This window comes from Streptomyces profundus, from assembly GCF_020740535.1.
Classification (GTDB): domain Bacteria; phylum Actinomycetota; class Actinomycetes; order Streptomycetales; family Streptomycetaceae; genus Streptomyces; species Streptomyces profundus.
Genome location: NZ_CP082362.1, coordinates 1,601,737 through 1,659,407, shown reverse-complemented (window position 1 = coordinate 1,659,407; position 57,671 = coordinate 1,601,737). Strand labels below are relative to the sequence as shown.

41 protein-coding genes and 2 pseudogenes (2 of these 43 only partly in view) are annotated in these 57,671 nt (G+C 71.4%); 19 read left to right on the top strand and 24 right to left on the bottom strand.

Features of this window, described 5'->3' with window-relative positions:
- Positions 1-756, top strand: partial view of a radical copper oxidase GlxA gene (gene glxA, locus K4G22_RS07105; RefSeq protein ID WP_228078959.1) — the 3' portion only. The gene continues 1,254 nt to the left of window position 1, outside the view; the window shows 756 of its 2,010 coding nt (coding positions 1,255-2,010); its start codon lies beyond the left edge, outside the window; the stop codon is at positions 754-756.
- Positions 757-774: 18 nt separating this feature from the next.
- On the opposite strand, the gene K4G22_RS07100 is transcribed toward glxA, so the two are convergent.
- Entirely contained in the window at positions 775-1,824 is a 1,050-nt protein-coding gene (locus K4G22_RS07100) for a glycoside hydrolase family 6 protein (RefSeq protein ID WP_228078957.1), read from the bottom strand.
- A 152-nt stretch (positions 1,825-1,976) separates the two neighbouring features.
- Here K4G22_RS07100 and K4G22_RS07095 point away from each other — a divergent pair, with 152 nt between their 5' ends.
- From K4G22_RS07095 to K4G22_RS07065, 7 genes are all read left to right on the top strand, one after another.
- The gene (locus K4G22_RS07095) at positions 1,977-2,504 is read left to right on the top strand and encodes a MarR family winged helix-turn-helix transcriptional regulator (protein WP_228078956.1); all 528 of its coding nucleotides are present in this window, start codon (positions 1,977-1,979) and stop codon (positions 2,502-2,504) included.
- 17 nt (positions 2,505-2,521) lie between these two features.
- Positions 2,522-2,857, top strand: coding sequence for a DUF3817 domain-containing protein (locus tag K4G22_RS07090; RefSeq protein ID WP_228078955.1), 336 nt, complete (start codon positions 2,522-2,524; stop codon positions 2,855-2,857).
- A 70-nt stretch (positions 2,858-2,927) separates the two neighbouring features.
- Positions 2,928-4,637, top strand: coding sequence for a coenzyme B12-dependent isobutyryl-CoA mutase large subunit (icmA, locus tag K4G22_RS07085; protein ID WP_228078953.1), 1,710 nt, complete (start codon positions 2,928-2,930; stop codon positions 4,635-4,637).
- Between the two features lie 52 nt (positions 4,638-4,689).
- A complete protein-coding gene (locus K4G22_RS07080; RefSeq protein WP_228078951.1) occupies positions 4,690-5,655 on the top strand; it encodes a tetratricopeptide repeat protein in 966 nt (321 codons plus the stop codon).
- 490 nt (positions 5,656-6,145) lie between these two features.
- Positions 6,146-6,760: a DUF6230 family protein gene (locus K4G22_RS07075; protein WP_228078949.1), complete on the top strand. Its 615-nt coding sequence runs from the start codon at positions 6,146-6,148 to the stop codon at positions 6,758-6,760.
- A 113-nt stretch (positions 6,761-6,873) separates the two neighbouring features.
- Positions 6,874-7,440: a DUF6114 domain-containing protein gene (locus K4G22_RS07070; RefSeq protein WP_228078947.1), complete on the top strand. Its 567-nt coding sequence runs from the start codon at positions 6,874-6,876 to the stop codon at positions 7,438-7,440.
- Complete coding sequence (locus K4G22_RS07065) at positions 7,430-8,857, top strand: hypothetical protein (RefSeq protein WP_228078944.1); 1,428 nt, start codon at positions 7,430-7,432, stop codon at positions 8,855-8,857. The genes K4G22_RS07070 and K4G22_RS07065 overlap by 11 nt, the downstream gene beginning before the upstream one ends.
- A 69-nt stretch (positions 8,858-8,926) precedes the next feature.
- On the opposite strand, the gene pyk is transcribed toward K4G22_RS07065, so the two are convergent.
- From pyk to pta, 3 genes are all read right to left on the bottom strand, one after another.
- Positions 8,927-10,357 (bottom strand): pyruvate kinase, encoded by a 1,431-nt coding sequence (pyk, locus tag K4G22_RS07060; protein ID WP_228078943.1) that lies wholly within the window; start codon positions 10,355-10,357, stop codon positions 8,927-8,929.
- Between the two features lie 61 nt (positions 10,358-10,418).
- Positions 10,419-11,621 (bottom strand): acetate kinase, encoded by a 1,203-nt coding sequence (locus K4G22_RS07055; protein WP_228078942.1) that lies wholly within the window; start codon positions 11,619-11,621, stop codon positions 10,419-10,421.
- Positions 11,618-13,759: a phosphate acetyltransferase gene (gene pta, locus K4G22_RS07050; RefSeq protein WP_228078941.1), complete on the bottom strand. Its 2,142-nt coding sequence runs from the start codon at positions 13,757-13,759 to the stop codon at positions 11,618-11,620. Before pta ends, K4G22_RS07055 begins: the two co-directional genes overlap by 4 nt.
- Positions 13,760-13,998: 239 nt before the next feature.
- On the opposite strand from pta, the gene K4G22_RS07045 reads away from it, so the two are divergent.
- Positions 13,999-15,024, top strand: a complete 1,026-nt coding sequence (locus K4G22_RS07045; RefSeq protein WP_228078940.1) for an ATP-dependent 6-phosphofructokinase — start codon at positions 13,999-14,001, stop codon at positions 15,022-15,024.
- Positions 15,025-15,621: 597 nt separating this feature from the next.
- On the opposite strand, the gene tnpA is transcribed toward K4G22_RS07045, so the two are convergent.
- Complete coding sequence (tnpA, locus tag K4G22_RS07040; RefSeq protein ID WP_228078936.1) at positions 15,622-16,038, bottom strand: IS200/IS605 family transposase; 417 nt, start codon at positions 16,036-16,038, stop codon at positions 15,622-15,624.
- A 25-nt stretch (positions 16,039-16,063) separates the two neighbouring features.
- Here tnpA and K4G22_RS07035 point away from each other — a divergent pair, with 25 nt between their 5' ends.
- Positions 16,064-17,272: an RNA-guided endonuclease InsQ/TnpB family protein gene (locus K4G22_RS07035; protein WP_228078935.1), complete on the top strand. Its 1,209-nt coding sequence runs from the start codon at positions 16,064-16,066 to the stop codon at positions 17,270-17,272.
- Between the two features lie 34 nt (positions 17,273-17,306).
- Here K4G22_RS07035 and K4G22_RS07030 read toward each other — a convergent pair whose 3' ends face one another.
- Both K4G22_RS07030 and K4G22_RS07025 read right to left on the bottom strand, forming a co-directional pair.
- Entirely contained in the window at positions 17,307-18,236 is a 930-nt protein-coding gene (locus tag K4G22_RS07030) for a serine/threonine dehydratase (RefSeq protein ID WP_228078934.1), read from the bottom strand.
- A 9-nt stretch (positions 18,237-18,245) separates the two neighbouring features.
- A complete protein-coding gene (locus tag K4G22_RS07025) occupies positions 18,246-18,758 on the bottom strand; it encodes a Uma2 family endonuclease (RefSeq protein ID WP_228083985.1) in 513 nt (170 codons plus the stop codon).
- A 178-nt stretch (positions 18,759-18,936) separates the two neighbouring features.
- Here K4G22_RS07025 and K4G22_RS07020 point away from each other — a divergent pair, with 178 nt between their 5' ends.
- Positions 18,937-20,154, top strand: coding sequence for an amidohydrolase (locus tag K4G22_RS07020; protein WP_228078933.1), 1,218 nt, complete (start codon positions 18,937-18,939; stop codon positions 20,152-20,154).
- 42 nt (positions 20,155-20,196) lie between these two features.
- Here the strand turns inward: K4G22_RS07020 and glgB are convergent, their stop codons facing one another.
- The 6 genes and pseudogenes from glgB to K4G22_RS06990 form a co-directional block, all read right to left on the bottom strand.
- On the bottom strand, positions 20,197-22,365 hold the full coding sequence (gene glgB, locus K4G22_RS07015; RefSeq protein WP_228078932.1) for a 1,4-alpha-glucan branching enzyme: 2,169 nt from the start codon (positions 22,363-22,365) through the stop codon (positions 20,197-20,199).
- 72 nt (positions 22,366-22,437) lie between these two features.
- The gene (locus tag K4G22_RS07010) at positions 22,438-23,898 is read right to left on the bottom strand and encodes a maltokinase N-terminal cap-like domain-containing protein (RefSeq protein WP_228078931.1); all 1,461 of its coding nucleotides are present in this window, start codon (positions 23,896-23,898) and stop codon (positions 22,438-22,440) included.
- A 202-nt stretch (positions 23,899-24,100) separates the two neighbouring features.
- A complete protein-coding gene (gene treS, locus K4G22_RS07005) occupies positions 24,101-25,804 on the bottom strand; it encodes a maltose alpha-D-glucosyltransferase (protein ID WP_228078929.1) in 1,704 nt (567 codons plus the stop codon).
- A complete protein-coding gene (locus K4G22_RS07000) occupies positions 25,791-27,836 on the bottom strand; it encodes an alpha-1,4-glucan--maltose-1-phosphate maltosyltransferase (protein WP_228078927.1) in 2,046 nt (681 codons plus the stop codon). The genes treS and K4G22_RS07000 overlap by 14 nt, the downstream gene beginning before the upstream one ends.
- 435 nt (positions 27,837-28,271) lie before the next feature.
- Positions 28,272-28,943: pseudogene (locus K4G22_RS06995) on the bottom strand (pectate lyase); the annotation flags it as partial.
- Positions 28,944-28,988: 45 nt separating this feature from the next.
- Positions 28,989-30,821 (bottom strand): annotated as a pseudogene (locus K4G22_RS06990) (rhamnogalacturonan lyase); the annotation flags it as partial.
- Positions 30,822-31,077: 256 nt separating this feature from the next.
- Between K4G22_RS06990 and K4G22_RS06985 the strand changes: the two are divergent.
- From K4G22_RS06985 to glgP, 6 genes are all read left to right on the top strand, one after another.
- Positions 31,078-32,751 (top strand): ABC transporter substrate-binding protein, encoded by a 1,674-nt coding sequence (locus K4G22_RS06985; protein WP_228078925.1) that lies wholly within the window; start codon positions 31,078-31,080, stop codon positions 32,749-32,751.
- A 95-nt stretch (positions 32,752-32,846) separates the two neighbouring features.
- Positions 32,847-33,851 (top strand): ABC transporter permease, encoded by a 1,005-nt coding sequence (locus tag K4G22_RS06980; RefSeq protein WP_228078923.1) that lies wholly within the window; start codon positions 32,847-32,849, stop codon positions 33,849-33,851.
- Positions 33,851-34,804: an ABC transporter permease gene (locus K4G22_RS06975; protein ID WP_228078921.1), complete on the top strand. Its 954-nt coding sequence runs from the start codon at positions 33,851-33,853 to the stop codon at positions 34,802-34,804. The genes K4G22_RS06980 and K4G22_RS06975 overlap by 1 nt, the downstream gene beginning before the upstream one ends.
- Positions 34,805-34,808: 4 nt before the next feature.
- Complete coding sequence (locus tag K4G22_RS06970) at positions 34,809-35,885, top strand: ABC transporter ATP-binding protein (RefSeq protein ID WP_228078919.1); 1,077 nt, start codon at positions 34,809-34,811, stop codon at positions 35,883-35,885.
- Positions 35,882-37,024, top strand: coding sequence for an ABC transporter ATP-binding protein (locus K4G22_RS06965; RefSeq protein ID WP_228078912.1), 1,143 nt, complete (start codon positions 35,882-35,884; stop codon positions 37,022-37,024). The genes K4G22_RS06970 and K4G22_RS06965 overlap by 4 nt, the downstream gene beginning before the upstream one ends.
- Before the next feature lie 192 nt (positions 37,025-37,216).
- On the top strand, positions 37,217-39,805 hold the full coding sequence (glgP, locus tag K4G22_RS06960; RefSeq protein ID WP_228078910.1) for an alpha-glucan family phosphorylase: 2,589 nt from the start codon (positions 37,217-37,219) through the stop codon (positions 39,803-39,805).
- Positions 39,806-39,946: 141 nt separating this feature from the next.
- On the opposite strand, the gene K4G22_RS06955 is transcribed toward glgP, so the two are convergent.
- Together K4G22_RS06955 and K4G22_RS06950 are read right to left on the bottom strand one after the other, a co-directional pair.
- A complete protein-coding gene (locus K4G22_RS06955) occupies positions 39,947-41,839 on the bottom strand; it encodes an ABC transporter ATP-binding protein (protein WP_228078908.1) in 1,893 nt (630 codons plus the stop codon).
- Positions 41,836-43,695 (bottom strand): ABC transporter ATP-binding protein, encoded by a 1,860-nt coding sequence (locus tag K4G22_RS06950; protein WP_228078906.1) that lies wholly within the window; start codon positions 43,693-43,695, stop codon positions 41,836-41,838. Before K4G22_RS06950 ends, K4G22_RS06955 begins: the two co-directional genes overlap by 4 nt.
- Before the next feature lie 259 nt (positions 43,696-43,954).
- Here K4G22_RS06950 and K4G22_RS06945 point away from each other — a divergent pair, with 259 nt between their 5' ends.
- On the top strand, positions 43,955-44,263 hold the full coding sequence (locus K4G22_RS06945) for a hypothetical protein (RefSeq protein ID WP_228078905.1): 309 nt from the start codon (positions 43,955-43,957) through the stop codon (positions 44,261-44,263).
- Between the two features lie 16 nt (positions 44,264-44,279).
- Here K4G22_RS06945 and K4G22_RS06940 read toward each other — a convergent pair whose 3' ends face one another.
- From K4G22_RS06940 to K4G22_RS06930, 3 genes are all read right to left on the bottom strand, one after another.
- On the bottom strand, positions 44,280-44,825 hold the full coding sequence (locus K4G22_RS06940; protein WP_228078903.1) for an ATP-binding protein: 546 nt from the start codon (positions 44,823-44,825) through the stop codon (positions 44,280-44,282).
- A gap of 96 nt (positions 44,826-44,921) precedes the next feature.
- On the bottom strand, positions 44,922-45,698 hold the full coding sequence (locus K4G22_RS06935; protein WP_228078901.1) for an enoyl-CoA hydratase/isomerase family protein: 777 nt from the start codon (positions 45,696-45,698) through the stop codon (positions 44,922-44,924).
- A gap of 130 nt (positions 45,699-45,828) precedes the next feature.
- Positions 45,829-47,028 carry a L,D-transpeptidase gene (locus tag K4G22_RS06930; protein ID WP_228078900.1) on the bottom strand — a complete coding sequence of 400 codons (1,200 nt, stop codon included), beginning with the start codon at positions 47,026-47,028 and terminating at the stop codon, positions 45,829-45,831.
- Between the two features lie 152 nt (positions 47,029-47,180).
- Here K4G22_RS06930 and glgX point away from each other — a divergent pair, with 152 nt between their 5' ends.
- Complete coding sequence (gene glgX / locus K4G22_RS06925; RefSeq protein WP_425336623.1) at positions 47,181-49,496, top strand: glycogen debranching protein GlgX; 2,316 nt, start codon at positions 47,181-47,183, stop codon at positions 49,494-49,496.
- Here the strand turns inward: glgX and K4G22_RS06920 are convergent.
- From K4G22_RS06920 to K4G22_RS06895, 6 genes are all read right to left on the bottom strand, one after another.
- Positions 49,493-51,715 carry a 3-hydroxyacyl-CoA dehydrogenase NAD-binding domain-containing protein gene (locus K4G22_RS06920; protein WP_228078898.1) on the bottom strand — a complete coding sequence of 741 codons (2,223 nt, stop codon included), beginning with the start codon at positions 51,713-51,715 and terminating at the stop codon, positions 49,493-49,495. The genes glgX and K4G22_RS06920 overlap by 4 nt on opposite strands.
- Before the next feature lie 55 nt (positions 51,716-51,770).
- On the bottom strand, positions 51,771-52,985 hold the full coding sequence (locus K4G22_RS06915) for an acetyl-CoA C-acetyltransferase (protein WP_228078897.1): 1,215 nt from the start codon (positions 52,983-52,985) through the stop codon (positions 51,771-51,773).
- Positions 52,986-53,067: 82 nt separating this feature from the next.
- Positions 53,068-54,210: an acyl-CoA dehydrogenase family protein gene (locus K4G22_RS06910; protein ID WP_228078896.1), complete on the bottom strand. Its 1,143-nt coding sequence runs from the start codon at positions 54,208-54,210 to the stop codon at positions 53,068-53,070.
- Positions 54,211-54,220: 10 nt separating this feature from the next.
- Positions 54,221-55,393 carry a CaiB/BaiF CoA transferase family protein gene (locus tag K4G22_RS06905; protein ID WP_228078894.1) on the bottom strand — a complete coding sequence of 391 codons (1,173 nt, stop codon included), beginning with the start codon at positions 55,391-55,393 and terminating at the stop codon, positions 54,221-54,223.
- 199 nt (positions 55,394-55,592) lie between these two features.
- Positions 55,593-57,062 (bottom strand): glycosyl hydrolase, encoded by a 1,470-nt coding sequence (locus K4G22_RS06900; RefSeq protein ID WP_228078893.1) that lies wholly within the window; start codon positions 57,060-57,062, stop codon positions 55,593-55,595.
- A gap of 441 nt (positions 57,063-57,503) precedes the next feature.
- Positions 57,504-57,671 carry the end of a LacI family DNA-binding transcriptional regulator gene (locus K4G22_RS06895; protein WP_228078890.1) on the bottom strand. The gene runs 891 nt beyond the window's last position, so the window shows 168 of its 1,059 coding nt (coding positions 892-1,059); its start codon lies off the right edge, out of view; it ends in the stop codon at positions 57,504-57,506.

The following is a 57,671-nucleotide window of genomic DNA, read 5'->3' as shown; positions in this document are numbered from 1 at the left end:
CTGCCGCCGGCGCAGGACCAGCGGTTCATGGTGCTGGGCGGGGGCGGCGTCGGCGAGTCGGCCAAGTCGACCGGGCGGACCGCGATCGTCGACCTCACCGAGCGGGACCCCACCTACCGCGAGGGACCGAGTCTGCCGCAGGGCACCCGCTATCTGAGCAGCGTGCTGATGCCGGACGACACGGTCTTCACCTCGGGCGGTTCGACCGACTACCGGGGGCGTGGGCACAGCGACGTGCTCAGGGCGCAGTTCTACGACCCGGCAAAGGACGCGTTCGTGCCGGCGGCCGATCCCACCGTGGGCCGCAACTACCACTCGGAGGCGCTGCTGCTGCCCGACGGGCGGGTGGCGACCTTCGGCTCCGACCCGCTCTACGGGGACCGGGACAACACCAGGATGGGCGAGTTCGAGAAGCGGATCGAGGTCTACACCCCGCCCTATCTCTTCGACGGGCGCGAGGAGACCAGGCCGGTGCTGGGCGACGGGCCCCAGGAGGCCGGGTTCGGCGCGGAGGTCACCTTCGAGACCGAGGACGCCGACCGGATCGAGAACGCCCGGCTGATGCGGCCCAGCGCCGTGACCCACACCACCGACGTGGAGCAGCGGTCCATCCAGCTCGAAGTGGAACGGGGTGACGGCGAGGTGACGTTGACGGTGCCGGAGGACCCGTCGCTGGTGCCGCCGGGCTGGTACATGGTCTTCGTCACCGACGACAGCGGCACCCCGTCCGAGGCGAGCTGGATGCGGGTCGGGTGACGAGCGTTCCCGCGCGCCTCACTCCCCGGCGCGTTCCGCCAGCCCCAGGGCGTACTCCGGCCACCACTCGCCGGCCACCGGGCCACCCCGGCACTCGCCGTCCGACTCGCCGGGACGCTTGACCCACAGATAGGCGTCCGCCAGCGGATCGTCGGTGTCGGTGGTGGGCGGGGTGCCGAGCGCCCGGTCCGGCGGGTTGCACCACCTCTCGTCCCCGCCCTCCTCCCAGGGGCCTTCGCCGTTGCGGCTGGTGTCGACGACGAAGTGCGCGCCGTCCAGCAGCCCGGACAGCTCGCGGCCGTACTCGGTGCTGCGTTCCAGCGTCTGGAAGTTGGACACGTTCAACGCGAAGCCGTCGGCCCGGTCGATACCGGAGTCGCGCAGCGCCTGCGCCAGCCGGTCGGGGTCGGTGATCCAGTCGGGGTTGCCCGCGTCGATGTAGACGCGGGTGCCCGGCTGCCGCTTGAGTCGCTCGACCGACTCGGCGAGCAGCCCGTAGCGGTCCTGCACGTACATCGGGGCGGTGCAGCCGTCCAGGGTGTGCGCCACCGCGTCGGGTTCCAGCACCACCAGGGCCTCGGCGTCGCCGATGCCGGCGGCGAAGGCGTCGATCCACTCCCGGTAGGCGGCGTCGCTCTCCGCGCCGCCCTGGGAGTACTGGCCGCAGTCCCGGTGCGGGATGTTGTAGGCGACCAGCACGGCGGTCAGGCCCTCGTCCGTGGCGGCCTCGGTGATGCCGCGCACCTGTTGGCCGGGATCGCCCTCGCCCGTGGGCCAGACGGCCAGCGGCCGGTCCGCGATCCGGCGCAGCGTCTGCGCGTCCTCGGAGCGGCCCGAGGACTCCCACTCCCGCACCTGGCGGGCCGCCGGGCTCCGTGGGGCGACCCAGAACTCCGACGACTCCTCGGCCAGTGGGGTGCTGCGCCCCTCGGCCCCCGAGTCGGGAGGGTCCTCGCCGCCCGAGGAGCAGCCGAGTGCCAGCGGGATGAGGGTCAGGCAGGACAGGACCAGGGCGAGGGTGGGCCGGCGGGCAGGCCGGCGGAACGTCACGAGGAGGGAGCCGGGCATGAGCGTCATGGTGCCACGGGCGACACGTTCCGTCGCTGCGGCATGACGGAGGGTGTCCGTTCGGCGGCGGTGGTCCCGCGGTCGTCCCCACCGGTGCGGGGTTCACCGGAACGGCCGCGTCGGCGCGCGGGCCAGCGGGTAGGGTCGCAGGCGTGTCGAAGTCGCTCAGCCTCCCGTTCGATCCCATCGCCCGCGCCGACGACCTGTGGAAGCGACGCTGGGGCTCCGTGCCCTCCATGGCCGCGATCACCTCGATCATGCGGGCGCACCAGATCCTGCTGGCCGAGGTCGACGCGGTGGTGAAGCCGTACGGGCTGACGTTCGCCCGGTACGAGGCGCTGGTGCTGCTCACCTTCAGCCGGGCCGGCGAGCTGCCGATGTCCAAGATCGGCGAGCGGCTGATGGTGCATCCGACCTCGGTCACCAACGCCGTGGACCGGCTGGTCCGTTCGGGTCTTGTCGTCAAGCGGCCCAACCCCAACGACGGGCGCGGCACGCTGGCCTCCATCACCGAGCGGGGGCGGGAGGTCTGCGACGCGGCGACCCGGGATCTGATGGCCGCCGACTTCGGGCTCGGCGTGTACGACGAGGGGCAGTGTCAGGACATCTTCGACTTGCTCCGCCCGCTGCGGTTGGCCGCCAGGGACTTCGACGACCCGGGGAAGGAACGACCGGAATGACCCGATAGGCTCGCCGCATGAAGCGGAGTGTGCTCACCCGGTACCGGGTCATGGCCTATGTCACCGCGGTGATGCTGCTGGTCCTCGGTACCTGCATGGTCTTCAAGTACGGCTTCGACACCGGCGACGACGTGACGTTCGTGGTGTCCCAGCTGCATGGCCTGCTGTACATCATCTATCTGGTCTTCGCCTTCGACCTGGGGCAGAAGGCCCGCTGGTCGTTCGGCAAGCTGCTGTGGGTGCTGGTCGCCGGCAGTATCCCGTTCGCCGCGTTCTTCGTCGAGCCGAAGGTCACAGCCGAGGTCGAGGCGCTGGTGGAGGACGAGGACTCCGAGGCGCCGGTCAGCGCCTGAGGGCCTGTTCCGGCGAGGAGTTCTCGCTCTTCGTTCGACATGTAGTTGGACGTCCAAGTAAATTGGTCCCATGGACGCTGACGCCATCACCGCGGGCCGCCGACGCTGGCAGGCCCGATACGACGCGGCCCACACCAGGGACGCCGATTTCAGCACGCTCTCCGGAGACCCCGTGGAGCCCGTCTACGGCCCCGAGCCCGGGGACAGCTACGCCGGCTTCGAACGCATCGGCTGGCCGGGCGAGTTCCCCTTCACCCGGGGCCTCTACCCCACCGGGTACCGGGGCCGCGCCTGGACCATCCGCCAGTTCGCCGGCTTCGGCAACGCCGAACAGACCAACGAGCGCTACCGCACCATCCTGCGCAACGGCGGCGGCGGCCTCTCCGTCGCCTTCGACATGCCGACCCTGATGGGGCGCGACTCCGACGACCCGCGGTCGCTTGGCGAGGTGGGCCACTGCGGCGTGGCCATCGACTCGGCGGCCGACATGGAGGTCCTCTTCCGGGACATCCCGCTGGGCGACGTCACCACGTCGATGACGATCAGCGGCCCCGCCGTGCCGGTCTTCTGCATGTACCTGGTCGCCGCCGAGCGGCAGGGCGTGCCGGCCGAGGTGCTCAACGGCACGCTCCAGACCGACATCTTCAAGGAGTACATCGCGCAGAAGGAGTGGCTCTTCCCGCCGGAGCCCCATCTGCGGCTGATCGGCGATCTGATGGAGTTCTGCGCGGCGCGCATCCCGGCCTACAAGCCGCTCTCCGTCTCCGGCTACCACATCAGGGAGGCCGGGGCCACGGCCGCCCAGGAGCTGGCCTACACGCTGGCCGACGGCTTCGGCTATGTGGAGCTGGGGCTGAGCCGGGGGATGGACGTCAACGCCTTCGCGCCCGGGCTCTCGTTCTTCTTCGACGCGCACATCGACTTCTTCGAGGAGATCGCCAAGTTCCGCGCGGCCCGCCGGATCTGGGCCCGCTGGATGCGGGACGTCTACGGCGCCACCAGCGAGCGCGCCCAGTGGCTGCGCTTCCACACCCAGACCGCCGGCGTCTCGCTCACCGCGCAGCAGCCGTACAACAACGTGGTGCGCACCGCCGTGGAGGCGCTCTCCGCCGTGCTCGCCGGCACCAACTCGCTGCACACCAACGCGCTGGACGAGACGCTGGCGCTGCCGAGCGAGCGCGCCGCCGAGATCGCGCTGCGCACCCAGCAGGTGCTGATGGAGGAGACGGGGATCACCTCGGTCGCCGATCCGCTGGGCGGCTCCTGGTACGTGGAGCGGCTCACCGACCGGATCGAGCGGGACGCGGAGCGGATCTTCGCCGAGATCGCCGAACGGGGCCGCCGCGCGCTGGGCGCCTCCGGGCAGGCGGAGCACCCCATCGGGCCGATGACCTCGGGGCTGCTCAGCGGCATCGAGGACGGCTGGTTCACCGGCCAGATCGCGGACTCCGCCTTCCAGTACCAGCAGGCCCTGGAGAAGGGGGAGAAGCGGGTGGTGGGGGTCAACTGCCACACCGCCTCGGTCACCGACGATCTTGAGATCCTCCGGGTCAGCCACGAGGTGGAGCGCGAACAGGTCCGCGAGCTCGCCAGGCGCAGGGCCGCGCGGGACGGCGCGGCGGTCGAACGGGCGCTGGGCGAGCTGGTCGCCGCGGCCAGGGGCGGCGGCGACACCATCGCGCCGATGCTGACCGCCGTCCGCGCCGAGGCCACGCTCGGCGAGATCTGCGGAGTGCTGCGCGACGAGTGGGGAAGCTATGTGGAGCCGCCCGGCTTCTGAGCGTGGCGGGACCGCGTTCCGGAACGAATCCCCGAGGGGGGAGACTGGTGCCATGCAGCCACGCAACATGTCCATGAGCGGAGCCGTCGATCTCTCCGCGGTCAAGGCCGCCGCGGAGGCCAAGCAGAAGGCCGAGCAAGCCCGCGCCCAGCGGGCGGCCCAGCCGGACGGGCAGGCGGCGGCCGTCCCCCTGGTGATCGACGCCGACGAGGCCACCTTCGAGCAGGAGGTGGTTCAGCGCAGCGCCACGGTGCCGGTGGTCATCGACCTCTGGGCCGAGTGGTGTGAGCCGTGCAAACAGCTCAGCCCGGTGCTGGAGCGGCTCACCCAGGAGTACGCGGGAAAGATCGTCCTCGCCAAGATCGATGTCGACGCCAACCCGAGGATCGCCCAGCAGTTCGGCGTGCAGGGCATTCCCGCCGTCTTCGCGGTGATCGCGGGGCAGGCGCTGCCCCTGTTCCAGGGGGCGGCCCCCGAGCCGCAGATCCGGCAGGTGTTCGACCAGCTGATCCAGGCCGCCGAGGAGCAGTTCGGCATCGTCGGGGAGCCGGTCGACCCGGAGGCCGCCGCCCAGGCGCCGGCCGCCGAGCCGGCCGAGCCGCCGACCGACCCGGCGTTGGCCGCCGCGCACGCGGCGCTCGACACCGGGGACCTGCCGGGCGCCATCCAGGCCTATGAGAACGTCCTCGCCGGCGATCCGGCGAACCAGGAGGCGGCCCTCGGCCTCGGCCAGGCCAAGCTGCTCGACCGGGTGCGCGGCCTGGACGCCGAGCGGACACGGAAGGCGGCGGCCGACAACGCCGGCGATGTGGCGGCCCAACTGGCCGTCGCCGACCTGGATCTGGTCGGCGGCCATGTCGAGGACGCCTTCAGCCGGCTGATCGGCGTGGTGGGCCGGACGGCGGGTGACGACCGGAACACCGCCAGGCTCCGACTGCTCGAACTCTTCGAGGTGTTGGGCGCCGACGATCCCCGAGTGACGTCGGCCCGCGCCGCGTTGGCCCGAGTCCTCTTCTGAGCCGAAACGCTCATACACTGTCGGCGGTCACGTTTTACCACTACGTTTGCCAACACGTTTTACTAAAATTTGGTAATCGTGACCGCCGTCACATTGCGTCATGTGTGCGTGGCGCGACTCCTTGTTTGGTCGCGCTTGGGGGCTCTATGGGGCGTTTTGGGGCCTGCACCCTCCGTGTGAGAGCGGGCGTGATCTCCCGCGATCTGCCATATCGCCATTACTGGTAAGTAACGAACCTCTTGTGTCGTGCCGTGAGATAGACCACGATCGGCGGGGCCGACTCGGCCACGTGTCGGCCGTGGCGCGGGGACTCCCCGCCCGGGCGCAGGGCCTGTGTCACGTCACCGGAAGCCGCGCCCCACGCGGCCAGTGGCTGTCGCCGGGGCGGGTCGCCGGTGGCAACGCGCTTCTCCCGCCCGGCAGTTCGAGCGAGCAGTCGCCGAACCGGCGTCCGGGGCAGGGGAGATGTTCGTCCGAGAAGGAGGAAGTCATGGAGTCACAGGCTCGCGGCGGCACCAGATGGCGGCGATTCGGGCTGGTCATGGTGCCGAGCGTGGCCGCGACCGCCGCGATAGGCGTCGCCCTCGCCCAGGGGGCCCTCGCTGCCTCGTTCGCCGTGTCGGGTCAGCAGTTCAAGGTGAGCGTTGACCGGCTCGACGGCCAGGGGTTCGTGCAGTACGGGGCGTTGGTCACCCCGTCCGGCGGTGAGGAGAGGCCGGTGGCGGTCTCCGCGTTCGACAGCGCCACCATCAACAACCTCTGTCAGTCGGTGGTGATCCCCGTTCCGTTCTTCGGGGACGTCACCGTGCGGATCGGCGCCGGTACGAACCCGAACAACCCGGTCGAGGCGGAGAACCTCTTCATCGACCTGGAGCAGCTCAACGCGGACGCGACGTTCACCAACATCGACATCGGCGTGGCCGTCGGCGACACCACCAAGGGACCCACCCCCGAATCGGGCGCGCTGGCGGGGTCGTTCGCTCAGCAGTCCGACCGGGCCCTGCTGACCGACGTCCGGCAGACCGCGTGGGCGACCTCGGCCGGCTCCTTCAAGCTCACCGACCTGAGCCTGTCGGTGCGGCGGGGCAAGAGCGAGTGCTTCTGAGGGTCCACGCCTGACAGTCGCGCCTGGGGCAGGGCGGAGGTGTGTCTCTGCCCCAGGGAACGCCGCCGTATCGTGCATCCCGTTACTGAACCGCGCCAAGGGGAGTACGTGCCGTGAGCACCAACATCGATGTCGCGCCCAGGGTTTCGCTCTTCACTCGCGGAAGGCTGGCGTTCCGTCACTTCCGGTGGAGCCGGCCGTTCTGGTCCGGGCTCTTCACCATGATCGCCGGGCTCCCGATCGCCTACCTCCCCTACGCCAACCTCACGTTGGGGCAGTTGACCATCCGGATGGCCACCACGGCCGGCGCCGGATCGATGGTGATCGGCATTCTGCTGGTCGTGTTGGGGCTGACCATATGGTTCCAGCCGCAGGTGCGGATATTCGCCGGGGTGGCCGCCATCCTGCTGTCGCTGGTCTCGCTGGTCGTGTCCAACTTCGGCGGCTTTCTGGTGGGTTTTGTCTTTGGGATGGTGGGCGGCGGCATGAGCATCGCCTGGATGCCGGGTGAGCCCGCCGAGCCGGCCGAACACGCCGGGTTGGCCACGGAAGGGGCCGATCACGCCGACCGGGAGCCGCCGGTCAGGACCCCGGGCACCGGGAGCGCGCTGGCCTCCTTCGACGGTGGCACGCCGGCCCACGGGGAGGAACCGGGGAAGGGAGACCAACGTGCCGACTGATGACATAGCGATCACGGAGGGCGAGGAGCCCCGGCACGCCGCTCCGCGTCGATCCCTGCTGCGCCGCCTGCATATGCCGGTCGGGAAGGCCATAGCGCTGGCGGCGATGCCGTCGGCCGCGCTGCTCGGCATGGGGTTCACCTCCCCGCTGGCCAAGGCGGAGCCCCAGCCGGAGAACCCGTTCCGCCCCGGGGCGTGCGTGGAGATGCCGGACGAGCCGGCGGAACCCGAGGAACCTGAGGAAGCCGCGGAAGCCGACGAACCGGACGCAGCCGACGACGAGGCCGAGGACGATCCAGCCGACGACGATCCGGCCGACGGAGCGCCCGAGGAGTCGGCCGACGAGGGCGCCGACGAGCCGGCGGACGACGGCGCCGGCGCCGACGAGTCCGCCCAGGACCCGCCGCCGGGGGAGACCCCGGACGAGCCGGGGACGGGCCAGGACGAGGCCCCGCCACCCGCCGATGGCGTGGCCCCAGGCGCCCCGGACGACGAGGACGCCACCCAGCCCCCGGACGAGGCGGCGCCCGGCTGGGACCCGTGGGACCCGCTGGGCCTGGGACGGGGCCTTGAGGAGCTGGGGGAGGGCATCCTCGATCTGCTGACCCCCGGCGAGCGCGCGGAGTGGGAGCGGGCGCGCCGCGACGCGCTGGAGCGGGAGGAGCTGGCGCCCCCCGAGGAGACCCCCGAGGAGACCCCCGAACAGGCCGCCGAGCGCCCCGAGTCGGAGCAGGCGGCGGAGGAGCAGACGGTGGCCCGCGAGCCGGAGCCCGAGCCGACCGTCCCCGCCGACCCCGAGCCAGGACGGCCCGAGGAGGTCGACGAACCGGCCCGCCCGGCCGCCGACAGCACCGACCAGCAGCAGGAGCCGGAGACCGCGGACGGGGAAGGGGACGAGGAAGCGGACGACGAGGGGCTGGAGCCGTTCCCCTGCCCCGAGGAGCGGCAGGTCCCGGGCGAGGACGAGGCGACCGCGCTCACCCTCCCCGACGAGCCCTGGTACCTCGACGCCTCCTACCTCACCCTGCGCGGGCTGAGCTACCACGGCGTGGTCAACGTGACCACCGCCAACGGCAACGTCAAGCAGGTGCTGAAGTTCACCGCCGACAAGCTCGACATCGGCGACCTGCACCAGATCGTGGACGCCCCCGGCAACGTGCGCTACCACGTGGCGACCGACCCGGGCTCCAACTCCACCTTCAGGGACGGCACGGTGACCATGTACACCGAGCGTCTCGAAGGCAATCTCTTCGGGGTGATCCCGGTGGTCTTCGACCCCGAGCACCAGCCCCCGATCGACCTGCCCATCGCGCACTTCACCGATGTCTTCGTGACCCAGGCCGGACAGTTCGGCGGCACGCTCAACATGGCTGGCATGCGGATCTACACCACGGGCGACGGCCCCACCGTCCGCTGAGCCGGCCCCACGCACCGGATCCCCGGGCCCATCGGATGGGCCTCGGGGATCCGTCGGTCGCGCGGGCGGTCAGACGCCGCCGTGGCCGCCCAGGTGGTGCACTCGGACCATGTTGGTGGTGCCGGGCACACCGGGCGGGGAACCGGCCGTGATGATCATGGTGTCGCCCGTCTCGTAGCGGTTGAGCCGGGACAGCTCGGCGTCACACAGCTCCACCATCTCGTCCGTGTGGTTGACCAGCGGCACCACGAACGTCTCCACGCCCCAGCTCAGGGTGAGTTGGTTGCGGGTCGCGGCCTCGGTGGTGAAGGCCAGGATCGGCTGCACCGCCCGATAGCGGGACAGCCGCCGCGCGGTGTCGCCCGACTTGGTGAACGCGATCAACGCGCGGGCGTCCAGGAAGTCCGCCATCTCGGCCGCCGCCCTGGCGACGGAACCGCCCTGGGTGCGCGGCTTCTTGCCCGGCACCAGCGGGAGGAGGCCACGGGAGAGCAGCTCGTCCTCGGCGGCCACCACGATCTTCGACATGGTCTTGACCGTCTCGATCGGATACCGGCCGACCGACGACTCGGCGGAGAGCATCACCGCGTCCGCGCCGTCCAGGATGGCGTTGGCCACATCGGACGCCTCGGCGCGGGTCGGACGGGAGTTGGTGATCATCGACTCCATCATCTGGGTCGCCACGATCACCGGCTTGGCGTTGCGGCGGCAGAGGTCGACCAGCCGCTTCTGCACCATCGGGACCTGTTCGAGCGGGTACTCGACGGCGAGGTCGCCACGGGCCACCATGACCCCGTCGAAGGCGAGGACGATCTCCTCCATGTTCTCCACCGCCTGCGGCTTCTCCACCTTGGCGATCACCGGGACGCGACGGCCCACCCGGTCCATCACCCGGTGCACGTCCCGCACGTCGTCCGCGTTCCGCACGAAGGAGAGCGCCACCATGTCGGCCCCGAGGCGGAGGGCGAACTCCAGATCCTCCACGTCCTTGTCGGACAGGGCGGGGACGTTGACGGCGACCCCGGGCAGGTTGATGCCCTTGTGGTCGGAGATGACGCCGCCCTCGATGACGATGGTGCGGACCCGGGGGCCCTCCACCTCCAGCACCTGGAGGGAGACGTTGCCGTCGTTGATCAGGATCGTCTCGCCCTTGGCGACGTCCCCCGGCAGCCCCTTGTAGGTGGTGCCGCAGATCGAACGGTCGCCGGGGACGTCCTCGGTGGTGATGGTGAACTCGTCGCCGCGCTCCAGCTCCACCGGGCCGTTGGCGAACGTCTCCAGACGGATCTTCGGGCCCTGGAGGTCGGCCAGCACGCCGACGGCGCGGCCCGAGTCCTCCGTGGCCTTGCGGAGTCGGTGGTACCGCTCCTCGTGCTCCTCGTGGCTGCCGTGGCTGAAGTTGAAGCGGGCCACGTTCATTCCGGCGTCGATGAGAGCCTTCAGATTGTCGAAGGAGTCGACGGCGGGACCCAGGGTGCAGACGATTTTGGAGCGGCGCATGGAAGCGATCCTATCGTTTTGTTCCATGGTGGAATAATTTGCGGGCTCAGGTTAGCCCAGGTCAGTTGCTGACCAGGGCGAATGCCTGGGTGGCGATCTCCAGTTCCTCGTCCGTGGGCACCACGGCGACCACGCATCGAGCGTACTCCGGGGAGATGATCCGAGGGCCCTGGGCCGACGCGGTGTTCAGCCGTTCGTCGACGGCGAGCCCCCACCCGTCCAGGCCGCTGACGGCGGCCGTTCGCACCCGCGTGGCGTTCTCCCCGACGCCGGCGGTGAACGCCACCGCGTCCACCCGGCCGAGCACGGCGAAGTAGGCGCCGATATACGAACGCAGCCGGTGGATGTAGACGTCGAACGCCAGCCTCGCCCGGGGATCGCCGTCGTCCATCCTGCGGACCACCTCCCGCATGTCGTTGTCGCCGCACAGACCCAGCAGCCCGGAACGGGAGTTGAGCAGCTCGTCGATCTCGCCCACCGACATCCCCGCCACCCGCGACAGATGGAACACCACGGCCGGGTCCACATCCCCCGACCTGGTGCCCATCACCAGGCCCTCCAACGGGGTGAGCCCCATCGAGGTGTCCACGCACCGCCCGCCGGCGACCGCCGAGGCGGAGGCACCGTTGCCCAGGTGCAGCGTGATCACATTGACCTCGGCCGGCTCCCGGCCCAGCAGCTCGGCCGTGCGCCGGGAGACGAAGGCGTGCGAGGTGCCATGGAAGCCATAGCGCCGGATCCGGTGCTCAGCGGCCGTGTCGGCGTCGATCGCGTAACACGCCGCGTGGTCGGGGATGGTGGTGTGGAACGCCGTGTCGAAGACGGCGACCTGCGGCAGCTCGGGGTTGAGCGCCCGCGCGGTCCTGATGCCCGCCAGGTTCGCCGGGTTGTGCAACGGGGCCAGCGGCACCAGCCGTTCGATCTCGGCCAGCACCGCGTCGTCCACCACCGTCGGCGCGGTGAACCGCCGCCCGCCGTGCACCACCCGGTGGCCGACGGCGGCCAGCTCGGGCGAGTCGAGGCCCCGGCCGTCGGCGGCCAGCTCGTCGGCCGCCGCGCGCAGCGCCGCCGCGTGGTCGGGCACCGGCAGCTCGCGCTCCCTGCGCTCCCCGTCGGCCGGGGTGTGCGTCAGCCGCCCCGACCCGCGCTCCCCGATCCGCTCGACCAGGCCGACGGCCAGCCGCCGCTCGTCCGCCATGTCCAGCAGCTGGTACTTCAACGACGAGGAACCGGAGTTGAGCACCAGCACCAAACGGGCTTTCACGCCGAGGTGTCCTTTCGGGTGAGGGCGGCGGTCTCCTGGGCCTGGACGGCCGTGATCGCCACCGTGTTGACGATGTCCTGCACCAGCGCGCCCCTGGACAGGTCGTTCACCGGCTTGCGCAGCCCCTGCAACACGGGGCCCACGGCCACCGCGCCGGCGGAGCGCTGCACCGCCTTGTAGGTGTTGTTGCCGGTGTTCAGGTCGGGGAAGATCAGGACGGTCGCCTGCCCGGCCACCTCGGAACCCGGCAGCTTGGTCGCGGCGACCGAGGGCTCGACGGCCGCGTCGTACTGGATCGGCCCCTCCACCAGCAGGTCAGGACGCGCTGCCCGGACCAGCTCCGTCGCCTGCCGCACCTTGTCGACGCCGGAACCCGAGCCGGAAGTGCCCGTCGAGTAGGAGAGCATCGCCACCCGGGGCGTCACCCCGAACTCGGCCGCCGTGTGCGCCGACTGGATCGCGATATCCGCCAACTGGGCGGCGTCGGGATCCGGGTTGACCGCGCAGTCCCCGTACACCAGCACCCGGTCCGCCAGGCACATGAAGAACACCGAGGAGACGATCGACGCGTTCGGCTTGGTGCGGATCACCTCGAACGCCGGCCGGATCGTGGCCGCCGTGGAGTGCGCCGCGCCGGAGACCATCCCGTCCGCCAGGCCCTCGCGCACCATCAGCGTTCCGAAGTACGACACATCGGACACCACGTCGTAGGCCAGCTCCTCGCTGACGCCCCGGTGCGCCCGCAGCCGGGCGTAGATCTCGGCGAACCGTTCACGCAGCGGCGAGCTGACCGGATCCACCACCCGGGCCACGGGACCCGGTCGCCCCGTCGGCTCGTCCGCGCCCAACAGGCTGAGATCCAGACCGAGTTCGGCCGCCCGACGACGTACGACCGACTCCTCGCCCAGCAGCGTCAGATCGCAGACCCCGCGCCGCAGCAGCACCTCGGCCGCCCGCAGCACCCGCTCGTCGGTGCCCTCGGGCAACACCACGTGCCGGCGGTCGCTCCTGGCCCGCTCGATCAGCTCGTGCTCGAACATCATCGGCGTCACCCGGTCCCCGCGCGCCACCGAGAGCCGCTCCGTCAGCGCCGAGGTGTCCACATGGTCCTCGAAGAGGCCGAGCGCCAACTCGGCCTTGCGCGGCGTCACCGCCGTCAGCTGGCCCTCAAGCCCCGACAGCTCGGCGGCCGTGCCGAACGAACCAGCGCCGACGGAGAGCACCGGCGTGCCGGGGGAGAGCCGCGCGGCCAGCGCCATCGTCTCCCCGTCCGGCTGCTCGCCCAGCGTCAACAGCACCCCGGCGATCGGCGGCGAACCGGCCGAGTGCGCCGCCAGCGCGCCCACCAGCAGATCCGCGCGGTCGCCCGGGGTGATCACCAGACATCCGTCGGTCAGCGCCCGCAGGAACGTCGGCAGCGTGGCCCCGCCGAAGACGTAGTCCCGCACATCCCGCGCCAGACCCGCGTGGTCGCCCAACACCACGTCGGCGCCCAGCGCCGCCCGCACCTGCGCGACCGTCGGCGCGGCCAGCGCCGCGTCCTCGGGCAGCACGTACACGGGCACCGGCAGATGCCCGCCCAGCGCCTCCGCCACCGCCGGCGCCTCCCGCCCCGGCACCCGGTTGGCGATCATGGCCAGCACATCGCAGCCCAACGCGGTGAACGCGTTGTGCGCGTTGCGCACCTCGGCGGCGATGGCGTCCGCTTCCTGCCCCACCCCGGCCACCACCGGCAGCACGGGCGCGCCGAACTCGTTGGCCAGCCGGGCGTTGAGCGTCAGCTCCGCCGGCAGCTGGGTGTCCGCGTAGTCGCTGCCGAGGACCAGCACCACCTCGTACTCCGCGGCCACCCGGTGGTAGTGCCGCACCAGCCGGGCCACCAGCTCGTCCATCCCACGCTCGGCGAGCAGCGCCGACGCCTCCTGGTAGCCCATGCCGCGCGTCTCGGCCGCCGACTGCGCCAACCGGTACCGCGCGCGCAGCAGCTCGACCACCTGGTCCGTCCGGCCCTCGTGGGCCAGCGGCCGGAACACCCCGACCCGGTCCACCTTCCGGGTCAGCAGCTCCATCACCCCCAGCTCCACCAGCTGGCGGCCGTCACCCCGTCCGATGCCGGTCACATACACGCTGCTGGTCACCGTGCCCCCTTCGTCCTCTCCCGCACTCGCCGCCCCCGTCCCGACCGTAACCCGAGGCCGAACGGGGGCGCGCGCCGGCCTGCGCGCGCCGTACGGGCGGGCCGTGCGCGGTGTCGGCCCGGGGTGTCCGCTATTGGTCGGCAGCCAGCCTCTCGTGAAACAATCCCGTCGGCCCCGAAGGCGAGGCCGGTCACCCTCACCCCACCCCCATCCAGCGCCAAGCGAGGAGAGCGGTCCAAATGCGCATCGGAGTTCTCACTGCGGGCGGTGACTGCCCCGGTCTCAACGCGGTGATCCGGTCGGTTGTGCACCGTGCCGTGGTGGATCGCCAAGACGAGGTGATCGGGTTCGAGGACGGCTTCAAGGGCCTCCTCGAAGGCCGTTACCGCCAACTCGACATCAACGAGGTCAGCGGCATCCTGGCCCGGGGCGGCACCATCCTCGGGTCAAGCCGCCTGGAACGCGCGCGGCTGCGCGAGGCGTGCGACAACGCGGAGGCGTTCCGGCACAAGCTGAGCCTGGACGCGCTGATCCCCATCGGCGGCGAGGGCACCCTCACCGCCGCCAAGATGCTGGCCGAGGCCGGCATCCCCGTGGTCGGCGTCCCCAAGACCATCGACAACGACATCTCCGCCACCGACCGCACGTTCGGCTTCGACACGGCCGTCGGCGTGGCCACCGAGGCCATCGACCGGCTCAAGACCACCGCCGAGTCCCACCAGCGGGTCATGGTCGTCGAGGTCATGGGCCGACACGCGGGCTGGATCGCGCTGGAGGCCGGCATGGCCGGCGGGGCGCACGGCATCTGTGTGCCGGAGCGGCCGTTCCAGGTCGACGACATGTGCAAGATGATCGAGGGCCGCTTCGAGCGCGGCAAGAAGTTCGCGGTGATCTGCGTCGCCGAGGGCGCCCGCCCGGCCGACGGCTCCATGCCGTACGGGCGCGGCGAGATCGACCCCTACGGCCACGAGCGGTTCATCGGCATCGGCAACCGGCTGGCCAGCGAGCTGGAGCAGCGCCTCGGCAAGGAGGCCCGCCCGGTGATCCTCGGCCATATCCAACGCGGCGGCACCCCCACCGCGTACGACCGGGTGCTCGCCACCCGCTTCGGCTGGCATGCCGTGGAGGCCGCCCACCGGGGCGAGTTCGGCAAGATGACGGCGCTGCGCGGCACCGACATCGTGATGACCCCCCTCGCCGAGGCCACCGCCGAGCTGAAGCGGGTCCCGCAGAACCGGATGGACGAGACCGAAGCGGTGTTCTGACGAACGGTCCTGGCCGCGCGCCGGCCCCGCCGTGCTCGGCACGGCGGGGCCGTTCGCCGGCCGGCGGTTCGGGTGGACGGTGGGGGCTGACGCTGGCTCGGCTGGGCGGGCGGCGACCCCGTGGGCGCGCCGGCCCCCAACTCGCCCGCCCCGCCGGCCGGGCGGCCGGTGGCCGGCTACGCCGGGCCCGTCGGGCGGGGCCGGCCCGGTGTGGTGGTGCGGAGTGTGACGGGGCGTTGGCGTCGTCGCGCGCCTGCCGGCGGTGGTTGCGCCGTGTCGGGGCGTTCGTCGCCCGCCCCCCCCCCCACGGCCGGGTGGCCGGTGGAGGGCCGACTCGGCAACGGTCGGGTGGCCGCGTGCCCGCCGTGGCCGGTGTCCTGTTGGAGGCTCCTGGTCCGACCCCGCTGCGCCGGGACATGTCGAGCCTTCGCCAGGTGACCGCCGGCCATGGCCGGGCCCGTCGGCCGTCGCGTCCAGGGGCGCGGCCACCGGGACTATTCGCAGTGCACCGGGCTTCAGCCCGGTGCTGAAGCGAATCTGAGAGCTGCTCTGACCTCGGCTGTGTGTATGGATCCGCACTGTTCACCTCAGCCCAGGTCAGAGCGGCCGGTTCTGCTGCTCGATGTACTGCTTCACGATGCTGAGCGGTGCGCCGCCGACGGAACCGGCGAAGTACGAGCCGGACCAGAGTCGTTGTGCTCGCCAGTAGTGGCGCACGAGGTCGGGGAACTCCTGGCGGAGGCGGCGCGAGGACACGCCTTTGAGGGAGTTCACCAGCCTGGACACGGCGACCTTGGGCGGGAAGTTCACGAGGAGGTGGACGTGGTTGGCCTCGCCGTTGAACTCGACCAGCTCGGCCTCGAAGTCCTCGCACACGGCGCGCATGATCTCCTCACACCGCGTCAGGTGTCGGTCGGCGAAGACGGAGTGCCGGTACTTCGTCACGAAAACCAAGTGGACATGCATGCGGAAGACACAGTGACGACCTGTTCGAATGTTCTCATCGATACCCATAAACCAACTGTGTATCATGATCCCCATGCAGCTTCGGTACAGCTTCCGCCTGTACCCGAGCACCGGTCAGCGCAGCGCGTTAGCGAGGGCGTTCGGGTGCGCGCGGGTGGTCTACAACGACGCGCTCCGCGCTCGCAAGACCGCCCGCAGCGAAGGCATGCCGTTCCCGAAGACCGGTGACCTGTCGAAGTCGCTGATCACCGAGGCCAAGAACACCCCGGAACGGGCCTGGCTCAGCGACGTGTCGGCGGTCGTCCTCCAGCAGTCCCTCCGCGACCTGGACACCGCGTACCGGAACTTCCTCGACGGGCTGGCGGGCAAGCGCCCGCGCATGGGCGCACCCCGGTACAAGTCCCGCAAGGACACGCGACATTCGGTCCGGTTCACCGCGAACGCCCGCTGGTCGATCACGACCGGCGGGAAGCTGCGCCTGCCGAAGATCGGCGACGTCAAGGTGAAGTGGTCGCGGACGCTGCCCTCCGTGCCCTCGACGGTGACGGTGGTCAAGGACAGCGCGTGCGGGTACTTCGCGAGCTTCGTCGTGGAGACCGGTCCGCAGGAAGTCCTTCCCGAGGTCGTGCCCGAGCTGGGCATCGATCTCGGGCTCGGGCACTTCGCGGTCCTCTCCGACGGGACGAAGGTCGACAGCCCGCGCTTCCTGCGCCGGGCCGAAAAGCGCCTGAAGAAGGCACAGCGGAACCTCTCCCGCAAGGAGAAGGGCTCCAGCAACCGGAACAAGGCCCGGCTGAAGGTCGCCCGCGCTCACGCGAAGGTGGCCGACGCGCGCCGCGAGTTCCACCACCAGCTCTCCACGAAGCTGATCCGCGAGAACCAAGCGGTCGCCGTGGAGGACCTGGCGGTGAAGGGACTCGCCCGCACGCGCCTGGCCAAGTCCGTCCACGACGCCGGATGGTCGGCGTTCGTGAACATGCTGGAGTACAAGGCCGCACGGTACGGGCGCACCTTCGTGAAGATCGGCCGCTTCGAGCCCACATCTCAGGTGTGCTCGCGGTGCGGCGTGAAGGACGGTCCAAAGCCGCTGCACGTCCGCGTGTGGACGTGTGGAGCGTGCGGGGCTGTCCTGGACCGGGACATCAACGCGGCGGTCAACGTCGCCAAGGCGGCCGGACTGGCCGTGACAGCCTGTGGAGCGCAGGTAAGACCGGGACCCGTCCCGGCACCGCGCAGCGAAGCAGGAACCCACCCGACACCACAGCCTCTGACGGCGCGGTAGGCGGGAATCACCGCCCCTCAGGGCAGCGAGGAAGTCAAGCCGTTCCCGTTCCCGGGGGTGTCAGGTCCGTGGGGTCGGTGTTGGCGCCGCAGAGGATGACGCAGGTCTCCTCGGCCGGGGTGGGGGCGGGGGTGCCCGCGAGGGCGGTGGCGGCGGCGTGTTCCACCGCGAGGCGGTGCTCGTGCCAGAGCCGGCCGCGAGCGGCGACGATGGCGTCGTCCGACACCAGCACCGAGTGCACCTGCGGCTGCCTGGCCGCGCGCAGCGCGTCCGCCGAGACCCGGCGGGCGCCGAGGGAGTCGGCGGCGACCGACGAGACCGGCACGTCGACCGGCTCCCCTGCCGTCAGCGCCGCGTGCAGCGCGCGGCTGCCCTCCGGCTCGACCGCCACCACGCGCAGGCCGCGCGCCTCGGCGGCGGTGGCCACGCCGGCCAGCAGCCCGCCGCCGCCCACCGAGACCACGACGGTGGTGATCGTCGGGCGCGCGGCGAGGATCTCGTCGACCAGGGTGCCGGCGCCGGCGGCGATCAGCGGATGGTCGTAGGCGTGCGAGGCCGCCGCGCCGCTCTCCGCGACAAACGCGGCGCACGCTTCGGCGGCCTCCGCGTACTCCGCGCCGACCTGCCGCACCTCGGCGCCCAGCGCCCGCAGCCGGGCCACCTTCACGGGGGGCGCCGTGGTCGGCACGAACACCGTGGCCCGCACGCCCTGCCGCCCCGCGGCCCACGCGGCGGCGAGGCCGGCGTTGCCGCCGGAGGCGATCGCGATGCCGGCGGCCGGCAGCCGCCCGGCCGCCCGCTGGGCCGCGGTGAAGTTCAGCGCGCCCCGCGCCTTGAACGAGCCGGTGTGCTGGAGGAACTCCAGCGCGAACCACAGCCGTTCACCGCCGGGCGCCAACACCACGGGACGCACCCGCCCGCCGATCCGCCCGGCCGCCGCCCGCACCTCGTCATATCCGAACATCCCGCCACTTTAGGCGGGCGGTCCCAGCAGGATGTCCGCGGCCAACTCGACCTTGGCGCCGACGGACTCCGGCAGCACGAAGGTCTCGCCCGGCAGGTAGGTGGACCGCGTGCGGTACTCCCCGTCGCGCGGCTCGGTCAGCAGGCTGACCCGCCGGTGCCGCCGGTCACCGATGAGATAGACGGGGACGCCGGCCTGCGCGTAGGCGAGCGGTTTGTCCACGACATCGCTGCTGTGGTTGCTCGAAGTGATCTCCACGACCAGGCGGAAGACGTGCGGGGCGTAGCAGTTGAAGGCGATCAGATGTTCCTGCACGTCCACGTCGACCACGGCGAGATCGGGCACCACATAGTCGTCGTCGGACGGCAGCCAGAGGCCGACCCTCTGCACCACACTGACCTGCTCACCCTCCAACACGCCCAGGGCAAGGGTGAGTTGGGTCAGCGCTTTGGCGTGTCCGAAATCTGCGGGCGGGTTCACTACGAGTCTTCCTCCAACGACCTCCGGGCGGTAGCCGGGCATGGTCTGGTACACGGTTTCGGCAAGATCCAGCAGGGTCATGCTGTTCTTCCTCTTCGCACTCTCGGCCATGGGCCCTACCCCGATCCTAGAAGCGGTCGTTGGCGCCAGAATCGATTCTGCCAGCTCAACTGGTGTGCGCCCGGGGGCGCGCGCCGGGGGTGGGATAGGTTCACGCACCATGGATATCGCGATCAGGTCCGGCTATGTGGTGCCGGTGGACGGCGCTCCCATCGACGGGGGCACGGTGTTGGTGGTGGACGGCAGGATCGCCGCCGTGGGTCCGGACGCGGAGGTGGAGGTGCCCGACGGGGTGCGGACCGTCGACGCGGCCGGCCGGTGGGTGCTGCCGGGGTTCGTCGAGGCGCACGGGCATATCGGGGTGCACGAGGAGGGGGAGGGGTGGGCCGGCAACGACACCAACGAGATGACCGACCCCAACGGGGCCAGGATGCGGGCCCTTGACGCCATCAACCCTGCGGACGTCGGCTTCGGCGACGCGCTGGCCGGCGGCGTCACCAGCGCGGTGATCAAGCCGGGCTCGGGGAATCCGATCGGCGGCCAGACGGTGGCCGTCAAGTGCTGGGGCCGCACCGTCGACGACATGCTCGTCCGTCAACCCGTCAGTGTGAAGAGCGCGTTGGGGGAGAACCCCAAGCGGGTCTATGGCGACAAGAAGACACTGCCCTCGACCCGGCAGGGCGTCGCCGCCGTGATCAGGGACGCCTTCACCCAGGCGCAGGACTACCGGGCGCGGAAGGCGCACGCCGAGGAGGAGGGCAAGCCCTTCGAGCGGGATCTGACGTCGGAGACGCTGCTGCGGGTGCTGGACGGTTCGCTGCCGTGGTGCCAGCACAGCCACCGCGCGGACGATATCGCCACCGCGATGCGGCTGGCCGACGAGTTCGGCTACCGGCTGGTGATCAACCACGCCACCGAGGGCCATCTGTTGGCCGACGACATCGCCCGCCGGGACATCCCGGTGATCACCGGGCCGCTCTTCACCACCCGCAGCAAGGTGGAGTTGAGGGAGCGGACGTTGGCCAACCCCGGCATCCTGGACCGGGCGGGAGTGAAGGTGGCGATCACCACGGACCATCCGGTGGTGCCGATCAACTTCCTGGTGCACCAGGTCACGCTGAGCGTCAAGGAGGGTCTGGACCGGGACCGGGCGTTGGCCACCATCACCACCAACCCGGCCGAGATCCTCGGCCTCGACGACCGGGTCGGCGCGCTCCGCCCCGGGCTCGACGGGGATGTGGTGATCTGGTCGGGCGATCCGCTGGACGTGATGAGCCGGGCGCTCACGGTCTTTGTCGAGGGCCGCGAGGTGTACAGCTACGACACCGGGACGGGGCGGGGCGAGGTGCTGGACGCCTTCTACCGCGAGGCCCGCTGACGTGTGGTCCGCTGGTGCCGTGGAGCGCACGGCATCAGCGGGTCAGGCCGGGGTGAGCCAGAGCGTGGCCAGCGGCGGCAGGGTGGGGGTGATGCTCGCCCGATGCCCGTGGCTGGGCGTCGACTCGGTCTTGAGCGGTTCGGGGTTGCCGACGCCGCCGCCGCCGAACCGCGCCTCGTCCGTGTTGAGCGTCTCCCGCCAGACGTTGACCACGGCCGGCACCCCGAGCCGGTAGGCGCGGCGGACCACCGGGGAGAAGTTGCAGATCGCCAGCAGCGGGGTGCCGTCGGCGGCGAAGCGGAGGAAGGCCAGGACGTTGTCCGAGGCGGCGTCCGCCACCACCCAGGCGAAGCCGTCGGGCACGGTGTCCCGTTCCCAGAGCGCGGGGTGTGCGCGGTAGCGCAGGTTCAGCTCGCGCACCAGATCCCGCACGCCCCGGTGGTCGCCGGCCGCCACATAGTCGTCGGCGAGCACCCACCACTGCGGGCCCTCGGTCTCCGACCACTCCGCGCCCTGGGCGAACTCCTGGCCCATGAACAGCAGTTGCTTGCCGGGGTGGGACCACATGAAGCCCAGGTAGGCGCGCAGGTCGGCGCGTCTGCGCCACCAGTCGCCCGGCATCTTGGAGACCAGCGCGCCCTTGCCGTGCACCACCTCGTCGTGGGAGATGGGCAGCACGTAGTTCTCCGAGTAGGCGTAGGCCATGGCGAAGGTCATCTGGTGGTGGTGCCAGGGCCGGTGCACCGGGTCCTTGGACAGGTAGAGCAGGGTGTCGTGCATCCAGCCCATGTTCCACTTGAAGCCGAAGCCGAGCCCGCCGTGCTCCGTGGCGCGGGTGACGCCGTCCCAGGCCGTCGACTCCTCGGCGACGGTGAGCACGCCGGGGCAGCGGCGGTAGACCGTGGCGTTCATCTCCTGGAGGAACGCCACGGCGTCGAGGTTCTCCCGGCCGCCGTGCGCGTTGGGCAGCCAGCCGCCGTCGGGGCGGGAGTAGTCCAGATAGAGCATGGACGCCACCGCGTCCACCCGCAGCCCGTCCACGTGGTACTCCTCGCACCAGTAGACCGCGTTGGCCACCAGGAAGTTCCGCACCTCGGGGCGGCCGTAGTCGAACTCCAGGGTGCCCCAGTCGGGATGCTCGGCGCGGCGCGGGTCGGGGTGCTCGTAGCAGGGGGTGCCGTCGAAGCGGGCCAGCGCCCAGGGGTCCTTGGGGAAGTGCGCCGGCACCCAGTCGATCAGCACCCCGATCCCGGCCCGGTGCAGGGCGTCCACCAGGAGCTTGAAGTCGTCGGGGCCGCCCAGCCTGGCGGTCGGCGCGTAGTAGCCGGTGACCTGGTAGCCCCAGGAGCCGCCGAACGGGTGCTCGGCCGGTGGCATCAGCTCGACATGGGTGAACCCCAGGTCGGCGACGTAGGCCGGGAGCCGATCGGCCAGCTCGCGGTAGCCGAGCCCGGGGCGCCAGGACGCGGGGTGCAGCTCGTAGACGGAGAGTGGCGCCGCGTGCGCGGGCCGGTCGGCGCGGGACGCCAGCCAGGCGGCGTCCTCCCAGACGTAGTCGCTGAGGTGGACCACGGAGGCGTTGGCCGGGGGGCATTCGGTGCGCAGCGCCATCGGGTCCGCGCGCAGGGAGTGCGCGCCGTCCGCGCCCAGCACGTCGTACTTGTAGACCGCCCCGGCGCCCACGCCCGGCACGAAGAGCTCCCAGACGCCGCTTGAGCCGAGCGAGCGCATCGGCAGCGCGGTGCCGTCCCAGTGGGTGAAGTCCCCGGTGACCCGCACGCCCCTGGCGTTCGGGGCCCAGACGGTGAACCGGGTGCCGTCGACGCCCTGGTGGGTCAACGGGCGGGCGCCCAGCGCCTCCCAGAGCCGCTCGTGCCGGCCCTCGGCGATCAGGTGCAGATCGAGCTCGCCCAGCGAGGGCAGGAAGCCGTAGGGGTCGCCCACCACCTGTCGGCCGCCGTCCGCGTACGCCACCACCAGCCGGTACTCGGCTGGCGGCGGGCCTGGCAGCACCGCGCCGAAGAGACCGTCGCCCAGATCCCTGAGGGCCGCGTCCGCCATTCCGGGGCGCCGCACCAGGACCCGGCGCGCGAACGGGCGCAGCGCACGGAACAGCGTGCCCTTCGGGACGGCGTGCGCCCCTAGCAGCGTGTGCGGATCGTAGTGCGCCCCTTCGAGCAACAGGGCGCGGTCCTCGGCCGACAGGTTCACGGGGGCGGGTCTCCTTCGGGCGGCGGGACGAAGCGGGGGCTGGAAACGGGGGATGGAAACGGACGGGCGAGGTCAGCCGGCGGTGGCCAGGCGGCGGATCGCCATCATCGGGACCGGCAGCCAGGAGGGGCGGTGCCTGGCCTCGTAGAGGACCTCGTAGATCGCCTTGTCCGTCTCGTAGGCGAGCAGCAGCTCCCGCTCGGCCCTGGGGTCGTCGCCCCTGGCCGCCGCGTAGCCGGCGCAGTAGGCGGCCCGGTTGGCGCGTGACCACTCGGCCGCGCCCCGGTTGCCGCGCACCCGGTGCTGGCAGGCCGCGTAGTCGAAGGAGCGCAGCATGCCGGCGATGTCCCGCACCGGTGGGCCCGGTTGTCTGCGGTCGGCCAGCGGCCTGGCCGGCTCGCCCTCGAAGTCGATCACCGTCCAGTGCGCGTCGCCGCCGGCCTCGGCGACGGTCAGCACCTGACCCAGATGGAGGTCCCCGTGCAGCCGCTGCGCCAGCGCCGCGCCGCCGCGCGCCGCGTGGTCGGCCAGCGCGACATAGGCGCGGCGCAGACCGTCGCGGTAGGGGCGCAGCGCGGAGACGACGTCGACCGCCTCGTTGAGCCGTTCCATCATCGCCCTGGCGGTCTGCTCCAGTTGGCGTCCGGTCAGCCGTTCCGTGGGCAGCGCGGCGGCCAGGGCCGCGTGCACCTCGGCGGTGGCCATGCCGAGGGCGTGGGCCGAGGCGGTGAAGTCGCCGCCGGTCTCCAGGGAGAGCTGGGCGAGCTGCCAGCCGTCCGTGGAGCCGGCCAGGAACGGCTGGAGCACGCCGAGGGTGAGCGGTTCGGCGACGGCGCCCGGCCAGCTGGCCTCGAACCAGGCGGCGGGCGCCGGCACTCGGGCGCAGCCCGCCTGGGCCAGCGCGAGCGGCAGTTCGAGGTCCGGGTTGACGCCGGGGCTGACCCGGCGGAACAGCTTGAGGATATGGGCCTCGCCGAAGACCACCGACGAGTTGGTCTGTTCGCCGGTGAGGACCCGGGCGGTCAGCCCGGTGGGGATGGTGGTGCCCGGCGCGCGGCCGAAGGAGAGGGTGCCGAGCCGGCCCGGGGTGCGCAGCCGCTCCAGCAGCAGCCCGGCCAACCTGGGGTCGTGCAGCGCCTCGTAGATGGCGCGTCCGCGCAGCGGCCCCTCCTTCGCGCGGCCGACCAGGGCCGGCGCCAGCGCGTCGGGCAGCGCCTGGCGAACCCCGAGCAGCAGTTGGTAGCAGTCGCCTTCGGCGGCTCGGGGCCCGCTGGTGCGGCTGGCGCCGGCGCCGGCGCGCACGATGAGGTGCAGCAGCCCGGGGGCGGTGCCGGCCGGGCCGCAGGGGAGGATCTCGGTCGCCGAGATCAGGGTCAGCTCGCCCAGCGGACGGCCCTTGCCGGCGAACCAGCGTTGTTCCGGCAGCCAGTTGGCGAGCAGCCCGGTCAGCGACCGCAGCAGGGCACTGCCCTGCCCCGTGGCGAGCTGGGGGATCTCGGCCGGGGCAGCCCGGGGCGCGGAGCTATCCGACATGACGTCCTTTCCCCGGGCGCGAGATATGTCACGAAGTGTCCCGGATGGAGGCGTGGGTTGCCTGGTGGTGCGGGACGTGTCGTGCAGGAACGGCCGTGCGGGTGAGGCCCGTAACGCGGAGATAGGCCCTGGCCAATGCCCTGCCAGGGGGAGGCTTCCCCCAGCGAACTGGGGGTAAGCCGGGAAGGCGCCCTTCTACGCCTTATGTCTCAGAACCTTCACGCAGCCGAAACCAGTAGAAACCGTGACCGGCGAGGGTCAGCAGATACGGGAGTTCGCCGACGGGTGGGAAGCGCACCCCGCCGATCAACTCCACCGGCACACGACCCGTCCAGGGCCGCAGGTCCAGCTCGGTGGGCTGGGAGAACCTGGAGAAGTTGTTGACGCACATCACCAGGTCGTCGCCGTGTTCGCGGAGATAGGCGAGCACGGCCGGGTTGGACGAGGGCAGTTCGGTGTAGCTGCCCAGGCCGAAGGCGGAGTTCTGCTTGCGGATCTCCACCATCCGCCGGGTCCAGTGCAGCAGCGAGGCGGGGCTGCTCATCGCCGCCTCCACGTTGGTGACCTGGTACCCGTAGACCGGGTCCATGATGGTCGGCAGGAAGAGCCGGCCGGGATCGCAGGAGGAGAAGCCCGCGTTGCGGTCCGGCGTCCACTGCATCGGGGTGCGCACGGCGTCCCGGTCGCCGAGCCAGATGTTGTCGCCCATCCCGATCTCGTCCCCGTAGTAGAGGATCGGCGATCCGGGCAGCGACAGCAGCAGCGCGGTGAACAGCTCGATCTGGTTGCGGTCGTTGTCGAGCAGCGACGCCAGCCGCCGGCGGATGCCGATGTTGGCGCGCATCCGCGGATCCTTGGCGTACTCCGCGTACATGTAGTCGCGCTCCTCGTCGGTGACCATCTCCAGGGTCAGCTCGTCGTGGTTGCGCAGGAAGATCCCCCACTGGCAGCCGGCGGGGATCTGCGGGGTCTTGGCCAGGATCTCCGAGACCGGGTAACGCGACTCGCGGCGCACCGCCATGAAGATGCGCGGCATCACGGGGAAGTGGAACGCCATATGGCACTCGTCCCCGCCCTTGTCGTAGTCACCGAAGTAGTCGACGACGTCCTCGGGCCACTGGTTGGCCTCGGCCAGCAGCACCGTGTCGGGGTAGTGGGCGTCGATCTCGGCCCGCACCCGCTTGAGGAAGCCGTGACTGGCAGGAAGGTTTTCGCAGTTGGTGCCCTCCTCGGCGTAGAGGTAGGGCACCGCGTCCAGTCGGAACCCGTCGATGCCCAGGTCCAGCCAGAACCTCAGCGCGGAGATCATCTCCTCCTGGACCGCCGGGCTCTCGTAGTTGAGATCCGGCTGGTGGGAGAAGAAGCGGTGGAAGTAGTACTGCTTGCGGACCGGGTCGAAGGCCCAGTTCGACGACTCGGTGTCGACGAAGATGATCCGCGCGTCCGCGTACCCCTTGTCGTCGTCGGCCCAGACGTAGTAGTCGCCGTAGGGGCCCTCCGGGTCCCTGCGGGACTCCTGGAACCAGCGGTGCTGGTCGCTGGTGTGGTTCATCACCATGTCGATGATGACCCGGATGCCCCGCTGGTGCGCCGCGTCCACGAACTCGACGAAGTCGGCGAGATCGCCGAACTCCGGGAGGACGTCCGTGTAGTCGGAGACGTCGTACCCGCCGTCGCGCAGCGGGGACTTGAAGAAGGGCGGCAGCCACAGGCAGTCCACACCCAGCCACTGCAGATAGTCCAGCCTGGCGGTGATCCCCTTCAGATCACCGATGCCGTCGCCGTTGCTGTCCTGGAAGGAGCGGACGAGGACCTCGTAGAAGACCGCGCGCTTGAACCACTCGGGATCACGGTCGCGGGCGGGCGTGTCCTCGAAGGTGTCGAGGACCGGCTCATTGACGCTCATGGTTGGGTGACCCTCCGGTCTGTGAGGACGGTCGCAGGGCCAAGATGTGCGCTGACGAGGCGTACGCATCCGCACGGCCCGGCTCAAGCCGCACATAGTTGTCCCTGCCCCAGTAGTAGGTCGTCCCGGTGAGCTGGTCGCACACCGGGAAGGGCTCGGCGCCGCCTTCCTGCGCGGGCGTGAGGCCGCACCCTTGGAGTTGCTCCATATCCAACGAGACCGTTGCTTCGTGGGTGTGGTGTGGATCGAGGTTGACCACGATCAGCACGCAGTCGGCCTGAGGTGTCCGCGTCCGCTTGGAGTAGGCCAGGATGTGCTCGTTGTTCGTGCGGTGAAAGTGCAGATCGCGAAGCTGGCGCAGGGCGGGGTGGCGGCGCCGGAGCGCGTTGAGCAACGAGATCAGCCCGGCGATGCTCTCCCCTGCCGCCTCCGCGCCGGCCCAGTCGCGGGGGCGCAGCTGGTACTTCTCCGAGTCCGCGTACTCCTCGCTGCCCGGCGCCGCCGGCGTGTTCTCGCACAGCTCGTAGCCGGCGTACATCCCCCAGCTGGGGGCGAGGGTCGCGGCCAGCACCGCGCGCGTCCGGAACGCGGGGCGTCCGCCGTTCTGGAGATAGGCGTGCAGGATGTCCGGCGTGTTCACAAAGAAGTTGGGGCGCATATACGAGGCCGCAGGACCGGAGAGTTCCGTGAGGTACTCGGTCAGCTCCTCCTTGGTGTTGCGCCAGGTGAAATAGGTATACGACTGCTGGAATCCGATCTGCGCCAGCGTGTGCATCATCGCGGGGCGGGTGAACGCCTCGGCGAGGAAAATGACGTCCGGATCCGTTCTGTTGATCTCCGTGATGATCTTCTCCCAGAACACCACGGGCTTCGTGTGGGGATTGTCCACCCGGAAGATCCGCACCCCGTGCGCCATCCAGAACCGCAGGATACGCAGCGTCTCCGTGACCAGGCCGCGGAAGTCCTGTTCAAAGGAGATGGGATAGATGTCCTGGTACTTCTTCGGCGGATTCTCGGCGAAGGCGATGGTGCCGTCGCCGCGCCTGGCGAACCACTCGGGATGCGACTTCACCCAGGGGTGGTCGGGGCTGCACTGCAACGCGAAGTCGAGGGCGACCTCCAACTCCAGCGCGTGCGCGGCGGCCACGAACGCGTCGAAGTCGTCCAGGGTGCCGAGGTCCGGGTGGATCGCGTCGTGTCCGCCGTCGGCCGAGCCGATGGCCCAGGGCGAGCCGACATCGTCCGAGCGCGCGTCGAGCGCGCCGTTCCTGCCCTTGCGGAACGCCGCCCCGATGGGGTGCACCGGCGGCAGGTACACCACGTCGAAGCCCATCCCGGCGACGGCGGGCAGCCGTTCGGCCGCGGTGCGCAGGGTGCCGGAGACGGGCGGCAGATGGCGCCTGACCACCGCGCCCTCGGACCGGGGGAACATCTCGTACCAGGAGCCGAAGAGCGCCCGCTCCCGCTCCACCACCAGCGGCAGCGGACGTGAGGAGCTCACCAGTTCACGCAGCGGATGCGCCGCCAGCACCTCGGCCACCTCGGGCGCCTGCGCCGCGGCGAGCCGGGTGGCCGGCGGCAGCTCGGCGTCCAGCAGCGTGGCCACGGCGCCGAGCACCACCTCCCGGCCGGCGCTCTTGGGCACCCCGCCGGCCGCCCGCCGCAGCAGCTCGGCGCCCTCCACCAGGGTCAGCTCCACGTCCACGCCGGCCGGCACCTTGATGCCGGCCCTGGTGCGCCAGCTGGTCACCGGATCGCCCCAGGCCTCGACCGCGTAGGTCCAACGGCCCTCCCGGTCCGGGCTGACCTCGGCGCCCCACCGGTCGAGCCCGGGCGCCAGCTCGCGCATCGGCACCCAGGGGCCGCCGCGCCCGCCCGGATCGCGCAGCACGACGTTGGCGCCCACCGCGTCCGGGCCCTCGCGGAAGACGGTCGCGGAGACCAGGAAGGTCTCACCCGGCACGGCCTTGACGGGGCGGCGCCCGCAGTCAACGCGCGGCTGGACGTCAAGGACAGGGATACGACCGATCATGTGGGGATCACCTGGAAGCGTCGGGGGCGGGCTTTTTCCCTCGCCGTGAGGGGACGTTGTCCTTTGTATCCGCTGGACCGCTGAGTGACTGGTTTCGGGCATGGCCGCTCCGGTGCGCGTTCACTCGTGTGGGGGGTGTCGTGTGCCAATCCTGCCCATCCGATGGGGCCGTACAATCCGGTGACCGGTGACTGCCGCGTATCCACTCGGAGAAACTCTGGGACGGTTCGCGAAGATCCGTTGATGTCGTATACATCAGCCGGCATAACGGCCGGAACAAAGAGCGGCCGAAACCCCGTACCCACTCCCGATCCCGACTGGCCGAGCCGGCACGGAAAAACCGGCCCCCACCTGCCGGAAGCAGGTGGGGGCCGGCTGAGGGAGACGGCTGGGAAGCGCTTGCCGCCGAATTCCCCCGAACGCCGAAGGGGCGTGTCAGTCGTAGGAGATGTCGGACTCCGCGTACCGGCAGAACGTTCCGTCGGGGCCGCTGCCGGTCTCCTCGGGCTCGTCCCCGCTGTCGTTGCCGAGGTACCGCTGGCAGGGCACCAGATCGCGGTCCCCGTCCCCGATCACCGTGATGTCGCGCAGCGTGGCGCTGTCGCCGTAGTTCTCGTTGATCCCCGCCAGCCGGCTCGCCGGCACGGTCACCTCGACCGACTCCAGCACCACCGAGCGCTGGTACTGCGTCGAGCAGTTGCCGCAGGAGCGGTAGAGCGTGGTGAAGTCCTCCGCCACGAAGTCGGTGACGGTCAGCTCGCCGCCGCCGTTGTGCTGGAACACCTTGTCGTCGCCGCCGCGTGCCGCGCCGCCCGTGACGGTGAACCGGGAGTCGTCACCGCCCCTGAAGGTGGCGGCGTCCTCGCCGATGTCCTCCCACCAGACGCGCTCCAGCGTGCAGCTGCCCGCGCAGTGCACCCCGTCGGCGCCGGGGGAGCCGATCACCACATCGCGCAGCGTGCCGCCCTCGGAGACCTCGAAGACCGGCAGTTGGTCCTCGCCCTGACCGCCGTCGCCAAGACCGGGCCCTGGCACATAGCGCGCGTTGCCGCCGTCGAACTCGCCGTCCACCTCGATGGTCTCGTCGACCACGATGTCCTCGGCCGGCTCGGGCCAGGCGGCGGCGCTCACCCCGGCGTCCGCGCCCGCCCGCGCCTGCGCGCTCCCCGCGTCCAGCGCGAAGCTGGGGTGCGGCGGCTGGTTGTAGGCGGTGTTCTGCCAGGCCACACCCGTCCGGTACTGGCGGTCCTCCAACAGCGCTGGGAACGTCAGATCGGTCGGGATGTCCGTCGAGTAGACCCGCAGCGCGTTGTTGTCCGAGGTGCGCCAGACGACCTCCTCGCGCCAGTCGCCCAGGATGTCGGCGGAGAGCACCGGGGTGGCCTTGGTGCCGTTGTTGGACGCGACGCCGTCGGCGGTCAGCAGCCGCTGGTCACCGTCGGGGCCGTACTTGTCGATATGGGTGCCGTCCAGCAGCTCCCTGGTGGCGTCACCGTCCCACCACACCAGGAAGTTGGTGCTGCCCGGCTTGCGGCCGATCGGCTCGCCCGCGAGGTTCAGCAGCGATCCGTCCGCGCTGGACCAGAACTCGGCGCCCGGGTTGTCCGCCCAGATGTCGCCCGCCACGCCCCGGCCGTTGTCCGTCCCCGACGACGTCTGCCAGAGGATCTCCCCGTCGGCCGGGTCGATCAGCAGCGCGTTGGGCTGGTTGGCGGACTCGGAGACCTTGTAGTACTCAAGGCCCGGTCGGCTCGGGTCGAAGTCGCCCAGATGCTGGGCGTCGCCGTGCCCGGTGCCGGTGGTCCACAGCGGACTGCCGTCGTCGTCCAGGGTCATCGCGCCGTAGACGACCTCGTCCCGCCCGTCGCCGTCCACATCGCCGATCGACAGACTGTGCGAGCCCTGCCCGGCGTACTGGTTGCCGGCCTGGTCGCTGTCGAAGAACCAGCGCTGGGACAGCGACTGGCCGTCGAAGTCCCAGGCCGCGACGGTGGACCGGGTGTAGTAGCCGCGCGCCATGATCAACGAGGGGCCCGAACCGTCCAGATAGGCCGTGCCGGCCAGGAAGCGGTCCACCCGGTTGCCGTAGCAGTCGCCCCAGTCACAGGTGTCGCCGCGCGCCGGCAGGTAGTCGACGGTGTCCACGGCCGCGCCCGTCGCGCCGTCGAAGATCGTCAGGAACTCGGGCCCCGCCAGCACATAGCCGTCGCCGTTGCGGTGGTCGGCGCCCGCGTCGCCGATCACGGTGCCGGCGCCGTCGACCGTGCCGTCCGCCGTCTTCACCGCCACCTCGGCCGAACCGTCGCCGTCGTAGTCGTACACCTGGAACTGCGTGTAGTGCGCGCCGGCGCGGATGTTGCGGCCCAGGTCGATCCGCCACAGCTGGGTGCCGTCGAACCGGTAGGCGTCCAGATAGACGTTGTCGGTCACCCCGGACTGCGAGTTGTCCTTGGCGTTGTCCGGCTCCCACTTGACGACGATCTCCAACTCGCCGTCCCCGTCGAGGTCGCCGATCGAACCGTCGTTGGGCGTGTGGCTGTTCGACGGCCGGTCCAGCGGGATGTCGGTGTGGGCGTTGGGCAGCGCCAGCGCCTCGGCCGCGTCCAGGGTCTCGACGCCGTCCGTGACGGTGGCCAACGAGTAGTCGGCGTCCGCCGGGGCGCCCTCGTCCAGGTAGTTGGTGGCGCCGGACAGCGGGCTCTCGGTGATCCGGGTGCCGTCCCGGTAGAGATGGAAGGCCACCCCTTCCGGATCGGCGGCCAGCGAGCGCCAGCTCACCAGGTTGCCCTGGTCGCCCCCGACGCTGACCAGGCCCCGGTCCAGGCCGCCGGCCCGCCGCTGGGCTGGGGAGTCGGCCGGTGGGGCCGCCGTCTCCTGGGCCTGGGCCAGGGCCGTGAGGCCGCCCGTCGCCAGGACGCCCGCGAGGGCGAGGGACAGCAGCCTCCTTCGGCGCCCGCCGGTTGCTGCGTGATGAGGGGAAGGCACGAGGTCTCCTCGTATGTGGGGGAGTTGGTGCGTGATGGACGCCTCCAGGTGGTCACCGAGACGCCGGAGGTTGCCGGGAGCGCCCCGGGATCTTCGCCGCGTCACCCGGCCTCCTGGGCGTTTTGGGCGGTTTACGCGCCACGTCTCAGGTCGATATCGCCGGGCTGAACGCTGTTCACAGCCATATTCCCGAGCAGTAATGTGCCGTCCACCGGCTAACGCCCCTACCACCGTTCCGACCCTCTGAGGTGGATCAATGCGCATAGCAAGACCCCGCGCCGCGAAGATGTTCGCGGCGGCCATCGCGATCGGCCTGGTCGCGACCGGCTGCGCCAGCGATCGGGACGACGACGACAACGGCTCCGGGGGAGACTCCGACGTGTTCGTCTTCGGTGCCGCTGGCAACCCCGCCTCCCTCGACCCCTCCTTGGGCAGTGACGGTGAGACCTTCCGCGTCACCCGGCAGGCGTTCGAGACCCTGCTGGACCACGAGCCCGGCGGCACGGAGTTGGTCGGCGGGCTCGCCGAGGAGTGGTCGAGCAACGACGCCGGCACCGAGTGGACCTTCTCGCTGCGCGAAGGCGTCACCTTCCACGACGACGCCGCGCTGACCGGCGACGTGGTCTGCCAGAACTTCGACCGGTGGTACAACTGGTCCGGCACGTACCAGAACACCACGCTCTCGTACTACTGGCAGAACATCTTCGGCGGCTTCGCCGAGAACGAGAGCGAGGACGCGCCGGAGCCCAACTACGTGGGCTGCGAGGCGCCCGACGAGCTGACGGCCGTGATCACCGTGGCCGAGCCGTCCGCCAACTACCCCGGCGGCTTCTCGCTCCAGCCGTTCTCCATCCACTCGCCCGACTCCCTCGCCGCCTACGCCGAGGACGACCCGAGCGGCGGTGGCGAGGACATCACCTTCCCCGGCTACAGCCAGGAGGGCGGCACGGTCGCCGGCACCGGGCCGTTCCAGATCACCGAGTGGAACAAGGGCAACGGCGAGGTCACCCTGGAGCGCTTCGACGACTACTGGGGCGAGACCGCCGGCGTGGACACGCTGGTCTTCCGCACCATCTCCGAGGAGTCGGCGCGTCGCCAGGAGCTTCAGGCCGGCGACATCCACGGCTACGACCTGGTCGCCCCGGCCGATGTGCAGACCCTGGCGGACGCGGACTTCCAGGTCCCGGTCCGTGGCGTCTTCAACATCTTCTACCTGGGCATCACCCAGGAGCGGCAGCCCGCGCTTGAGGAGCTGGAGGTGCGGCAGGCCATCGCCCACGCGCTGGACCGCCAGAACATCGTCGACACCCAGCTGCCCGAGGGCGGCGTGGTCGCCACCCAGTTCATGCCGGACACCGTCGCCGGCTACTCGCAGGACGTCCGGACCTACGACTACGACCCGGACCTGGCCCAGCAGCTGCTGGCCGACGCCGGGCACGAGGACCTGACGCTCGACTTCTGCTACCCGACCGAGGTCACCCGCCCGTACATGCCGGCCCCCGCCGACATCTACGAGCTGCTCCGCGCCGACCTGGAGGCCGTCGGCATCACCGTCCAGCCGAAGGCCCTCACCTGGAACCCGGACTACACCGAGACCACCAGGGACGGCGGCTGTGACGTCTACCTGCTCGGCTGGACCGGCGACTTCAACGACGGCTACAACTTCCTCGGCACCTGGTTCGACGGCTACACCAAGGAGTGGGGCTTCGAGAACGAGGAGATCTTCGACCTCATGACCGAGGCCAGGACCGAGCCCGACGTCGAGACCCGCGAGGGCCTCTACGCGACGGCGAACGAGGCCATCATGGAGTTCCTCCCCGGCGTGCCGATCTCCAGCTCGCCGCCCTCCATCGCCTTCTCCGCCGATGTCAACCCGCCCACCGTCTCTCCGCTGACCCAGGAGAACTTCGCCGAGGTTTCTTTCAAGTAACCCGCGCGAGCAAGGGATGAGGGCCGCCCGGTCACGGCAACCGCCGTGGCCGGGCGGCCCCCTTACCCGGAGCTGAGAGAAAGGGGAGCCCCTCGGTGCTCCGTCTCGTCGTCCGCAGGCTGCTCCAGCTGATACCCACGCTGTTCGGCCTGTCGGTCCTACTGTTCCTCTGGATCCATCGACTTCCCGGCGGTCCCGCCTCGGCCCTGTTGGGCGAGCGCGCCACGGAGGAGTCCCGGCGACAGATCGAGTCGCAACTCGGCCTCGACCAGCCGGTGTGGGTCCAGTACGGCCGCTGGATCCGCCGGCTGGCCGAGCTCGACCTCGGAAACTCGACGCAGACCGGGCAGCCGGTCTGGGACGAGTTCACGCTGCGGTTCCCGGCCACCATCGAACTCGGCCTGACCGCGCTGCTCTTCGCCGTCGTCGTCGGCATCCCCCTGGGCTACTTCGCCGCGCGCAGACGCGGCACCTGGCTCGACGTCACCGCCGTCTCCGGATCGCTGATCGGGATCTGCGTGCCGGTGTTCTTCCTCGCCGTGATCCTCCGCTCGGTCTTCGCCGTCAACCTGGGCTGGCTGCCCAGCGGCGGCCGGATCACCACCGGGATCAACGCCACCGAGGTGACCGGCTTCCGGGTCCTCGACGGGGTGCTCACCGGGGAGTTCGACGCCTCCTGGGACGCCATCCAACATCTGATCCTGCCCGGCGTCGCCCTCGCCTCCATCCCGCTCGCGGTGATCGTCCGGATCACCAGGGCCAGCGTGCTGGAGGTCCTCAGCGAGGACTACGTGCGCACCGCCGAGTCCAAGGGCCTGCGCAAGAGCGTGATCCGCGCCCGGCATGTGCTGCGCAACGCGCTGCTGCCCGTGGTCACCACCATCGGCCTGCTCACCGGCAGCCTGCTCTCCGGCGCCGTGCTCACCGAGTCCGCGTTCTCCTTCGGCGGGATCGGCAGCTTCATCAGAACGGCGATCTCCGGCCGTGACCACCCCACCCTCATGGGCTTCATCCTCTTCATCGCACTGGTCTATGTCCTCATCAACCTGCTGGTCGACCTCACCTACAGCCTCATCGACCCGAGAGTGCGGGTGAACTGATGTCGACCAAGACGGACAAGATCGACCGACTCGCCGAACTCACCTCCCAGCGGGAGACCGCCAGCGGCGCCAGCCTCTGGGTCGAGGCGTTCCGCCGGCTGCGGAGCAGCAAGATGGCGCTGGTCGGCGCCGGGGTGATGGCGCTCTTCGTGATCATCGCGATCATCGGCCCCTGGATCGCGCCCTACAACCCGACCTCCCAGACCTGGCGGGACGAGGTCTTCACCAACCGGGGCGTCTTCGTCGGCCCCCGGGACGGCAACTGGCTCGGCCTGGACCACCTCGGCCGCGACCAGCTCTCCAGGATGCTCGTCGGCGCCCGCCAGACGCTGCTGGTCGGCGTGGTCTCCACGCTGCTCGGCTTCGCCGTCGGCGCGCTGATCGGCGGCGTCTCCGGCGCGGCGCTCGCCTTCGGCGGCCGGGCCGGACGGCGTCTCGACTCCGTGCTGATGCGCTTCATCGACATGATGCTGGCCATGCCCTCGCTGCTGCTGGCCGTGAGCATCGCGGCCGTGATGGGACAGAGCCTCACCACGGTGATGATCGCGGTGGGGGTGGTCCAGATCCCCATCTTCGCCAGGCTGTTGCGCGGCTCCATGCTGGCCCAGGCCAACGCGGACTACGTGCTGGCCGCCCGCTCGCTCGGCGTGCGCAGACGGCGGGTGGTGCTGGCCCATGTGCTGCCCAACTCGCTGGGCCCGGTGATCGTCCAGTCGACGCTGGCGCTGGCCACCGCCATCATCGAGGCCGCCGCCCTGTCGTATCTCGGCCTCGGCAACCCGGACGCCGCCCAACCCGAGTGGGGCGTCATGCTGGCCCAGGCCGAACGGTTCTTCGACAACGCGCCGCTGATGGCGATGTATCCCGCGTTGGGCATCATCATCACCGCCCTCGGCTTCACGCTGCTCGGCGAGGCCATGCGGGAAGCACTCGACCCGAAACTGCGGAGCTGATCCCATGCCCCTGCTTTCCGTGGACGAACTGAAGGTCACCTTCACCGCACGCGGCCGGCGCGAGACCACCGCCGTCTCCGGCGTCTCCTTCGGCGTGGACGAGGGACAGGTGGTGGGCCTGGTCGGCGAGTCCGGCTGCGGCAAGAGCGTCACCTCGCTCGCCCTGATGGGACTGCTGCCCAAGAAGGGCGTCAGAGTCGAGGGCCGGGCCGACTTCCGCGGCACCGACCTGCTGACCCTGCGCCCCTCCGCGCTGCGCGACCTGCGCGGCACCCAGCTGGCCATGATCTTCCAGGACCCGCTGTCCTCGCTGAACCCGGTGGTGCCGATCGGCGTCCAGGTCACCGAGATCCTCACCCGGCACCGGGGGATGCGGGGCCAGGCCGCCCGCAAGGAGGCCGCCTCGCTGCTGGACCGGGTCGGCATCCCCGACCCCACCCGGCGGCTGAGGGAGTATCCGCACCAGCTCTCCGGCGGCATGCGGCAACGCGCGTTGATCGCCATGGCGGTCGCCTGCGCGCCCCGCCTGCTGATCGCCGACGAGCCGACCACCGCCCTCGACGTCACCATCCAGGCCCAGATCCTGGAACTCCTCAAGGAGCTGGTGGACCAGGAGGGCACCGCGCTGCTGATGATCACCCACGACCTCGGCGTGGTCGCGGGGCTGTGCGACGAGGTCAACGTGCTCTACGCGGGGAAGGTGGTGGAGTCCTCCGACCGGCGCACGCTGTTCGCGGCCCCCGCCCACCCGTACGCGCACGGGCTGCTCGGTTCCATACCCCGGCTCGACGCCCCGCGCGGCGAACCGCTGAACCCGGTGCGCGGCTCCATCAACGACCAGATCGCCTGGGCCGACGGCTGCGCCTTCGCGCCGCGCTGCGACTTCTACACCCTTCAGTGCCTCTCCGGCACCCCGGCGCTCGGGCCGCTCGACGGGGCCGACGACCAGCCGGCCCACCACGCCCGCTGCGTCAACCCGGTACGCGAGCCGCTCGCCGTCGCCACGCTTCCCGAGTCCCCCGCGAGCGGGTCCGACCAGCCGGCCGAGGCCGCACCACCGAAGGAGGAGACCTCCGAATGAGCCTGCTGGAACTCCGCGAGGTCAAGGTCCACTTCCCGGTCAAGCGCGGCGTGTTCTTCGACCGCACGGTCGGCCATGTCTACGCCGTCGACGGGGTGAGCCTCACCATCGAGGCGGGCCAGACCTACGGCCTGGTCGGCGAGTCCGGCTGCGGCAAGACCACCCTCGGCCGGGCCGTGCTGCGGCTCAACGACATCACCTCGGGCGAGGTCGTCTTCGACGGCACCGACCTGGCCGCCCTGCCCGACGAGGAGATGCGCCGCTCCCGGCGCCGCCTCCAGATGGTCTTCCAGGACCCGCTGGGCAGCCTCAACCCCCGGCAGAACATCGAGTCCATCCTGGCCGAGGGCATGGCGGCGCACGATATCGGCGCCAACCGGGAGGAGCGCAGAGCCAGGATCGTCGAGGTACTGGAGAAGGTGGGCCTGCCCGCCACCGCGCTCTCCCGCTACCCGCACGAGTTCTCCGGCGGACAGCGCCAGCGCATCGGCATCGCCCGCGCGCTGGTCCTCGAACCTGACCTGATCATCTGCGACGAGCCGGTCTCCGCGCTGGACGTCTCCATCCAGGCGCAGGTCATCAACCTGCTGGAGGAGCTTCAGCGTTCCCTGGGACTCACCTATCTGGTGATCGCCCACGACCTGGCCGTGGTCCGCCACATCTCGGATGTGATCGGCGTGATGTACCTGGGCGCGCTGGTCGAGGAGGCGCCGAGCGACGCGCTCTACGCGGAGCCGCGCCACCCGTACACCCGGGCGCTGATGTCGGCGGTCCCGGTGCCGGACCCCGAGGTGGAGGACAACAGGGAACGCATCCTGCTCCAGGGCGACCTGCCGTCCCCGGCCAACCCGCCGACCGGCTGCCGCTTCCACACCCGCTGCCCCTGGCGTCAGCCGGAACGGTGCGACACGGAACGCCCCGAACTGGTCGAACAGGCCGACGGCCACCGCGTGGCCTGCCACTACGCCGCCGAGATCGCGGACGGCACCCTCCGACCGACCAGGGAACTCGCCGAGCGCATCCTCCCCGACGACGACGCGGACGTGCCGGCTTCGGCCGGCGACGGCGACGTGCTGGCTTCGGCCGGCGACGGCGCCGGAAAGGCGTCGGACGCGGCCGACGTTCCCAGCGGTACCTGACACCGGCTCCCGGGCCGGCGTTCCCGGGAACCCTGACCGCCGGTCAGGGTTCCCGGCGGGGGCCATCCGTGGTTCGGGGTGGGGCGCCGCGTGGGGCGGCCGGGCCTCCGGCGGGGTGGTTGTGGGGGGCGATCCAGCTGAATCAGCCGGAATCCACCGCAACCGCCCCCGGGCCCCGGCTACGGTCGAGGGGTGAAGGCCATCCGTCGCTTCTCCGTACGCCCCGTCCTTCCCGAACCCCTGCGACCTCTCCAGGAACTGGCGCACAACCTCCGCTGGTCCTGGCACCCCGAAACCCGTGAGCTGCTGCGGTCCGTCGACCCGGACGGCTGGCAGTCGGGAGGTGAGGACCCGGTGCGGCTGCTGGGTTCCGTCACCGCCGGCCGGCTGGCCGCGCTCGCCGCCGACCGCGGCTTTCTGCGCCGGCTCGGCGTCGCCGTCGAGGATCTGCGCGACTATCTGACCGAGCCCCGCTGGTACCAGCGGGCCGACGCCCGAGCCGGCGGTGAACTCCCGCGCTCCATCGCCTACTTCTCCCCGGAGTTCGGCATCACGGCGGCGCTGCCCCAGTACTCCGGCGGCCTGGGCATCCTGGCCGGCGACCACCTCAAGGCGGCCAGCGACCTGGGCGCCCCCGTGATCGGCGTGGGGCTGCTCTACCGGCACGGCTACTTCCGGCAGAGCCTCTCGCCGGACGGCTGGCAGCAGGAGCAGTACCCGGTGATCGACCCGCACGAGCTGCCGCTCACCCCGCTGACCGAGCAGGACGGCAGCAGGGCCCGGGTCACGTTGGCGCTGCCGGGCGGGCGCACCCTCGTGGCGCAGATCTGGCAGGTGTGGGTGGGCCGGGTGCCGCTGCTGCTGCTGGACTCGACGGTCGCCGAGAACGGTCCGGCCGAACGCGACGTCACCGACCGGCTCTACGGCGGCGGCAGCGAGCACCGGCTGCTCCAGGAGATGCTGCTGGGCATCGGGGGGATGCGCGCGGTCCGCGCGTACTGCCGGCTCACCGGACACCCCGAGCCCGAGGTCTTCCACATGAACGAGGGCCACGCGGGTTTCCTCGGCCCCGAGCGGATCAGGGAGCTGGGGGAGCTGGGCGTCGGCTTCGACGCGGCGCTGCGCGCCGTGCGCGCCGGCACCGTGTTCACCACCCACACGCCGGTGCCCGCCGGTATCGACCGGTTCGCCGAGGAGCTGGTCGCCCGACACTTCGGCGAGGGCGGCGAGCTGCCCTCGGTCGATCCCCAGGCGCTGCTCGCGCTCGGCCGCGAGCCGCTCGGCGCGGCGGCGCCCGGCGGGCAGACGGTCGACGGCGGCGAACCGCCCCCGTTCAACATGGCGGTGCTCGGGCTGCGGACCGCGCAGCGCTGCAACGGGGTGTCCACGCTGCACGGGCAGGTCAGCCGGGGCATGTTCGCCGGGCTCTGGCCCGGTTTCGACCCGGCGGAGGCACCCATCGGCTCGGTCACCAACGGGGTGCACGCACCGACGTGGACGGCCGACGCCACCCGGCGGCTGGCCGAGGGCCACCCTGGCGACACCGAGCTGTGGGAGCTGCGCCGGAGCCTGCGCGAGCAGCTGGTGCACGATGTCCGGGTGCGGCTGCGGGCCTCCTGGCGGCAGCGCGGCGCTGGCAAGGCCGAACTGGGCTGGGTGGACGAGGTGTTCGACCCGGACATCCTGACCCTGGGCTTCGCCCGCCGGGTGCCCTCGTACAAGCGGCTGACGCTGATGCTCCAGGACCAGGACCGGCTGCGGGCGCTGCTCCTGCACCCGGAGCGGCCGGTGCAGATCGTGGTGGCCGGCAAGGCGCACCCGGCGGACGACGGCGGCAAGCGGCTGATCCAGGAGCTGGTGCGGTTCGCCGACGATCCGGAGGTCCGGCACCGGATCGTCTTCCTGCCCGACTACGGGATGGGCATGGCGCGCTCCCTGTACGCGGGGTGCGACGTCTGGCTCAACAACCCGCTGCGCCCGCTGGAGGCGTGCGGCACCTCGGGGATGAAGGCGGCGCTCAACGGCTGCCTCAACCTCTCGGTGCGGGACGGCTGGTGGGACGAGTGGTGCGATCCGGACTTCGGCTGGGAGATCCCCACCGCCGACGGGGTGGCCGCGGCTGAACCGGACCGCCGTGACGCCATCGAGGCCGCCGCCTTCTACACCCTGCTGGACCAGCAGGTGGCGCCCTGCTTCTACGACCGTGGGGTCAACGGCGCGGGGCTGCCGGGGCGTTGGCTGGAGATGGTGCGGGCCACCCTGGACCGGTTGGCGCCCCGGGTGCGGGCGGAGCGGATGCTCCGCGAGTACATCACCGGGCTCTACGCGCCGGCCGCGGCGGCGCACCGGGCGATGACGGCGGAGGCGGCGGGCGAGCTGGCGGCCTTCGCCGATCGGGTGACGGCCGAGTGGCCGGGCGTCGCGGTCGAGCATGTGGAGCCGGGCAACGAGCCGCCGACGCTGGGCGGTTCGGTCTCGCTGCGGGTGCGGGTGGCGCTGGGCGGCCTTGAGCCCTCGGCGGTGGAGGTGCAGGCGGTCACCGGCCGGGTGGACGGTGACGACACGCTGGCCGAGCCGGGCTATGTCCCGCTGAAGGCCACCGGCGGTCCCGACCTGGCGGGTCGGTGGACCTTCGAGGGCGAGCTGACACTGCACCGGCCGGGACCGTTCGGCTACACGGTGCGGGTGCTGCCGGCGCACCCGCTGCTGGCCTCCCGCGCCGAGCTGGGCCTCGTCTCCGTCGCCGGCGACGCGGCGATGCCGGGAGCCCGGCTGCCCTGACCCACGGCCACCGGCACCCCCGGCGCGGACGTACCCGCACCGAGGGTGCCGGTGGCCCGGCCGTACCGACGGTGCCGGTGGTTCTCAGCGGTGGCCGGCCGGCCGATCCGTGCTCAGGGCAGGCCCCCGGCATCGGCATCGTCAGGCCAGCGACTCACGCCACGCGCGGTGCAGGTCGGAGAAGCGGCCGGTGCCGGCGATGAGGTCGGCGGGGGCGCCGTCCTCGACGATCCGGCCGCCCTCCATGACGAGCACCCGGTCGGCGATCTCCACCGTGGAGAGCCGGTGCGCGATCACCAGCGCCGTGCGGTCGCGGAGCACCGTCACCATGGCGTCCTGCACGGCTCGCTCGCCGGGGATGTCCAGCGAGGACGTCGCCTCGTCCAGGATCACCACCGCCGGGTTGGCCAACAGCACCCGGGCGAACGCCACCAACTGCCGCTGGCCCGCCGAGATCCGACCGCCGCGCTTGCGCACGTCCGTGTCGTAGCCGTCGGGCAGCGACTCGATGAACTCGTGCGCGCCGATCGCCCGCGCGGCCCGCTCGATCTCCTCGCGGCTGGCGTCCGGCTTGCCCAGCGCGATGTTCTCGGCGACCGTGCCGGAGAAGAGGAACGCCTCCTGGGTGACCATCACCACGCCGCGCCGCAGCTCCGCCAGGCTCAGCCGGCGCAGATCCGCGCCGTCGAGCAACACCCGGCCGTCTGACGGGTCGTAGAACCTGGCGAGCAGCTTGGCCAGGGTGGACTTCCCCGCGCCGGTGGCGCCGACCAGCGCGGTGGTCTGACCGGCCGCCAGCGTCAGATCGAATCGCGGCAGCACATCGTCGCCGGTGCGGTAGGAGAAGCGGACACCGTCGAAGACCACCTCGCGCCCCGGCCGTTCGGCAGCCCGCTCGGGCAGGGCGTCGGGGTCGGCCGGCTCCGGCACGTCGGGCCGCTGGGCGAGCAGCCCGGAGATCTTGTGCAGCGAGGCCACGGCCGACTGGTAGCTGTTGAGGAGCATCGCGAACCGGTCCAGCGGATCGTAGAGCCGCCGGATGTAGAGCGCTCCGGCGGCCAGCGCCCCCAGCTCCATCTCGCCCGCGTTCACCCGCTGGGCGCCCCAGAGCACGATGGTGGCGACCGCCACGGCGGCCACCAGCCGGGAGAGCACCACGAAACGGCACATCTCCATGATGGTGTCGCCGTTGATCCGTTCGTGGTCCCGGTTGAGCCGGTCGAAGGAGCGGTCGTTGGTCCGCTCCCTGCGGAACGCCTTCACCGGCCTGATGCCGTTGATCGTCTCCGCGAACTTCACGATCACGGCGGCTATCGCCGTGGAGCGCTCGCTGAACTTCTGCGCCGAGCGCCGCCGGTAGCTGCGCACCAGCAGCGTCAGCGGGATGAAGGACACCAGGGCGGCGGCGCCGAGGCCCACGTCCAGGTAGAACAGCAGACCGCCGATGTAGGTGATGGAGACCAGGATCAGCAGCATCTCCTGGAGTCCCTCGTTGAGCAGCTCGCGCAGCGACTGGACATCGCTGGTGGAGCGGGAGATCAGCCGGCCCGAGGTGTAGCGGTCGTGGAAGTCCAGGCTGAGCGCCTGCGCGTGGCGGTAGATCCGGCCGCGCAGGTCCAGCAGGACGCTCTGGTTGATCCGCGCGGAGACCAGGATGAACACGGACTGGAACACGCCGGCGCCCAGCGCGCAGAGCAGATAGGCGACGGCGACCGCGATCAGCGGGCCGTTGTTGTCGTCGCGGAGCGCCGGCACGCCCGAGTCGATGGCATAGGCCACCAGCAGCGGCACCGCCTGCACCGCCGCCTGCTGGGTGAGCAGCAGGACAGCGGCCAGGGCCACCCGGGCGCGATGGGGCCGCAACAGGGAGAGCAGCAGCTGGCGGGAGGCGCCCCTGGGCGCCGGCAGCTGGTCCTGCGCGTAGGGGTCGTCCGGCGCGGGCGGCACCACCTCAAGGGGCTCGACCGCCGGTTCCGGCAGGGGACGATCGTCGTCGTGGTTGTCGGTGTCCTGGTCGTTGACTGTGGTGGTCATGGGACGCGCGCCTCAGCGGATCGAGAAGGTTCGGCCGACGACGCGCCGGTCATCAGCCGGCGGTATTCGGCGTGGGTACGCAGGAGTTCGGTGTGGCTGCCGACGGCGACGATCCGGCCCTCGGAGAGCAGCGCCACCCGGTCGGCCAACTGCACCGTGGAGGGGCGGTGCGCGACGACCAGCGCCGTCGTGCTGACCAGCACCTCACGCAGCGCCGCCTCGACCTTGGCCTCGGTGTGCACGTCGAGGGCGGAGAGCGGATCGTCCAACACCAGGAAGCGGGGCCGGCCGACCACGGCGCGGGCCAGTGCCAGGCGCTGCCGCTGGCCGCCGGAGAGGCTCAGGCCCTGCTCGCCGACCTCGGTGTGCACCCCGTCGGGCAGTGCTCGCGCGAAGGCGTCCGCCTGGCTGATCCGCAGCGCCCGGTCCAACTCCTCCTCGCCGCCGTCCTCCGCGCCCATCAGGACGTTCTCCCCGACCGTCGCCGAGAACAGCGTGGGCTCCTCGAAGGCGACGGCGACCCGGGTGCGGACCTCGGCCCGGGAGAGCGTGGCCGTGTCCACGCCGTCCAGCGTGATCCGGCCCGAGGTGACCTCGTGCAGCCGGGGGAGCAGCGCCAGCAGCGTGGTCTTGCCGCTGCCGGTCGCGCCGACCAGCGCCATCGTCTCCCCGGTGCGGATGTGCAGCGTGACCCCGTCGAGCACCGGCGTCGCGTCGGCCGGGCCGTCCGGGTAGCGGAAGACGACGTCCTCGAATCTGATGCCGTCGCCCGGCGCCTCGGCGCCGCCGCCCTCGCCCGAGGGGGCGGGCAGGGCGACGCCCGGCGTGGGCGTGGGCTCGTCCGGTATCGGCTCGTCCAGCACCTCGAAGTGCCGGTCGGTCGCGGTGCCGGCCTCGTTGCACAGGGCCAGCAGGAAGCCCATGGACTCCACCGGCCAGCGCAGCACCATCGCGGTGGCCATGAAGGCGACCAGCGTGCCGGCCGTCAGCTCGCCGTCGGCGACCTGGGAGATGCCGAGCACCAGCGCCGTGCCGAGGAACAGCTCCGGCAGGGCGAGGATCACCAGCCAGATGCCGGCCAACAGCTTGGCCTTGCGCATCTCGGTGTCGCGCAGCTGTCCCGAGAGCACCTGGAAGGCGCGTGCCTGGCTGCGGTGGCGGCCGAAGCCCTTGATGATCCGGATACCGAGGATGGACTCCTCGACCACGGTGGTCAGATCGCCCATCTGGTCCTGGGCGCGCCGGGCGACGAGGGAGAAGCGGGCCTCGAACATCGCGCACAGCACGATCAGCGGGACCACGGGCAGGATCAGCACCAGGCCGAGCGTCCAGTCCTGCACCAGCAGCACGCCGAAGCCGATCAGGATGGTCGAGCTGTTGACGATCAGGAACGTCAGGCCGAACGCCAGGAACATCCGCAGCAGTTGCAGATCCCCCGTGCCACGGGAGAGCAGCTGGCCGGTGGGCCAGCGGTCGTGGAAGGTGACGGGGAGACGCTGTAGATGGCGGTAGAGGGCGTCGCGCATGTTGGCCTCGACCTTGGCCAGCGGGCGCGCCACCAGCCAGCGGCGCAGCCCGAACAGCAGCGCCTCGGCCAGGCCGACGAACAGCAGCACCAGACCGCCGAGCCAGATGCCGGAGGTGTCCCCGTCGGCGACCGGGCCGTCGACCATCCACTTCAGCACCAGCGGCATCACCAGGCCCATGGACGCGGCTACGATGGCCACCCCCGCGGCGCTGAAGACGCGTACTCTGACGGGCCGCACATAGGGCCACAGCCGCAACAGGGCGCGGACGACCGAGCGTTTTCGAGGGGGGACTTCGGGAGCGGCGGGGGCGGGGGCTGTGGCAGACATCGTTTCCGAGCCTACGATCAGGCACTGACATCGCCCACGGGTTTTCGTCCTAGGACCTGGGACCGATAGGCGGGGCGCGGGACGTTCTGCCAGCTCACCGGCCGGTCGGCCACGCTTTTCGCTGCCTTTCCGCCGTTCTTCGGCCGTTGTTCCGCCGTCCTGCCGGCGTCTTTCCGTTGTCCGGCCGCGTCGCGGTCCCCGGCAGGGGGTGCCGTTGTCGGTGGGGCCGTTGTCAGTGGGGCCGCCTACTGTGGCCGGCATGAGCGATCAGGCAGAGCTGCGCGCGGTGCAGTCGGCGTTGCGCACGGCGTCCGATGTGGCCTTCGACCAGGAGCCGCCCACGGGGGAGCAGGCGGAGGTGCTGGTGGACGCCTTGCGCCGGGCGCTGTCCGCCGCGTTGGCGTTGAGCGTCGGGCCGGGGGACACGGGGTGCAGGGAGCATCCCAGGGGCGCCCTGGATCCGCTGTACGGCGATGCGGAGGATCCGCTGCCGCCGGGCTGGGGGCGCTGCCTCCTGTGCAACGACCGCCGCCGCCGCGCCAGCACCCGCCGCCGGCCGGCTCGTTAGCGGAGCTCAGGGGTCGTCAGCGATGAGGCGCGCGCATTTCGAACCAGGTGCACTTCCCGTGGGGCAGCAGGTCCACGCCCCAGCGGTCCGCCAGGGTGTCCACCAGGAAGAGGCCGCGCCCGGTGAGCACCGCCATCTCCCGCACCGGCAGCAGCACCGGCAGTGCCCTGGACGGGTCGCTCACCTCCACCCGCACCGACCCGCGCCGCCGCCTGAAGCGCAGCCCGAACGACGGTGCGCCGGCGTGCTGCACGGCGTTGCCGACCAGCTCGGAGACGAGCAGCACGGCGTTCTCGGTCAGCTCCTCCGGCAACTGCCAGCGGACGCCGAGCTGGTGTCGGGTGATGCGCCTGGCGAGCCCGGCGGAGGCGGGCTCGGACGGCAGCCGCAGCTCTCCGAGCGAGGGGTCCTCGGCGCCGGGCGCCGGCGGCTGGGGCGGCTGGGGCGCGGCGTGCGGGCCGGTCTCTCGCTGTTGTCGGCGTTCCTGTGGCGCGCGCGCCTCCCGGTCGAGTGGGTGGGTGCCTTCGATCTCACTCGTGGGGACGTCCGCCGTTGCAGCCATGTTCACCATCATGGCCGCGTGGGGCCGAGGCGCGTGCCGTTTCCGGGCAACTACCGGCCCTGGCCGCGCGTCGGCCCCCGGCGCCAGGGGGCGGGGTCAGCCGCGCCCGCCGAAGCGCGCCTTGCCAGGGCCCTCCTCGACGAAGGAGCGGATGCCCTCGGCCCGGTCGTCGGTGGCGAACAGGCTGGCGAACCAGGTGCGTTCGATCGTCAGCCCGGTCTCGACGCCGGCGTCGAGACCGCCGTCCACGGCCTCCTTGGCGGCGCGCAGCGCGGTGGCCGGGCCCCGGGCCAGCCGGGCCGCCCAGGCGTGCGCCTCGGCGAACACCTGGTCCGCCGGGAGCACCCGGTCCACCAGGCCGAGGGCGAGCGCCTCGTCGGCGGACACCTGGCGGCCGGTGAAGATCAGGTCCTTGGCGCGGGAGGGGCCGATCAGCCGGGGCAGCCGTTGGGTGCCCCCGGCGCCCGGGATCAGCCCGAGGAGGATCTCCGGCTGGCCGAGCTTGGCGTCCTCGGCGGCGAACCGCACATCGGCGGTGAGCGCCAGCTCAAGGCCGCCGCCCAGGGCGTAGCCGGTCACGGCGGCGACCACGGGCTGCGGCAGCCTGGCCACGGCGGTGAAAGCGTCCTGGAGATCGCGGGCCCGCGCGATCATCGCGGCCTGGTCCATCGCCCGCATCTCCTTGACGTCGGCCCCCGCCGCGAAGGCCCGCTCGTTGCCCCTGAGCACCACGGCGCCGATGTCGTCCCGTCCGGCGATCTCGGTGGCCAGGGCGCGCAGCCGGTCCTGGAGGGCGATGTCCAACGCGTTGAGCGGCGGCCGGTCCAGCGTCAAGGTGCCCACGCGGTCCGCCACTTCGAGATGTACCGTCATGCGGCCGAGCCTATGCCCCGGGCGGTCGGCGCGGCTCCCGCCGGGATGGGCGGCGCCCCGGTCCGGTCGCTGGTCGGCGATCCGGCCGGGGCGCTTGAGGGCCGTTCCTCGGCGGCGCGGGGTCCGCCCGTTACTGGCCGGCACCCCAGTCGGCCCAGTCCATGTTCCAGCCGTTGATGCCGTTGTCGGGCGCGATGATGTCGTCCTCGGAGTTGATCACCTCGACCACGTCTCCGATGATCGAGTTGTCGTAGAACCACGCGGCGTCGGTGTTCGAGTCGCCGGCGCCCTGGCTGTCCTGGAGGCCGACGCAGCCGTGGCTGACGTTGTCGCTGCCGAAGGTGGCGGACGAGGCCCAGTAGTTGCCGTGGATGAAGGTGCCCGAGGTGGAGAGTCGCATGGCGTGCGGCACGTCGGGGATGTCGTACTCACCGCCGAAGCCGACGGTCGACCCGTCCATCCGGGTCTCCTTGTGCTTCTCGGTGATCACCATCTTGCCGTTCCAGGTCTCGGTGCCAGGGGCGCCGGCGGTGATCGGCACGGTGCGCAGCGGCTCGCCGTCCCTGACGACCTCCATGGTGTGCGCGGCGGCGTCCACGGTGGTCACCTGGCCGCGGCCCACGGTGAAGCCGATGTCCTCGCGCAGGGTGCCGTAGACGCCGTCGGCGCCCTCGACGCCCCTGATCCGGAAGCGCACCTCGACCTCGGTGCCCGGCTCCCAGTACTCCTCGGGCCGGAAGTCCACGCGCTGTTGGCCGAACCAGTGGCCGCGCACCTCGACGGGCGGGTCGGTGGTGATCTGGATGGCGTCCCTGATCTCGGCGGTGTTCTCGATCGGGGTGTCGAAGGTGACGGACAGCTCCATGCCGACGCCGACCTCGGAGCCGTCCGGGATGTTCCAGTAGCTGGAGAACGTCGCGTCGGCCGCCACGGTGGTGAAGGTCGCCGCCTGGGTCAGCGGTTCCCCCTCGGCGTTCTCGCCGACCGCCGTCAGGGTGTACTCGGTGCTGTTGGCGAGGGCCTCGGTGGGCTCCCAGGAGGCGCCGTCCTCCGCCAACTCGCCGGCTATGTCCTCGCCTTCGGGCCCGGCGACGGTCACCTCGGTGAGGGCCCCGTCCTCGGCGCTCACCGCGAGGGCGCCGGTGGTGGCCACGTCGGTGGCGCCGTCCTCCGGCGTGATGGTGATGGCGATCGCCGGCGTCTCGGCCTCCTCGTCGGCCGGTTCCTCGGCCTTGCTGCTCCCACTGCACGCGGTCAACGCCAGCAGGACGACCCCCAGCAGCACGCCCGTCCCGCCGCGTGCCCGTCTGGTCCCGCTCCCCGTTCGCACGTCGGAATCTCCCCTCGCAACCCCAGTTGATCAATCAGGTAATCACACCGGATTGCCGAGAACGGACGCGGAAGTGTCACTGTTCCGTCGCAGTTCAGGGGGCCCGTCGGGCCGACTCCCCCGACGCCGAGTCCCACCTCGACCGGCGAATCATGGCAAAATGCCGTATTCCCGGACAGTGGCGCGTTCCCGTCAACTCGCGTGCCACGGCACGTGCGGGCCGCCGTGGAACCGGGAACCATCCGGGTGAGAGACATTGGAGGGCGCCCGTGTCCCAGGCACCTGAGCACACCAGGACCGACGCCTGGCCCGGCCACCCGCAACCCCTCGGCGCCAGGTTCCGGGTGGGCCCCGACGGCACCGAGGGCACCAACTTCGCGCTCTGGGCCGGCGGCGCCGAAGCGGTCGAGGTCTGCCTCTTCGACGATCAGGGGCGCGAGACCCGTTGCCCGTTGGAGGAGCTGACCCACGAGATCTGGCACGGCTTCCTGCCCGGGGTCCGCCCGGGACAGCGCTACGGCTACCGGGTGCACGGCCCGTGGGACCCGTTCGCCGGCGCCCGCTGGAACCCGGCCAAGCTGCTGCTCGACCCCTACGCCCGCGCCGTCGACGGCGAGTTCGCGCTGCCGCCCGAGGTCTACGGCCACACCAGGGACCACCCGCGCCAGGACATCGCCGACACCGTGCGCGACGACCGGGACTCGGCGCCGCACGTCCCCAAGGGCGTCGTGGTGCACGACACCGACACCTGGGTCGACGACCGGCGCCCCAAGACCCCCTGGCCCGACTCGGTGATCTACGAGCTGCACGTCCGCGGCTTCACCAGCCGCCACCCCGACATCCCGCCCGAGCTGCGCGGCACCTACGCGGGCCTCGCCCACCCCGCCGCCATCGACCATCTGGTCGGCCTCGGCGTCACCGCCGTCGAACTGCTGCCGGTCCACCAGTTCGCCCACGAGGACCACCTGCTGCGCCGGGGCCTCACGAACTACTGGGGCTACAACTCCATCGGGTACTTCGCGCCGCACGCCGACTACAGCGCCTCCGGCAGCAGGGGGCAGCAGGTCGGCGAGTTCAAGAACATGGTCAGGGCGCTGCACCAGGCCGGCATCGAGGTGATCCTCGACGTCGTCTACAACCACACCGCCGAGGCCGACGAGCGCGGCCCCACCCTCTCGCTGCGCGGCATCGCCAACCCCGGCTACTACCGCCTCGCCGACGACCCGCGCCGCTACGCCGACTACACCGGCTGCGGCAACACCCTGCACGTGGTCCAGCCCCAGGTGCTGCGGCTGATCACGGACTCGCTGCGCTACTGGGTGCAGGAGATGGGCGTGGACGGGTTCCGCTTCGACCTCGCGGCGGCGCTGGCACGCTCCATGCACGACGTCGACATGCTCTCCCCCTTCCTCGCCGTGATCGCCCAGGACCCGGTGCTCCGCCGGGTCAAGCTGATCGCCGAGCCCTGGGACGTGGGCAGCGGCGGATATCAGGTGGGCGCCTTCCCCCCGCTCTGGACGGAGTGGAACGACCGCTACCGCGACACCGTCCGCGACTACTGGCGCGGTGCCCTGCCCGACGTGCGGGACCTCGGCTACCGGCTCTCCGGATCGAGCGACCTCTACGCCTGGGGCGGCCGACGCCCCTACGCCTCCGTCAACTTCGTGACCGCGCACGACGGGTTCACCCTGCGCGATCTCGTCTCCTACCAGCACAAGCACAACGAGGCCAACGGCGAGGACAACCGCGACGGCACCGACGACAACCGCGCCTGGAACTGCGGCGCCGAGGGCGAGACGGACGACCCCGAGGTCAACGCGCTGCGCCGACGCCAGCTGCGCAACCTGCTGACCACCCTGCTGCTCTCCACCGGCGTGCCCATGCTGGTGGCCGGCGACGAGTTCGGCCGCACCCAGGGCGGCAACAACAACGGCTACTGCCAGGACAACGAGATCGGCTGGGTGGACTGGTCCCTGACGCGGAACCAGCACTGGCAGGCGCTGCTGGACCTCACCCGGCGGCTGATCCGGATGCGTCGGGAGCATCCGGTGCTGCGACGGCGCGCGTTCTTCTCCGGGCGCCGCCAGGCCCCGGCCGGCATAAGGGACCTGGGCTGGTTCACCGCCGAGGGCAGGGAGATGACCGAGGAGGACTGGTACGCGCCCAGCCACACCGTCGCCATGTACCTCTCCGGCCGGGACATCCCGCAACGGGACGCCAGGGGGCGCCCGGTGACGGACGTCAGCTTCCTCGCCGTGCTGCACGCGGGCCCCGAACCCACCGACTTCCCGCTGCCGGGGCCGCCCTGGGGCGCCGTCTACCGCCTGCTGCTCGACACCTCACGCGAGCGCCAGGACGTCCCACCCGACTCCACCCACCTCGGCGGCACGGCGCTGCGGGTGCCGGAGCGCTCGGTGCTGCTGCTGCGGGTGGAACAGGTGGACGTCCCGGTCCGCGCCGGTGCCTAGTCCTTGAACCGGCCGTCGCGGGCGGCGAGTTCGCGCACCGAGGCGGGCGGCGTGAACCGCTCGCCGTAACGGGCGGCCAGCTCGTCGGCCCGCGCCACGAAGCCGGCCGGGCCGCCCTGGTGGCCGTTGACGTACTGGAGCACGCCGCCCGTCCACGCGGGGAAGCCGATGCCGAGCACCGAGCCGATGTTGGCGTCGGCGACCGAGGTCAGCACGCCCTCGTCCAGACAGCGCACCGAGTCGATCACGGGCGCGACCAGCAGCCGGTCGACCAGATCGGCGAACGGCGGCACCGCCTCGGGGCCCGCCTCGCCGCCGAAGTGCTCACGCAGCCCGGGCCAGAGGCCGGCGCGTTCGCCGTCCTGGTAGTCGTAGAAGCCGGCGCCCGCGGCCCGCCCGGTGCGGCCGAACTCGTCCACCATCCGATCCAGCACCGCGTCCCCCGGATGCGGCTGCCAGGAGCCGCCGGCCTCCTCGACCGCGCGGCGGGTCTCCTCCCTGATGCGACGCGGCAGGGTCAGCGTCAACTCGTCCAGCAGCGCCAGCACCCGGGCCGGGTAGCCGGCCTGCGCCGCGGCCTGCTCGACGCTGGCCGGCGGCACGCCCTCGCCGAGCATGGCGAGCCCCTCGGTCAGGAAGCGCCCGATCACCCGCGAGGTGAAGAAGCCACGTCCGTCGCGCACCACGATCGGCGTCTTGCCGATCGCGCGCACCAGATCGAAGGCGCGGGCCAGCGCCTGCTCGCCGGTGCGCTCGCCGACCACGATCTCGACCAGCGCCATCCGGTCGACCGGCGAGAAGAAGTGCAGCCCGATGAAGTCCTCCCGCCGGCGCACCCCCTCGGCCAGCTGACCGATCGGCAGCGTCGAGGTGTTGGAGCAGAGCAGCGCGTCGGGCGCCACCACGTCCTGGACCTCCTGGAACACCTTGTGCTTGAGCTCCGGGTCCTCGAAGACCGCCTCGATCACCACATCGCTGCCGGCCAGCTCGGCGGCCTCGCCCGTGGCCACGATCCTGGCCAGCACCGCGTCCCGCCGCTCGGCGGTCAGCCGGCCGCGCCTCACGGCCTTCTCCAGCAGCGCCTCGACGGCGGCCCGGCCGCGCTCGGCCGCGTCGAGCGAGACGTCCTTGATCACGACGTCGAGCCCCGCGCTGGCGCAGGCGTGCGCGATGCCGGCGCCCATCATCCCGGCGCCCAGCACCGCCACCTTGCCGGCGCTGGTCGGAGCGACCCCGGACGGCCGGCTGCGACCGGAGTTGACCGCACGCATATCGAAGAAGAACGCCTGGATCATGTTCTTGGCGGTCTGGCCGACCACCAACTCCGTGAAGTAGCGCGCCTCGATCACCCCGGCGGTGTCGAAGTCCACCTGGGCGCCCTCGACCGCCGCTGCCAGGATGTTCCGCTGCGCCGGATAGGGCGCGCCGTTCAACCGCTCCCGCAGCCGCGCGGGGAACGCCGGCAGCACCGCGGCCAGCTTGGGATGGCTCGGCGCCCCGCCCGGCATCCGATAGCCCTTGACGTCCCAGGGCTGCGCCGCCTCCGGGTGCTCCTCGACGAACGCCCGCGCCCGCGCCAGCAGTTCGTCCCGGTCGGCGACGACCTCATGCACGAGGCCGGCGTCGAGGGCGGCCCCCGGGCGGTACCGCCGGCCCTCCAGCAGGACCTTCAGCAGCGCGTCGGCGACGCCCAGCAGACGCACGGTGCGCGTCACCCCGCCGCCGCCGGGCAGCAGGCCGAGCGTCACCTCGGGCAGCCCGAACCTGGACTTGGGCGCGTCCACCGCGATCCGGTGGTGGCACGCGAGGGCGATCTCGAAGCCGCCGCCCAGCGCCGTGCCCGCCATCGCCGCCACCACGGGCCGGCCCAGCGTCTCCAGCGCGCGAAACGCCCGCTTCACCCGCAGGCCGCGCTCGAAGACCTCCTCGGCGTCGGCCGGGCCGGCCGCCAGCAGATCGTGGAGATCGCCGCCGGCGAAGAACGTCTCCTTGGCCGAGGTGATCACCACACCCCGGATCTGATCCCGTTCGGCCACCAGCCGATCAACGGTAAAGGACAAGGAGTCGATAAAGGCGGCGTTCATGGTGTTCGCCGACTGACTGGGATCGTCCAGGATCAGCGTGACGATCCCGCTCTCGTCCCGCTCCCAGCGGATGGTGTTCCGCTCGGGCTCGGCGGCGGACGACGGAGCGGCGGACGACGGGGATGGCTGGGACATGCGGCTTACTCCTCGAAGGCGGAACGGGCGGGACGGGGGGAACGGGACAGCGGGATCAGAGGCGTTCCAGCACGGTGGCCACTCCCATCCCGCCTCCCACGCACAGCGTCACCAGGCCGTACCGCCCGTTCCTGCGCTCCAACTCGTCCAGCAGCGTGCCCAGGATCATGCCGCCCGTGGCACCCAGCGGATGCCCGAGCGCGATGGCGCCACCGTTGACATTGACGATCTCCGGATCCAGATCGAGGTCCCTGACAAAGCGCAACACCACTGCGGCGAACGCCTCGTTGATCTCCACCAGATCCAGATCGGCGACCGTCAGGCCGGCCTTGGCCAGGGCCTTTCGGGACGCGGGCGCAGGGCCCGTGAGCATGATCGTCGGCTCGGAGCCCGAGACCGCCGCTGAGACCACCCGGGCCCTGGGCGTCAGCCCGTACCGCTCGCCGACCTCGGCGCCGCCGACCATCACCAGCGAGGCGCCGTCCACGATGCCCGAGGAGTTGCCCGCGTGGTGCACATGGTCGATGCGCTCCAGCCAGTGGTACTTCTGGAGCGCCACCGCGTCGAACCCGCCCTGCGCGCCGATGGTGGCGAAGGACGGCTTGAGCCTCGCCAGCGACTCCGCCGTGGTGCCGGGACGCGGATGCTCGTCGCGGTCCAGCACCAGCAGCCCGTTGCGGTCGACCACCGGGACCACGGACCGGCCGAACCTGCCGTCCTTCCAGGCCGCGGCGGCCCTGGCCTGCGACTCGGCGGCGTAGGAGTCCACGTCGTGGCGGCTGAAGCCCTCGATGGTCGCGATCAGGTCGGCGCCCACGCCCTGCGGGGCGAAGCCGGTGGCGAAGTTGGTCATCGGATCGTGCGCCCAGGCGCCCCCGTCCGACCCCATCGGCACCCGGGACATCGACTCCACGCCGCCGGCGAGCACCAGATCCTCCCAGCCGGAACGGACCTTGGCCGCCGCGAGGTTGACCGCCTCAAGGCCCGAGGCGCAGAAGCGGTTCTCCTGCACGCCGGCCACCGTGTCCGGCAGGCCGGCCGCGATCGCCGCCGTCCTGGCGATATCGGCGCCCTGGTCCCCGATGGGGGAGACCACGCCGAGGACGATGTCGTCGATGGCGGCCGGGTCGAGGTCGGGAAAGCGACGGCGCAGCTCGTCGATCAGCCCGACCACCAGATCGACGGGCTTGACCTCGTGCAGCGAACCGTTCGCCTTGCCACGCCCGCGCGGCGTGCGAATGGCCTCATAGACAAACGCGTCGGTGCTCAACGTCGCTGCCCCTCTCTCCAGGAATGTTCTTATTTCTTCGGGTTTCTTCGGGTTTCTTCGGAATACTCGGGACTTCTTCGGGTCAGTCCAGTAGGGAGCGGCCGATGATCTCCTTCATGATCTCCGTGGTGCCGCCGAAGATCGTCTGCACCCTGCTGTCGGTGAACGCGCGGGCGACCGGGTACTCCGCCATATAGCCGTAGCCGCCGTGCAGTTGGAGACAGCGGTCGACCACCTTGTTGGCCAGCTCGGTGGCCCACCACTTGGCCATCGAGGCGTGCACCGTGTCCAGGCCGCCCGCGTTGTGCTCCAGCACGCAGCGGTCGATGAACGTCCTGGTGACGGTGGTCTCGGTGGCCAACTCGGCGATCTGGAACCGGACATGCTGCAACTTCGCCAGCGGCCGGCCGAACGCCTCGCGGCCCCGGACATAGTCCCTGGTCGCCTCCAGGATGCCCTCGGCCACCGCCGCCGCACCCACCGCGATCGTCAGCCGCTCCTGCGGCAGCCGGGACATCAGATAGGAGAAGCCCCGGTGCTCCTCGCCCAGCAGGTTCTCCTTGGGCACCCGCACATCCGTGAACGACAACTCGGCGGTGTCCTGGGCGTGCAGACCGATCTTGTCGAGGTTCCGACCGCGTTCGAACCCCGCCATCCCGCGCTCCACCACCAGCAGGCTGAGGCCCCGCGAGCCACCCTCCGGGGTGGTGCGGGCCACCACGATCACCAGATCGGAGAGGATCCCGTTCGAGATGAACGTCTTCGCCCCGTTGAGGAGATAGTGGTCTCCCTTGTCCACGGCGCTGGTCCTGATGCCCTGAAGATCGGAACCCGCGCCCGGCTCGGTCATCGCAATGGCGGTGATGAGCTCGCCCGAACAGAAACCGGGCAGCCAACGACGCTTCTGCTCATCGGTCGCCAACTCGGTGAGATAGGGGCCCACGATGTCGTTGTGCACCCGGAAGCCGGGCCCGGTGGCGCCGGCGCGGGCGAACTCCTCCGCCAGCACCATCGGAAAACGGAAGTCCGAACTGCCGCCGCCCCCGTACTCCTCCGGCACCGCCAACCCCAGAAGACCCTGCCGGCCCGCCGCCGACCAGGCCGAGCGGTCCACCACACCGGCCCGTTCCCACCGCTGGTGGTGCGGCGACACCTCCTGCTCGACGAAGGTCCGCACCGTCGCGCGGAACTCCAGGTGCTCAGGATCGAAGATCTCCCGACGCATAGCGCTGACCTCAGCTTTCCGCATCCGTCCCACGCCCCGGCCGTTCGCCGGAGCCGTTCGCGGCCACCAGCGTAGGCACCGCCCACTCCGCGGCCACCTCGGCCGTGTGCGCCCCCGGCTCGGCCGGCGGCCGGCGCAGGGCGCCCGGCGTCGCCGAGAAGCGCGGCGCGGGCGCCGGCTGGCGCACCCCCGCCTCCTCGACCAGCGTCCCGCGCGCCGTCAGATGGGGATGGGCGGCGGCCTCGCCCAGCGAGAGCACCGGCGCCACACAGGCGTCCGTGCCCTCGAAGACCTTGGACCACTCGTCCCGGGAACGCGTGGCGAAACGGGCCGCGATCAGCTCCCGCAGCCGGGGCCACCGGCCGATCTCCCCCCGGTCAGGCGCGTCGGCCGGCAGCTCCAACAGCCGCGCGAACTCCGCGTAGAACCGCTCCTCCAGGGCACCGACCGCCATCCAGCCGCCGTCGGCCGTGGCGTACACCGCGTAGTAGGGGCAGCCGCCGTCCAGGATGTTCACCCCGCGCGCGTCCCGCCAGGCGCCGGCGCCCAGCATGCCCCAGAGCATCGACGTCAGATGCGCCGCACCGTCCACGATCGCGGCGTCCACCACCTGCCCGACGCCCGTGCGCCCCGCGTGCAGCAGCGCCGCCAACACCCCGCTGACCAGATACAACGAGCCGCCCGCGTAGTCCCCCAGCAGATTGACCGGGATCGAGGGCGGCCCCTCGGCCGGGCCGACCAGGCCCAGCGCGCCGACCGTGGCCAGATAGCCGATGTCATGGCCGGCCAGGGGCGCCAGCGGACCATCCTGGCCCCAGCCCGTCATCCGGCCGTACACCAGCTTGGGGTTGCGGGCGAGCGCCGCCTCGGGGCCGACGCCCAGGCGCTCGGCGACGCCGGGCCGGAACCCCTCCAGCAGCGCATCCGCGCGCTCCACCAGGTCGAGCACCGCGCCGGGACCCGAGTCGGCCTTGAGATCCACCAGCACGGAACGCTTGTTGCGGTTGGTGAGATCGTGCGCGGGATCGATGCCAAGCGGCTGGCCGCCAGGGCGGTCGACCCGCACCACATCGGCGCCCAGATCGGCCAGCAGCATCCCGGCGAACGGCGCGGGCCCGATCCCCGCCAGCTCCACCACGCGCACTCCGGCCAGCGGCCCGGCATCGGGCCCCGTCCTGGTCAATGGGCCCCCCAGCGTCGGCGAACGACGACACGGATGCCGCCACGTCGGCGATGTTACGAACGAGTAGCGTCAGGCGCAAGGGGTGTCCGCACGGGGTCGGGGCCCCGAAGGCAAGCCGCCGTCAGGGCCCCGAGATGGCCGGAACCAGCCGTCAACCGGCCGTCAACCAGCCGTCAACCGGCCGGCTCAGCGGCCGGGTTCAGCGGCCGTGGTTCTTGAAGTCCCCGACCTCGTCCAGCGTGATCACGTCGGGATGCGAGTAGACATGCTCCAGATGCTCGCGCGAGTTCCAGTTGCCGTCGGTGAGGAACTCACCGGACCAGGTGACGAACCAGCTCCAGTCCGCCCGGTACGCCGTCAACAGGTCGGGGTCCGGGATCGGGCCGCACTCGGTGAGCGCCACCAGCTTGCGGTCCTGGCCCAACTCGACCAGCTGGTCGTAGGTGGCGCTCAGCGGGCCGTGGTCGCCGGGCGGCGGGTAGGAGTCCGCGCTGACGATGTCCACCACGTCGTCGCCCGGGTACCACTCGGGGTCCACGGAGTTCCACACCCAGATCAGGTTGTCCAGCCCATGGACCTCGGTCAGCCGGTCGTACATCAGCCGCCACAGCTCCTTGGCCGGCTCGGCGCCCTTGGCACCCCACCAGAACCAGCCACCCTCGGCCTCGTGCAGCGGTCGCCACAGCACCGGGACGCCCGCGTCCTCAAGCCGCTGCAACTCGTCGGCGATGGCGTCGATGTCGCGGAGCAGCAGCCCGTAGTCCTCGGATGTCGGATCGGCCAGCGCGGCCTCGACGTCGAAGGTGGTGGCCTCGGTGTAGAAGCCGCGCCACCACTCGTTGCCCGGCTCGTCGATCAGCCCGCTGGGCGCGTTCCAGTGCCAGACGAAGGTGGTGATGCCGCCCCCTTCGTCCCAGTCGAGCGCGTGGTCCACGTCCACGCCCACCGTGCCGCGCTCGACGCGGCTGGGGGAGTAGTCCATCAGGTCGAGACCGGCGATGGCCGGCGAGGTGCCGAGGTTCTCCTCGATCCACTCGATGGACGCCATGTCCTGCTGGCCGCTGAGGATGCCGTTGCCGTAGTGGTCGGTCAGATAGCCGAGCAGCGACCTCGCCTCGGGCGAGGCGTCCGGGTTGACCGGCTCGCCGGTCACCTGGTGCGGCGGTCGCTCGGCGGCCGGCTCCAGACTGATCGCGTCGATCTCGTACCAGCCCCAACCGCTGCGCACCGTCAGCGTGTTGGTGCCCTCCTGGAGCAGCACCTTGCCGGCGGGCAGGGCGGCGAACTCATCCGTCTCGGGCAGGGTGATCTCGCCCATTCCCGAGCCGTTCAGCAGTAGTACCGCGTTCTTCTGACCGCTCGGTGTCCGATAGTGAACGGTCAACTCGTGTAGCCCGCCCGGACTTTCCGGGATGGTGATGGTGACCTGATCGTCGTCGGCGTCAAAACCGGTCACATAGCCGCTGCCCGAGAACCCGGGGGCGGTGTTGTCCACCTCCACCCCGGCCAGCTCGCCGTCCTCGGCCTCGTAGACCTCGGCCTCGGCGCCCACCGGTGGTCCGGCGGCCGGATCCTCCCCGGCGGTGGCGGCTGTCGCTCCCGTGGTGGCCAACAGGCCGACCAGCGCCGCGCCGGCGAGTGTGGTGCGTATCGGCGTCCGCATCGTCATAGGTGATCACCCTCGTCCCGTGAGGTGTGTTCTTGCGCGATTGTGTTGTGGATCTTGTGAATGGGAGCGCTCCCGCAGTCATTCGAGCGCACGGTCGCGAGCATGTCAATGACGGGCTCGGCGCTGGGACGAGCAGGCGGGGGTGGGTGAGCCTGTGCGATTGGGTCGGGGGCCGTCGGAATTTCGGCGGCGAGGGTGGTCGGATGGGTTGGCGGCCGTCGCTTTCGGTGGTTCTATCTGCGCGTGTGCGTGCGTAGCTGTGCGTGTGTGCCGAGTTCGGCCCGGGGGCTCGGAACGGTCGTTGGCGTCGTGGAGCCCGCCTGCCGTGTTCGGGTCGGGCCCGCGCCTGTCCGGGCGCGGCCCGGGGGCGCGTTCGTCCGCCGTGATCGGCCCCGGCCCCCGTTCGTCCGTCGCTGCCGGACGGTCGGGGCGCGGGGTGGGTCAGGCCGCCGTGGACGCCCTGGCGCCCGAGGTGCTTTCCCTGATCACCAGGTGGTGCGGCACCACGCGTTCGTGCGGTGGCGGTGTCGGGCCCGTGGGGGAGACGGCGCCGGGGCTGGACTCGGCGATGCGCTGGACCAGCATCCCCACGGCGGCGCCGGCGATCGC

Bases quoted from the DNA above. Each gene is read 5' to 3' on its own strand.
- K4G22_RS07100 (WP_228078957.1), bottom strand. From the start codon at position 1,824: ATGCCCGGCTCCCTCCTCGTGACGTTCCGCCGGCCTGCCCGCCGGCCC.
- K4G22_RS07090 (WP_228078955.1), top strand. From the start codon at position 2,522: ATGAAGCGGAGTGTGCTCACCCGGTACCGGGTCATGGCCTATGTCACC.
- icmA (WP_228078953.1), top strand. From the start codon at position 2,928: ATGGACGCTGACGCCATCACCGCGGGCCGCCGACGCTGGCAGGCCCGA.
- K4G22_RS07080 (WP_228078951.1), top strand. From the start codon at position 4,690: ATGCAGCCACGCAACATGTCCATGAGCGGAGCCGTCGATCTCTCCGCG.
- K4G22_RS07075 (WP_228078949.1), top strand. From the start codon at position 6,146: ATGGAGTCACAGGCTCGCGGCGGCACCAGATGGCGGCGATTCGGGCTG.
- pyk (WP_228078943.1), bottom strand. From the start codon at position 10,357: ATGCGCCGCTCCAAAATCGTCTGCACCCTGGGTCCCGCCGTCGACTCC.
- K4G22_RS07045 (WP_228078940.1), top strand. From the start codon at position 13,999: ATGCGCATCGGAGTTCTCACTGCGGGCGGTGACTGCCCCGGTCTCAAC.
- tnpA (WP_228078936.1), bottom strand. From the start codon at position 16,038: ATGGGTATCGATGAGAACATTCGAACAGGTCGTCACTGTGTCTTCCGC.
- K4G22_RS07035 (WP_228078935.1), top strand. From the start codon at position 16,064: ATGCAGCTTCGGTACAGCTTCCGCCTGTACCCGAGCACCGGTCAGCGC.
- K4G22_RS07030 (WP_228078934.1), bottom strand. From the start codon at position 18,236: ATGTTCGGATATGACGAGGTGCGGGCGGCGGCCGGGCGGATCGGCGGG.
- K4G22_RS07025 (WP_228083985.1), bottom strand. From the start codon at position 18,758: ATGCCCGGCTACCGCCCGGAGGTCGTTGGAGGAAGACTCGTAGTGAAC.
- K4G22_RS07020 (WP_228078933.1), top strand. From the start codon at position 18,937: ATGGATATCGCGATCAGGTCCGGCTATGTGGTGCCGGTGGACGGCGCT.
- K4G22_RS07010 (WP_228078931.1), bottom strand. From the start codon at position 23,898: ATGTCGGATAGCTCCGCGCCCCGGGCTGCCCCGGCCGAGATCCCCCAG.
- treS (WP_228078929.1), bottom strand. From the start codon at position 25,804: ATGAGCGTCAATGAGCCGGTCCTCGACACCTTCGAGGACACGCCCGCC.
- K4G22_RS07000 (WP_228078927.1), bottom strand. From the start codon at position 27,836: ATGATCGGTCGTATCCCTGTCCTTGACGTCCAGCCGCGCGTTGACTGC.
- K4G22_RS06985 (WP_228078925.1), top strand. From the start codon at position 31,078: ATGCGCATAGCAAGACCCCGCGCCGCGAAGATGTTCGCGGCGGCCATC.
- K4G22_RS06975 (WP_228078921.1), top strand. From the start codon at position 33,851: ATGTCGACCAAGACGGACAAGATCGACCGACTCGCCGAACTCACCTCC.
- K4G22_RS06970 (WP_228078919.1), top strand. From the start codon at position 34,809: ATGCCCCTGCTTTCCGTGGACGAACTGAAGGTCACCTTCACCGCACGC.
- K4G22_RS06965 (WP_228078912.1), top strand. From the start codon at position 35,882: ATGAGCCTGCTGGAACTCCGCGAGGTCAAGGTCCACTTCCCGGTCAAG.
- K4G22_RS06955 (WP_228078908.1), bottom strand. From the start codon at position 41,839: ATGACCACCACAGTCAACGACCAGGACACCGACAACCACGACGACGAT.
- K4G22_RS06950 (WP_228078906.1), bottom strand. From the start codon at position 43,695: ATGTCTGCCACAGCCCCCGCCCCCGCCGCTCCCGAAGTCCCCCCTCGA.
- K4G22_RS06945 (WP_228078905.1), top strand. From the start codon at position 43,955: ATGAGCGATCAGGCAGAGCTGCGCGCGGTGCAGTCGGCGTTGCGCACG.
- K4G22_RS06940 (WP_228078903.1), bottom strand. From the start codon at position 44,825: ATGGCTGCAACGGCGGACGTCCCCACGAGTGAGATCGAAGGCACCCAC.
- K4G22_RS06935 (WP_228078901.1), bottom strand. From the start codon at position 45,698: ATGACGGTACATCTCGAAGTGGCGGACCGCGTGGGCACCTTGACGCTG.
- glgX (WP_425336623.1), top strand. From the start codon at position 47,181: ATGGCAAAATGCCGTATTCCCGGACAGTGGCGCGTTCCCGTCAACTCG.
- K4G22_RS06920 (WP_228078898.1), bottom strand. From the start codon at position 51,715: ATGTCCCAGCCATCCCCGTCGTCCGCCGCTCCGTCGTCCGCCGCCGAG.
- K4G22_RS06910 (WP_228078896.1), bottom strand. From the start codon at position 54,210: ATGCGTCGGGAGATCTTCGATCCTGAGCACCTGGAGTTCCGCGCGACG.
- K4G22_RS06900 (WP_228078893.1), bottom strand. From the start codon at position 57,062: ATGACGATGCGGACGCCGATACGCACCACACTCGCCGGCGCGGCGCTG.